48 protein-coding genes (1 of these 48 only partly in view) are annotated in these 56,679 nt (G+C 70.9%); 23 read left to right on the forward strand and 25 right to left on the reverse strand.

From position 1 onward, the window contains the following. The coding region (locus GXW76_RS00825) for a hypothetical protein (RefSeq protein WP_456307096.1) at window positions 1–783 on the reverse strand (783 nt) is incomplete at its 3' end. 1 nt (window position 784) lies between these two features. After that, window positions 785–2,662 carry an autotransporter assembly complex protein TamA gene (locus GXW76_RS00830; protein WP_211860074.1) on the reverse strand — a complete coding sequence of 626 codons (1,878 nt, stop codon included), beginning with the start codon at window positions 2,660–2,662 and terminating at the stop codon, window positions 785–787. On the opposite strand from GXW76_RS00830, the gene GXW76_RS00835 reads away from it, so the two are divergent. Next, window positions 2,661–3,812, forward strand: coding sequence for an amidohydrolase (locus tag GXW76_RS00835; RefSeq protein ID WP_211860076.1), 1,152 nt, complete (start codon window positions 2,661–2,663; stop codon window positions 3,810–3,812). The genes GXW76_RS00830 and GXW76_RS00835 overlap by 2 nt on opposite strands. Window positions 3,813–3,835: 23 nt before the next feature. Here GXW76_RS00835 and GXW76_RS00840 read toward each other — a convergent pair whose 3' ends face one another. From GXW76_RS00840 to GXW76_RS00850, 3 genes are all read right to left on the reverse strand, one after another. Continuing rightward, window positions 3,836–4,237 (reverse strand): hypothetical protein, encoded by a 402-nt coding sequence (locus GXW76_RS00840; protein WP_211860077.1) that lies wholly within the window; start codon window positions 4,235–4,237, stop codon window positions 3,836–3,838. 141 nt (window positions 4,238–4,378) lie between these two features. After that, the gene (locus GXW76_RS00845; protein ID WP_211860078.1) at window positions 4,379–5,065 is read right to left on the reverse strand and encodes a Crp/Fnr family transcriptional regulator; all 687 of its coding nucleotides are present in this window, start codon (window positions 5,063–5,065) and stop codon (window positions 4,379–4,381) included. Between the two features lie 128 nt (window positions 5,066–5,193). Further along, window positions 5,194–5,661 carry a nuclear transport factor 2 family protein gene (locus GXW76_RS00850; protein WP_211860079.1) on the reverse strand — a complete coding sequence of 156 codons (468 nt, stop codon included), beginning with the start codon at window positions 5,659–5,661 and terminating at the stop codon, window positions 5,194–5,196. An 82-nt stretch (window positions 5,662–5,743) separates the two neighbouring features. Here GXW76_RS00850 and GXW76_RS00855 point away from each other — a divergent pair, with 82 nt between their 5' ends. Beyond that, window positions 5,744–7,174 carry an NAD(P)-binding domain-containing protein gene (locus tag GXW76_RS00855; RefSeq protein WP_211860080.1) on the forward strand — a complete coding sequence of 477 codons (1,431 nt, stop codon included), beginning with the start codon at window positions 5,744–5,746 and terminating at the stop codon, window positions 7,172–7,174. A 55-nt stretch (window positions 7,175–7,229) separates the two neighbouring features. Here GXW76_RS00855 and GXW76_RS00860 read toward each other — a convergent pair whose 3' ends face one another. Beyond that, window positions 7,230–8,201 carry a Bug family tripartite tricarboxylate transporter substrate binding protein gene (locus GXW76_RS00860; RefSeq protein WP_211860081.1) on the reverse strand — a complete coding sequence of 324 codons (972 nt, stop codon included), beginning with the start codon at window positions 8,199–8,201 and terminating at the stop codon, window positions 7,230–7,232. A gap of 259 nt (window positions 8,202–8,460) precedes the next feature. On the opposite strand from GXW76_RS00860, the gene GXW76_RS00865 reads away from it, so the two are divergent. After that, the gene (locus GXW76_RS00865; protein ID WP_211860083.1) at window positions 8,461–10,155 is read left to right on the forward strand and encodes an arylsulfatase; all 1,695 of its coding nucleotides are present in this window, start codon (window positions 8,461–8,463) and stop codon (window positions 10,153–10,155) included. Window positions 10,156–10,329: 174 nt separating this feature from the next. On the opposite strand, the gene GXW76_RS00870 is transcribed toward GXW76_RS00865, so the two are convergent. Further along, window positions 10,330–11,283 (reverse strand): alpha/beta hydrolase, encoded by a 954-nt coding sequence (locus GXW76_RS00870; RefSeq protein ID WP_211860085.1) that lies wholly within the window; start codon window positions 11,281–11,283, stop codon window positions 10,330–10,332. A 121-nt stretch (window positions 11,284–11,404) separates the two neighbouring features. Here GXW76_RS00870 and GXW76_RS00875 point away from each other — a divergent pair, with 121 nt between their 5' ends. Next, on the forward strand, window positions 11,405–14,068 hold the full coding sequence (locus tag GXW76_RS00875) for a bifunctional acetate--CoA ligase family protein/GNAT family N-acetyltransferase (protein ID WP_246513817.1): 2,664 nt from the start codon (window positions 11,405–11,407) through the stop codon (window positions 14,066–14,068). A gap of 164 nt (window positions 14,069–14,232) precedes the next feature. Here GXW76_RS00875 and GXW76_RS00880 read toward each other — a convergent pair whose 3' ends face one another. Both GXW76_RS00880 and GXW76_RS00885 read right to left on the reverse strand, forming a co-directional pair. Beyond that, the gene (locus GXW76_RS00880) at window positions 14,233–15,111 is read right to left on the reverse strand and encodes a helix-turn-helix domain-containing protein (RefSeq protein ID WP_211860086.1); all 879 of its coding nucleotides are present in this window, start codon (window positions 15,109–15,111) and stop codon (window positions 14,233–14,235) included. 151 nt (window positions 15,112–15,262) lie between these two features. Further along, window positions 15,263–16,147 (reverse strand): 2-hydroxy-3-oxopropionate reductase, encoded by an 885-nt coding sequence (locus tag GXW76_RS00885; protein WP_211860087.1) that lies wholly within the window; start codon window positions 16,145–16,147, stop codon window positions 15,263–15,265. Window positions 16,148–16,392: 245 nt separating this feature from the next. On the opposite strand from GXW76_RS00885, the gene GXW76_RS00890 reads away from it, so the two are divergent. Beyond that, a complete protein-coding gene (locus tag GXW76_RS00890) occupies window positions 16,393–16,962 on the forward strand; it encodes a hypothetical protein (protein ID WP_211860088.1) in 570 nt (189 codons plus the stop codon). 258 nt (window positions 16,963–17,220) lie between these two features. Here the strand turns inward: GXW76_RS00890 and otnI are convergent, their stop codons facing one another. Beyond that, a complete protein-coding gene (gene otnI, locus GXW76_RS00895) occupies window positions 17,221–17,997 on the reverse strand; it encodes a 2-oxo-tetronate isomerase (RefSeq protein WP_211860089.1) in 777 nt (258 codons plus the stop codon). A 103-nt stretch (window positions 17,998–18,100) separates the two neighbouring features. Here otnI and GXW76_RS00900 point away from each other — a divergent pair, with 103 nt between their 5' ends. From GXW76_RS00900 to GXW76_RS00925, 6 genes are read left to right on the forward strand one after another with little or no spacing between them, the layout of a single operon-like run. Next, a complete protein-coding gene (locus tag GXW76_RS00900; protein WP_211860090.1) occupies window positions 18,101–19,189 on the forward strand; it encodes an AI-2E family transporter in 1,089 nt (362 codons plus the stop codon). A gap of 52 nt (window positions 19,190–19,241) precedes the next feature. Further along, window positions 19,242–20,831 carry an ABC transporter substrate-binding protein gene (locus GXW76_RS00905; RefSeq protein ID WP_211860091.1) on the forward strand — a complete coding sequence of 530 codons (1,590 nt, stop codon included), beginning with the start codon at window positions 19,242–19,244 and terminating at the stop codon, window positions 20,829–20,831. A 51-nt stretch (window positions 20,832–20,882) separates the two neighbouring features. Further along, window positions 20,883–21,866, forward strand: a complete 984-nt coding sequence (locus tag GXW76_RS00910) for an ABC transporter permease (protein WP_211860093.1) — start codon at window positions 20,883–20,885, stop codon at window positions 21,864–21,866. 3 nt (window positions 21,867–21,869) lie between these two features. Next, entirely contained in the window at window positions 21,870–22,784 is a 915-nt protein-coding gene (locus GXW76_RS00915; RefSeq protein WP_211860095.1) for an ABC transporter permease, read from the forward strand. Next, a complete protein-coding gene (locus GXW76_RS00920) occupies window positions 22,784–23,770 on the forward strand; it encodes an ABC transporter ATP-binding protein (protein ID WP_211860096.1) in 987 nt (328 codons plus the stop codon). Before GXW76_RS00915 ends, GXW76_RS00920 begins: the two co-directional genes overlap by 1 nt. Beyond that, a complete protein-coding gene (locus tag GXW76_RS00925; protein WP_338150860.1) occupies window positions 23,763–24,794 on the forward strand; it encodes an ABC transporter ATP-binding protein in 1,032 nt (343 codons plus the stop codon). The genes GXW76_RS00920 and GXW76_RS00925 overlap by 8 nt, the downstream gene beginning before the upstream one ends. A gap of 220 nt (window positions 24,795–25,014) precedes the next feature. Here GXW76_RS00925 and ggt read toward each other — a convergent pair whose 3' ends face one another. Further along, the gene (gene ggt, locus GXW76_RS00930; RefSeq protein WP_246513818.1) at window positions 25,015–26,712 is read right to left on the reverse strand and encodes a gamma-glutamyltransferase; all 1,698 of its coding nucleotides are present in this window, start codon (window positions 26,710–26,712) and stop codon (window positions 25,015–25,017) included. On the opposite strand from ggt, the gene GXW76_RS00935 reads away from it, so the two are divergent. Next, entirely contained in the window at window positions 26,711–27,103 is a 393-nt protein-coding gene (locus GXW76_RS00935) for a YraN family protein (protein ID WP_211860097.1), read from the forward strand. The genes ggt and GXW76_RS00935 overlap by 2 nt on opposite strands. 105 nt (window positions 27,104–27,208) lie before the next feature. Here the strand turns inward: GXW76_RS00935 and GXW76_RS00940 are convergent, their stop codons facing one another. From GXW76_RS00940 to GXW76_RS00970, 7 genes are all read right to left on the reverse strand, one after another. Continuing rightward, window positions 27,209–29,464 carry a xanthine dehydrogenase family protein molybdopterin-binding subunit gene (locus GXW76_RS00940; RefSeq protein WP_211860098.1) on the reverse strand — a complete coding sequence of 752 codons (2,256 nt, stop codon included), beginning with the start codon at window positions 29,462–29,464 and terminating at the stop codon, window positions 27,209–27,211. After that, window positions 29,461–29,943 (reverse strand): (2Fe-2S)-binding protein, encoded by a 483-nt coding sequence (locus tag GXW76_RS00945; protein WP_211860099.1) that lies wholly within the window; start codon window positions 29,941–29,943, stop codon window positions 29,461–29,463. Before GXW76_RS00945 ends, GXW76_RS00940 begins: the two co-directional genes overlap by 4 nt. Before the next feature lie 4 nt (window positions 29,944–29,947). After that, window positions 29,948–30,817, reverse strand: a complete 870-nt coding sequence (locus tag GXW76_RS00950) for an FAD binding domain-containing protein (protein ID WP_211860100.1) — start codon at window positions 30,815–30,817, stop codon at window positions 29,948–29,950. A gap of 134 nt (window positions 30,818–30,951) precedes the next feature. Continuing rightward, complete coding sequence (locus GXW76_RS00955) at window positions 30,952–31,857, reverse strand: dioxygenase family protein (protein WP_211860102.1); 906 nt, start codon at window positions 31,855–31,857, stop codon at window positions 30,952–30,954. A 94-nt stretch (window positions 31,858–31,951) separates the two neighbouring features. Continuing rightward, window positions 31,952–33,988 (reverse strand): hypothetical protein, encoded by a 2,037-nt coding sequence (locus GXW76_RS00960; protein WP_211860104.1) that lies wholly within the window; start codon window positions 33,986–33,988, stop codon window positions 31,952–31,954. A gap of 86 nt (window positions 33,989–34,074) precedes the next feature. Beyond that, complete coding sequence (locus GXW76_RS00965) at window positions 34,075–34,710, reverse strand: dioxygenase family protein (protein ID WP_211860106.1); 636 nt, start codon at window positions 34,708–34,710, stop codon at window positions 34,075–34,077. A 72-nt stretch (window positions 34,711–34,782) separates the two neighbouring features. Next, on the reverse strand, window positions 34,783–35,370 hold the full coding sequence (locus GXW76_RS00970) for a LysE family translocator (RefSeq protein ID WP_211860108.1): 588 nt from the start codon (window positions 35,368–35,370) through the stop codon (window positions 34,783–34,785). Between the two features lie 98 nt (window positions 35,371–35,468). Between GXW76_RS00970 and GXW76_RS00975 the strand changes: the two genes are divergently transcribed. Both GXW76_RS00975 and GXW76_RS00980 read left to right on the forward strand, forming a co-directional pair. Further along, entirely contained in the window at window positions 35,469–35,936 is a 468-nt protein-coding gene (locus GXW76_RS00975; protein ID WP_211860110.1) for a RidA family protein, read from the forward strand. 221 nt (window positions 35,937–36,157) lie between these two features. Then, window positions 36,158–38,092: an AsmA family protein gene (locus GXW76_RS00980; protein WP_211860112.1), complete on the forward strand. Its 1,935-nt coding sequence runs from the start codon at window positions 36,158–36,160 to the stop codon at window positions 38,090–38,092. 115 nt (window positions 38,093–38,207) lie between these two features. Here the strand turns inward: GXW76_RS00980 and GXW76_RS00985 are convergent, their stop codons facing one another. After that, entirely contained in the window at window positions 38,208–39,662 is a 1,455-nt protein-coding gene (locus GXW76_RS00985; protein WP_211860114.1) for an N-acyl-D-amino-acid deacylase family protein, read from the reverse strand. A 163-nt stretch (window positions 39,663–39,825) separates the two neighbouring features. Here GXW76_RS00985 and GXW76_RS00990 point away from each other — a divergent pair, with 163 nt between their 5' ends. Continuing rightward, the gene (locus tag GXW76_RS00990) at window positions 39,826–41,073 is read left to right on the forward strand and encodes an ABC transporter substrate-binding protein (protein ID WP_211860115.1); all 1,248 of its coding nucleotides are present in this window, start codon (window positions 39,826–39,828) and stop codon (window positions 41,071–41,073) included. Between the two features lie 180 nt (window positions 41,074–41,253). After that, a complete protein-coding gene (locus GXW76_RS00995; protein ID WP_246513819.1) occupies window positions 41,254–43,674 on the forward strand; it encodes a recombinase in 2,421 nt (806 codons plus the stop codon). A gap of 288 nt (window positions 43,675–43,962) precedes the next feature. Here GXW76_RS00995 and GXW76_RS01000 read toward each other — a convergent pair whose 3' ends face one another. From GXW76_RS01000 to GXW76_RS01015, 4 genes are all read right to left on the reverse strand, one after another. Further along, on the reverse strand, window positions 43,963–44,745 hold the full coding sequence (locus tag GXW76_RS01000; RefSeq protein ID WP_211860116.1) for an enoyl-CoA hydratase/isomerase family protein: 783 nt from the start codon (window positions 44,743–44,745) through the stop codon (window positions 43,963–43,965). Between the two features lie 232 nt (window positions 44,746–44,977). After that, window positions 44,978–45,916 (reverse strand): 2-hydroxyacid dehydrogenase, encoded by a 939-nt coding sequence (locus GXW76_RS01005; RefSeq protein ID WP_211860117.1) that lies wholly within the window; start codon window positions 45,914–45,916, stop codon window positions 44,978–44,980. Window positions 45,917–46,244: 328 nt separating this feature from the next. Continuing rightward, window positions 46,245–47,531 carry a phosphopyruvate hydratase gene (gene eno / locus GXW76_RS01010; RefSeq protein ID WP_211860118.1) on the reverse strand — a complete coding sequence of 429 codons (1,287 nt, stop codon included), beginning with the start codon at window positions 47,529–47,531 and terminating at the stop codon, window positions 46,245–46,247. After that, on the reverse strand, window positions 47,528–48,493 hold the full coding sequence (locus tag GXW76_RS01015) for a phosphotransferase family protein (protein WP_211860119.1): 966 nt from the start codon (window positions 48,491–48,493) through the stop codon (window positions 47,528–47,530). Before GXW76_RS01015 ends, eno begins: the two co-directional genes overlap by 4 nt. Window positions 48,494–48,689: 196 nt before the next feature. Here GXW76_RS01015 and GXW76_RS01020 point away from each other — a divergent pair, with 196 nt between their 5' ends. From GXW76_RS01020 to GXW76_RS01050, 7 genes are all read left to right on the forward strand, one after another. Then, window positions 48,690–49,658 carry a S1C family serine protease gene (locus GXW76_RS01020; RefSeq protein ID WP_211860120.1) on the forward strand — a complete coding sequence of 323 codons (969 nt, stop codon included), beginning with the start codon at window positions 48,690–48,692 and terminating at the stop codon, window positions 49,656–49,658. Then, window positions 49,659–50,213, forward strand: coding sequence for a cupin domain-containing protein (locus GXW76_RS01025; protein WP_211860121.1), 555 nt, complete (start codon window positions 49,659–49,661; stop codon window positions 50,211–50,213). It abuts the gene before it with no gap. Between the two features lie 82 nt (window positions 50,214–50,295). Continuing rightward, window positions 50,296–51,630, forward strand: coding sequence for an extracellular solute-binding protein (locus GXW76_RS01030; protein ID WP_211860122.1), 1,335 nt, complete (start codon window positions 50,296–50,298; stop codon window positions 51,628–51,630). 4 nt (window positions 51,631–51,634) lie between these two features. Then, window positions 51,635–52,555, forward strand: a complete 921-nt coding sequence (locus tag GXW76_RS01035; RefSeq protein WP_211860123.1) for a carbohydrate ABC transporter permease — start codon at window positions 51,635–51,637, stop codon at window positions 52,553–52,555. Beyond that, window positions 52,555–53,382: a carbohydrate ABC transporter permease gene (locus GXW76_RS01040; protein ID WP_211860124.1), complete on the forward strand. Its 828-nt coding sequence runs from the start codon at window positions 52,555–52,557 to the stop codon at window positions 53,380–53,382. Before GXW76_RS01035 ends, GXW76_RS01040 begins: the two co-directional genes overlap by 1 nt. Window positions 53,383–53,437: 55 nt before the next feature. Next, window positions 53,438–53,752 (forward strand): hypothetical protein, encoded by a 315-nt coding sequence (locus GXW76_RS01045; protein ID WP_246513820.1) that lies wholly within the window; start codon window positions 53,438–53,440, stop codon window positions 53,750–53,752. 168 nt (window positions 53,753–53,920) lie between these two features. Further along, window positions 53,921–55,342 (forward strand): M20 family metallopeptidase, encoded by a 1,422-nt coding sequence (locus GXW76_RS01050; RefSeq protein ID WP_211860125.1) that lies wholly within the window; start codon window positions 53,921–53,923, stop codon window positions 55,340–55,342. Window positions 55,343–55,420: 78 nt separating this feature from the next. On the opposite strand, the gene GXW76_RS01055 is transcribed toward GXW76_RS01050, so the two are convergent. Both GXW76_RS01055 and GXW76_RS01060 read right to left on the reverse strand, forming a co-directional pair. After that, window positions 55,421–56,233, reverse strand: coding sequence for a DUF169 domain-containing protein (locus GXW76_RS01055; RefSeq protein ID WP_211860126.1), 813 nt, complete (start codon window positions 56,231–56,233; stop codon window positions 55,421–55,423). 104 nt (window positions 56,234–56,337) lie between these two features. Continuing rightward, window positions 56,338–56,679, reverse strand: the end of a protein-coding gene (locus GXW76_RS01060; RefSeq protein WP_211860127.1) for a DUF6065 family protein. The gene runs 471 nt beyond the window's last position; 342 of the gene's 813 nt are visible here — the last part of the coding sequence; its start codon lies off the right edge, out of view — the gene reads right to left on this strand; it ends in the stop codon at window positions 56,338–56,340.

Raw genomic sequence — 56,679 nt, forward strand, 5'->3', positions numbered from 1 at the left:
CTCGCCCGAGGCAGTCAGCGTCACGTCGTCGCCCAGCGCCGCATCGAGCGAGAGCCGCGCCCCGCTCGCCGGCCCGTCGAGCGTCAGCCTTGCCCGCGCTGCCCGCCCCGGCAGGCCGAGCAGCGTGCCGAGCAGCCCATCCGCCGGCTCACTGGCATCGAGCCGCGCCGTCAGCCGGTCCGCGCCTGGGGCCAGGTCCAACGCGACCAGCGCCTCCGCCGGCGCATCCAGCCGCCGCGCCGCCAGCCGCGCCGAGAGACGCCCGGCTTCAAGCCCGGCCTCCCCCTCGATGGCCAGCACGGCGGCGACGCCCATCACCGGCGCGCCCAGTTCGATGCGCTCCACCGCCAGCCGGTCGAGCCGCAGCGCGACGGGCAATTCCGGCATCGCCGGGATCAGCGGCGCATCCGGCTCGGGCGGCGGGGGCGGCGTGCCGTCGCCCGGCGGCAGGCGATGCAGCACCACGCGGCGGGCGGTGATGGCGGTGATCCGCGCCTCCCGCCGCAGCAGCGCCATCAGGTCCAGGGCGACCTGCGCGTCTTCCAACTCGACCCAGGTGCCCTCGGCATCGGCCATGGCCAGGCGCGCCACACCGATGCGGCCGGGCAGGGGACCCGTCAGCCCCTCGACCGTCAGCCCCGGCACGAAATCCCCGGCCAGCCGGGCGAGGGTCCGCCGCCCGCCTTCCCCATTCGCCCAGACCAGCGCCCCGCCCAGCAGCACCAGCGCAAGGACCGGCAGCGCCAGCAGGGTCAACAGGAGAGCGCGGAGGATGCGGCGCATGTCAGAAAGCCTGCCCGATGCCGACATAGAGCGCATAGGCCGGATCGCCGCGCTCGGGATTGAGCGGCACGCCGACATCGACGCGGATCGGCCCGATCGCCGTCAGGTAGCGCATTCCGAGGCCCACGCCGACGCGGAAGTCGCCGCTGCCGGGGTAGGAATCTTCCCCGACGCTGCCCGCATCCACGAAGGCCACCGCCCCCCACGGGCCGGAGATGCGCTGCCGCCACTCGACCGCGAATTCCATCAGGCTCGCCCCGCCGAGCGGCCGGTTGCCGGCATCGCGCGGCCCGATCGACTGGAAGGTGTAGCCGCGCACCGACCCGCCGCCGCCCGAATAGAACCGCTTGTCGAGGGTGATCTGGTCCCGCGTCGCGCCCACCGTCGCGCCCAGCGCCCCGCGCAGCGCCAACACCCCGCGGGCATCCCCCGTCACGTCGAGATAGGTGCTGCCCACCGCGAGCAGTCGCGTGAAGGTGCTGCCGTCCTGGATCGACCAGTAGGGCGTCGCCGTCACCGCGGCGCGCACCCCGCTGGTCGGGTCGAGCAGGCTCGTCGTGTCGTCCCACCGCAACCCGGCGACGAAGCCGAGCAGCGAGAAATCCTCGAGCACGCCGTAGCGCCCGATGCGTCCGGTCTCGTAGAGCGGACCACCCTGCAATGCGAGGCGCTCCGACAGCCGCCGCTCGGCCAGCGCGGAGACGAGGATCGCCTCCCGGTCATAGGCTTCGAGCAATTCGCGCACCGCCCCGACGCGGGCGGTCAGCCGCGCGTCGTAGCGCCAGATCTCCGGCAGGGTCAGGGTGGCGAAGGCGCGGTAGGTGGCGTTGCCGAAGCTGCTTTCGCTCAGGCGGGCGGCCTCGGCCTCCAGCCGCAGCCGCTCGGCGCCGCCGAAGAGGTTGCGGTGCTCCCAGAAGGCGCTGATGCCGAGGCCGTAGTTGGTCTCGTAGGACACCGTGCCGCCGATCGCCCGCAGCGGCCGTTCGGAGACATGGAAGGTGACCGGCAGCCGGTTGTCGGGCGTGAGCGCGCTGGCGGGCTCGGCCCGCACGCTTTCGAAGACGCCGAGGGCGACCAGGGCGCGGCGGGCGCGTTCCAGCGCGGCGGGGGAATAGTCGCGCCCTTCGATCTGCCGGGCCGCGGTGCGCTGCAGCAGGCCGGCATGGGTGCGGACCTGGCCGGTGACCTCGGGCGCGGCGAAGGTCGCGCGCGGGCCGGGGGCGAAGCGCCAGGCGATGTCCATGGCGCGGCGGTCGTGGTCCACCCAGACCTCCCGCCCGGCCACGGCGGCGAGCGGATGCCCCGACCGGCGCAGCGCGTCGCGGATCGCCGTCTCGGCGGAGAGCACCGCCTCCGCGCGGGCCGGATCGCCCTCGGCGAGGCCCGAGGCGGCGGCGGCCTCCCGCACCGGCCCGGCGGCCGCTTCGGGTTCGGCGGCGATGGCGATCCGGCCGATGAGGTAGCGCGGCCCCGGGGTCAGGGTCAGCACCACCGGCACCGGCTCCGTCGCGCGCTGCAGCAGGGCGGGCAGGCCGGGGTCGTCGGGCTGCAGGCCGGCGATGGTGGCGGCGACGGAACCGCCCCAGAAGCCTTCGGCGCGCAGCGCCTCCATCAGCCGGGGCAGGTCGGCGCGGACGCGGCCTATCAGGCCGAAGGCGTCGGTGGGCGCGCGCTCGCGCAGGCGAATGGTCTGGGCCACGGCCTCGGCGGTCGCGCGCAGCCCGGAATCATCGAGTGGCGCGACCTCGGCCGTATAGGGCAGGTCGGGCGGTTCCTCCTGTGCCATGGCCGGGCAGGCGAGCAGCGACACGAGCACCGCCCAGGCCGCGCCGGAGCCGGTGGTGCGCCGTCGCACGGCGGGATAGGATTCGCGAATCATGCACACCGATCTTTCCGCGACCCTTACCTCCTGGCGACGGCATCTGCACGCCAACCCCGGCCTGACCCTTCACGAAGGCGAGACGGCGGCGTTCGTCGTCGCCCGGCTGAAGGAGATGGGCGTCACCGACATCGCCGAGAATGTCGGCGGCCACGGCGTGGTGGCGACGCTGCGGCGGGGCGGCGGCAACCGCTCGGTCGGCCTGCGCGCCGACATGGATGCGCTGCCGATCCAGGAGCAGAACGAGAACATCGCCTGGAAGTCCACGGTGCCCGGCGTGATGCACGCCTGCGGGCATGACGGGCACACCACGGCGCTGCTCGGCGCGGCGAAGGTGCTGCTGGACGACCCGAGCTGGACCGGCACGGTGCGCCTGGTCTTCCAGCCCGCCGAGGAAGGCGGGGGCGGCGCCAGGTCCATGATCGCCGACGGGCTGTTCGAACGTTTCCCGATGGACCGCATCTTCGGCTGGCACAACTGGCCGGGCCTGCCGGCCGGGACCATCGGCGTGCATGAGCGCGCCGTGATGGCCGCCGGGGCGCGCTTCCAGATCGTCTTCGAGGGCCATGCCGGCCATGCCGCGCTGCCGCACCTGACGCGGGACCCGATGATCGCGGCGGGCCACGCCATCGTCGCCGTGCAGTCGATCGTCGCGCGCAACCTCGACCCGCTGAACGGCGGCGTCGTCAGCATCACCGTGGTCGAGGGCGGGGAGGCGCAGAACCAGATCACCGCCCGCGTGACGCTCAAGGGCACCGCGCGCTGGCTGCGCGACGCGGATGGCGAGACGATCCGCGAGAGCCTCGACCGCATCGCCCAGGGCGTCGCGGCGACCTACGGCGTCCACGCGAACTTCACCTTCAATGCGGGCGTGATGGTCACGGCGAACCACGCGGCCGAGCGCGACCTTGCGGCCGAGGCCGCCGCCGCCGTCACCGAGGTGCGCAGGGACGTCCTCCCCGCCATGACCGGCGAGGATTTCTCCTGGTACCTGAAGCAGGTGCCCGGTGCCTTCGTCTGGATCGGCAACGGGCCGGCGGAGAACGGGTGCGAACTGCACAACCCGCTCTACGACTTCAACGACGAGATCCTGCCGACGGCCTCGAAATTCCTGGCCGAGGCGGCGAAGCGGGCGCTGGCGGGCGGCTGACCCCCGCCCGCATCCGCCCCCGTCTATTCGGCCGCGACCGGCTGGTCCGGCGCGCGCGGCGCACGGCTGGCGCGCGGGGGCGCGGGGGGCTCTGCGGCGGGTGGTTCGGCGGTCGTCTCCGGCAGCGTCGTCGAGGCGAGTTCCATGGCGTGCTCGAACAGCCGCGTCGCCGCGTCGGAATAGTCCTGCGTGGCCTCCGCGAACCAGCGTTGCTGTAGCGCCGCCAGGTCCATGATGTTGCCGCAGCAGCGCATCTCATCGATCGTCCGTGAATCCGCGCGCAGGCGGTCCGCGACGAAATCCATGCCTTCCTTGATCATGGTCGCGGCGAGGCGCGGGATCGCTTCCCCGTTCGCGAGGGCCGGAAATCCGATCGGCGCCGTGCTGGTCGGTCCACCCGGCGACATCGTCTGGCCTTGATCCATGAAGTGCCCTCCTTCTGGTTCGTGGGGGGCTCGGGGGCACCCCCGCGATGGCAATCGGGGATCGCGGGGCGCCGTGCACTAATCCAGATCAAGCACACGCCAAAGTGACGCCGGCCCCCGTCTCCGCACGCAAGGGTGGCGTCACGGTGCCGGATCGCTCCAGAGGCCGAGCAGCCCTTTCGGCGGATCGGCCAGCGCCACCAGGCGCGCCGCATCCTGCACGACGACCCGGCGGTGCAGCAGGGTGACGATCCCCTGCTCCCGCAGGGTCCGCAGCATCCGGCTGACGTGTTCGGGGGTGAGGCCGGTGGCGTCGCCGATCAGGCGATTGGTCAGCGGCACGGGCACGGCACGGCCGGGTTCCGGCGGGAAGCGCCGCTGCGCGCGGGCGACGAGTTCCAGCAGCAGGTGCGCGACCCGCGCCAGCGCGTCGCGCTGGCCCACGGTCGTCAGCCGTTCCGCGATCAGGGCGGCGTCGCGTTCGATGGTCCAGAGGATGCGGTCGTCGAAACCCGGCCAGGCATGGCGCAGCCGGTGCAGGGCTTCGAGTGGCAGGGGGCAGACCAGCGCGGGCGTCAGCGCCTCGGCACTGTGGGAATGGGTCGCCTGGCCGGTCGGCATCAGCCCGAACAGGGCGCCCGGCAGCAGGAAGCGCAGGATCTGCCGCCGCCCGTCCGGCAGCGTCTGCGCCAGCATGACCCAGCCGGAGATGAGGTTGAGCGCGTCCTGCACCGGCTCCCCCTGGCGGTACACGGCGGTCCCGGCCGGCAGGGCGATGGGCCGCCGGCGGGCCGTCTCCAGCGCGAGGAGCGCCTCCGGCGATCGCATGGGGGCGCAAAGCCCCCGAGGCCGCGCGGGGCAGCCTTCGCAGGTGAGCGTTGCGGCGTCCGGGACCGGTTCGCGGGGCATCGGCGGCGAGCATGCCACGCCCGGCGCGGCTTTGCGCGGCCGTGTCGCTACCGGCCCGCCGCCGCGGGATTGTGGAAGGGCCTGCCGGCCCAGCCCTCGTGCAGCGGCGCGAGGAAGTAGAAGGTGATCCGCCGCGCCGCGAAGCGCCACACGCCGTCCTGCTTCACCATCTCGTCGTCATAGTGCCCGGCCGAGACGTAGGACACGCCGTTCATCACCGAGAGGTATTCCATCGAGATCCGCCCCGTCGCGCGGTCCCCGTCCAGCACCACCGTGCCGTTGGAGCAGAAATGCCAGAACTCCTCGGTCATCGCCGGCACGCGCCGCGCGAAGAACTCGGTCAGTGCGGCGCGGCCGCGCACTGCGGTCAGCCCCTCGAACACCCCGTCCTCGGTGAAGAGGTCGATGAACTCCGCCCATTGCCGCCCGTCGAGCAGGTGGCAGTAGCGGGCGCGGAGGTCGGCGATGGCGAGTTGGTCCTCCACGGCGCGGAGCCGGTCCTCGAGGCTTCTCATCGGGCATTTCCCTTGTTCGGCATGCAGGATAGGCCCCGCCGCCGCTTTCCGCCCAGCACCTGGCCGGGCTACTCCTTCCGCGATGCAGCATGATCCCGCCCCCGGCCTCCTCGCGCTCGAGGCCCGCCTCGCCGAAAGCCTGGAGCGCCTCCAGGAGCCTTCGACCGACTGGGTGCCGCCGACGACGGCGCCGGACGGCACGGTGGCGCTCGACGTCGCGGTGCTCGGCGCGGGCATGGCGGGGCTCTCGGCCGGCTTCGCGCTGAGGCGGGAAGGGGTGCCGCGGGTCGCGCTCTTCGACCCCGCGCCCGAGGGCGATGAAGGCCCCTGGGCCACCTACGCCCGGATGCGGACGCTGCGCAGCCCGAAGCAACTGGCCGGGCCGGCGCTCGGCCTGCCGGACCTGACCTTCCGCGCCTGGCACGAGGCGCAGCACGGCGCCGCCGGCTGGGAAAGCCTCGGCAAGATCCCGACGCCGGCATGGATGGACTACCTGCGCTGGTATCGCCGCGTCTCCGGGCTGGATGTGCGCAACGGCATCGCGGTCGCGCGCATCGAACCGAATGGCGCGGTGTTCCGGCTGGCGCTGAGCGACGGCACCACCGCCCATGCGCGCCATGTCGTGCTCGCGACGGGGCGCGATGGCCTCGGCGGGCCGCGCCTGCTGCCCGGCTTCGCGCCGGAATGGCGCGGGGCGCTTTGGGCGCATTCGGCCGATGCGATCGACTTCGCGGCGATCGCCGGCAAGCATGTCGTCGTCATCGGTGCCGGCGCCTCGGCCTTCGACAACGCGGCGGCGGCACTGGAAGCCGGCTGCGGCCGCATGACCATGCTGCTGCGCCGGCAGCGCCTGCCGCGGGTCAATTCCGGTAAGTCGCTGGAAGGCCGCGGCACCTGGCACGGCTGGCACGCCCTGCCCGCCGAATGGCGCTGGCGCCTCGCGCTGTCCGTCGAGCGCCGCCAGACGCCGCCGCCCCACGAAAGCGTCCGCCGCGTCTCCGCCCACGCCAATGCCGCGATCCGGATGGGCGCCGGCATCGAATGCGTGACGCGCGACGGCGAGGCGCTGCTGCTGAAGACGCCGAAGGGCGAGATCCGCGCGGATTTCACCATCCTCGGCACCGGCTTCCTGCAGGATGCCTCGCTGCGCTCAGAACTCGGCGCCATCGCGGATCAGATCCGCCTCTGGCGCGACGCCTACACGCCGCCGGAGCACGAACGCGACGAGGCGCTCGGCCTCAATCCCTGGCTCGACGAAGGCTTCGCCTTCACCCCGCGCATCCCGGGCACGGCGCCGCACCTCGCGCGCCTGCATTGCTTCAACTTCGCGGCGACGCTCAGCCACGGGAAACTCACCGGCGACATCCCGGCGATCAGCGGCGGGGCGCAGCGGCTCACTCGCGCCATCTGCGCCCGGCTGCTGGCGGCGGATATCGAATACCACGCGGCGAAGCACGCGGCCTTCAATGAGCCCGAAATCAACGGCGACGAGTGGCCGGGGGTCGAGCTCTAGAAAGCAGGTCGGGGGAGGGGAACCTCCCCCGAATCCCCCTCCCTTTTCTGGATACTCAGTCGGCGGTGATGCGGGCCTCGCGCGCGATCGTCTGCCAGCGGGCGGCGCTGGCGGCGATCCAGGCGTCGCTTTCGGCGGCCGGCACGTTCATCGGCTCGACGAAGGCGGTGCGCAGGCGGTCCGCCGTCTGCTGCGTGCGGGTGGCGGCCAGCGCCTCGCGCAGCCGCGCCACCACCGGCGCGGGCGTCCGCTTCGGCACCGCCAGGTTGAACCAGATGCCGAGGTCATAGCCCGCGAGCCCGCCCTCCTGCATCGTCGGCACGTCGGGCAGCGCGCTTGCGCGCGTCGTCGTCGTCACCGCCAGCGCGCGGAAGGCGCCGGAACGGATATGCGCGGTGGAGGTCGCGGTGGTGTCGAAGCCGAAATCCACTTCCTTCGCCAGCAGCGCCGCCACCAGCGGGGACGACCCGCGATAGGGCACGTGCGTCGCCTCGATCCCTGCCATCTTCATGAACACTGCGCACGAAAGGTGCGAGGACGACCCGTTCCCCACCGAGCCGAAGATCAGCGGCCGGCGCTTCGCTTCCTCGATGAAGCCCTGCAGGTTCGTCGCCTGCACGCGGCCGGGGATGACGGAGAGCACGTTCGCCACTTCCCCGATCAGCCCGAGGCTGGTGAAGTCGCGCACCGCATCCACGCCGGAACTCGCGTAGACGATCGGATTCACCCCGAACAATGCGGTGGTGCCGAACAGGATCGTGTAGCCGTCGGCATCCGCCTGCGCCGCCGCCTGCGTGCCGATGTTGCCGCCGGCACCGGCGCGGTTCTCGATCACCACCGGCTGGTGCAGCTCGCGCGACAGCGGCTCGGCGATGATGCGCGCGACGATGTCGTTCACCCCGCCGGGCGGATAGGTGACGATGATCCTGATGGGCCGGGTCGGCTGCCATCCCTGCGCGCGCAGCGCGGGCGCGGCAAGGAGCGTGCCGAGACCGGCCAGCGCGGCTCTGCGTGCGATGAGGGTCATGGACGTTTTCGCTTCGTTTGAGGACGAGGGCGTCCTATCCCCGATCCCTCCCGAACGCCAGGGCGGCGGCCGCGTGTCCGGCTTCCGCCGGCCGTGCCGGTCTTGATGTGCCGCATCAGGGGGTAACAGGCGCGTCATCGGCGGTCTTTGGTGTCGTTACTCCGTCATAATGAGGCTAGAACTCCCCGCTCGGCAGCGCATTGCCGTTGTCGTGCCGGCGCCGGATCGGCTCATTCCAACACCTCGGAGGGTTGTCACGATGGCGACAGTCTTTCGCCGCGCCCTGATAGGCAGCGCGCTTGGTGCTCTGGCAGTGTGTGGCAGCCTCAACCTTGCGGCTGCTCAGGCACCACCCGCGCAGCCGCCCGCACCGGCCGCAGCCGCGCAAGCAACGCAGCAGCAACGGCCGCCGAACATCGTGTTCATCATGGGTGACGATGTCGGCATGTGGAACATCGGCGCCTATCACCGCGGGCTGATGGCGGCACGCACGCCCAGTCTCGATCGGCTGGCGGCGGAAGGGATGATATTCACCGACTACTACGCGGAGCCGTCCTGCACCGCGGGGCGCGCCAACTTCATCACCGGCCAGTTGCCGATCCGCACGGGGCTGACCACGGTCGGCCAGGCGGGTGCGACGGTCGGCATGCCGGCGGCTGCACCCACCATCGCGACCGCGCTGCGCGCCCAGGGCTACGCCACCGCGCAGTTCGGCAAGAACCACCTCGGCGATCTCAACCCGTTCCTGCCGACCATGCACGGCTTCGATGAGTTCTTCGGCTACCTCTATCACCTCGATGCCATGCAGGACCCGTTCTACCCGACCTTTCCGCCGGCGCTGCGGGATACGGTGGGCCCGCGCAATCTCGTGCGGTCCTTCGCCACGGACGTGGACGACGCGACCGTACACCCCCGCTGGGGCCGCGTCGGCCGCCAGCGCATCGTGGACGAAGGCCCGTTGCCGCCGCGTCCCATGCCCAACATCCAGTACAACATGACGACCTTCGACGAGGTCATCCGCGACAACGTGATCCGCTTCATCGACCAGTCGGTGGCGGCCAACCGGCCGTTCTTCGTCTGGATGAACCCGACGCGCATGCACGTCGAAACACACCTTTCTCCGGAATACGAAGGCCGGCGCAATGCGGAGAATGGCTGGTCGATCTCGGAGGCCGGCATGGCGCAGATGGACGACAACATCGGCGCGGTGATGAACCACCTGCAACAGCGTGGGCTGGCCGAGAATACCATCGTCGTCTTCACCACCGACAACGGCGCCGAGAACTTCACCTGGCCCGATGGCGGCAATACGCCCTTCGCTGGCGGCAAGGGCACGGCGCTCGAAGGCGGCGTGCGGGTACCGATGATCGTTCGCTGGCCCGAGCGCATACCGGCTGGCGTCGTGGAGAATGGCATCATGTCGGGGCTCGACTGGTTCCCGACGCTGCTCGCCGCGGCCGGCAACGCGGAAATCCGCGATCAGTTGCGGGCGGGCCGGGACCTGGGCGGACGCACCTATCGCGTCTACCTCGATGGCTACAACCAGCTTCCCATGCTGACAGGCCGGGGGCCGTCCAACCGCAACGAGGTCTTCTACTTCACGGAAGGCACGCTGAGCGCGGTGCGGATCGGCGACTACAAGTATCGCTTTACGGACCAGCCGCAGGGCTGGCTAGGCGGTACGGTACGACTGGACTGGCCGATCATCGTCAACCTGCGGCTCGATCCGTTCGAGAGGATGGGCCTGCCGAACGGCGCCAACGGCTCCCTGAATTTCTACACCTTCTTCCTGAACAACTTCTGGCGCTTCGTCTTCGTCCAGCAGGAAGTGGCGCGCTACGCGCAGAGCTTTGTCGAGTTCCCGCCGATGCAGCGCGGTGCCTCCTTCAACATGGAGGCGGTGAAGGCGCAGATCGAGGCGGCGATCGAGCGGGCAAGGGGCGGCCACAACTAGCGTAGGTCTCGTTCGTACGTGGATTTTCCGGACGATCGGACACGCGGGTCCGGACCTGGGCTGGGGCGGTTCCACGCAAGTGGAATGCGCTCCAGCTTCGGCCAGCCTGTCATTGATTGAACTGGTGGACTCTCTCGCCGTGGAAGTGCCGAGGAGGGACTCCCTCTGGGGGCCTTACTTCAACACGCGTCTCAACCACTCCCCCGCCTCGGCGATGGCGCGGTCGGCCTGCTTCACATGCCCCATCGAGCGCAGGAACCCGTGCAGCACGCCGGGGAAGGTGGTCGCCTCGACCTCCACGCCCGCCTCGCGCAGCCGCTTCTCCATGGCGAAGTTCTCGCTCGCCAGCACGTCGAGTTCCGCGACATGCAGCAGGCAGGGCGGCAGGCCCGCGAGGTCCGCGCGCAGCGGCGCGGCCAGCGGATGCAGCCGGTCCGCATCCCGCAGCGCGTAGCAGCGCCAGTAGAAATCCATCTTCTCGCGCGTCAGCGTGTGGCCGGTGGCGAATTCCTCATAGGACGCGGTGTCGAGGCGTGAATCGAACACCCCGTAGTTCAGCAGCAGCCCGCGCAGCTTCAGGTCCGGATCGGTCTCCCGCAGCAGCAATGCCGTCGCGACGGCGAGGTTCCCGCCCGCCGAATCCCCGCCCACCACGATGCGCGTCGGGTCGAGCCCCCATTCCGCTCCATTCCTCGCCACCCAGCGCACCACCGCGGCACATTCCTCGAGTGCCTGGGGGAAGGGCGCCTCCGGGCTCAGCGCATAGTCCGGCCCCACCACGGCGCAGCCCGAGGCCGCCGCATAGCCGCGCATGATGTGGTCATGAGTGTCGATGCTGCCCCAGACCCAGCCGCCGCCATGGATGTAGACCATCACGGGCAGGGGCTTGCCGGTCGTTGGCCGGTTCACCCGGCAGGCCAGCCGCCGCCCGCGGACCGCCAGCCAACGGTCGCCGGTTTCCGCCATGCGCGGCCCACCCGCGGCCGCCAGTGCCAGGCCAGGCCCGTCATTCGACGCGCGCGCCGCATCCAGCGGCGGTTCCATGACGATCGGCGGGAAGGCGCGGCCGCGCTCCTCCATCATCGCCGTGAAGGCGCGCATCTCGGGGTCCCAGCGGTCCTGGCTCATGCTTGTCTCCTCTCCTGGCCGGACGCCAGTGGAGGGGCGGGCGCGCCCGCCGGCAAGGGGGTGGCGCTCCCGCCTCCGCGCTGCCACGGTTCCGCCGTTGCGGCGACAGGAGGCTGCGGGCATGCTGCACCGCACAATGCCTGACGTTTTCACCATGCCGTCCCGCTCGGGGGGCTTCCGCGAAAAGTCGCTGCTGCGCCCGCAGAACCTGGTCCTGCTGGCCGCCGAAGGCAGCGCCGAGGCGCCGATCCTCGCGCGCAACCTGGCGGCCGGCGGCTTTCACGGCCGGCTTTTCGCCATCGGCGCCGCCCCGGAAGGATTCGAGCCGGCCGCTTCGGTCGAAACGCTGCCCGTCTCGCCGGATCTTGCCGTGCTCTGCCTGCCGCCGGCCGAACTCGAAGGCGCCATGGCCGCGCTCGCCGCGCGCGGCTGCTTCGCCGCGGTGGTGCCGGGGCCGGCGCCAGACCTGGCGGAGGCCTCGGCCCGGACCGGAGTGAGGGCGCTCGGCCAGGGCTCCTTCGGCGTCGCGGTGCCCTCGATCGGGCTCAATGCGACGCTGAGCCACATCCCGCCGGCCAAGGGCCGGCTTGCGCTGGTCACGCAATCCTCGGCCATCGCCCGCGCCGTGCTGGACTGGGCCGCCGCGGAATCGGTCGGCTTCAGCCACGTCATCGGCATCGGCGGCAACCAGGAACTGGGCTTCGCGCGGGTGCTCGACTGGCTCGCGCGGGATTCGGGGACCGGCGCGATCCTGCTCGACCTGCGCCGGATCAAGAACCGGCGCATGTTCATCTCCGCGACGCGAGCCGCGGCGCGCACCCGCCCCGTGGTCGCGATCCGCGCCGGCGGCCGCCTCGCGGACGGCAGCGGCCTCGCCGACGAGGTGATGGAGGCGGCGCTGCGCCGCGCCGGCGTCCTGCGCGTCCGCGGGCTCGAGGACTTCCTCACCGCCGCCGAGACCCTGGCGCGCGTCCGTGTCTCCCCCCGTGCCACCGGGGCCGGCGACCGCATCGCCATCGTGACCAACGGCATCGGCCTCGGCGCCCTGGCGGCCGATGCGGTGCTCGCCGGCGGTGCCCGGCTCGCGGCACCGGAGGAGGCGGCCATGGCCGCGCTCGCCATCGGGCTGCCGGAGGGCTGGCGCGGGCCCAATCCGCTCGCCCTCGGCCCCGCGGCCGCCGGGCGACTGGGGGAGGCCGCGGCGATGCTCGCCGCCCTGCCCGAGGTGGATGCCGTGGTCGCCCTGCACGCTCCCGCGCCGGCGGAAGACGCGGCGGTGGTGCGGGAGACCCTCGCCGCCGCGGTGAAGGCCAATCGCGGCGCGCCGATCCTGGTCGGCTGGGTGGGCCAGGCGACGGCCGGCGCCCAGCGCGCCCTGCTGGCCGCCGCGGGCGTCGCCGTCTTCGCCTCGCCCGAGGGCGCGGTGCGTGGCGCCCTCCACCTGGCGCAGGACCGCCGCAACCGCGCCGCCGCCGCCGAACTTCCGGCCCGCGAGGTGCTGGACCTGGCGCCGGACCGTGCCCATGCGGCGCGCGTCTTCGCCCGTGTGCGCGCCGCCGGCCGGCTCGAACTGACGGAGGAGGAGGCGCTCTCGGTCCTCGCCGCCTACGGCCTGCCGACCGTGCCCGGCCGCGGTGTCGCGGGACCTGAGGAGGCGGCCGCTGCCGCCGCCATGCTCGGCTTCCCGGTGGTGCTGAAGATCCTGAGCCCCGACCTGCCGCGCAAGACGGAGGTCGGCGGCGTGGCGCTCGGCCTGATGTCGGCCGACGCGGTCCGCGAGGCGGCGACGCGGATGGCGGCGCACGTCGCCGCGGCGCGCCCCGAGGCGCGGCTGACCGGCTTCCTGGTGCAACGGCAGGCGGGCAAGGGGCAGGAACTGCGCCTGCGCCTCGGCGACGATGCCATGTTCGGCCCCTGGATCGGCTTCGGCCGCGGCGGCACCGCCGCCGACATCGACCCGGACGAGGGCTTCGACCTGCCGCCCTTGAATCTCGCGCTCGCCAGGGCGCTGATCGGGCGCACCCGCACCGCGCGGCTGCTCGATGGCTGGCGCGACCACGCGCCGGCAAATGTCCCGGCCATCGCCGATGCGCTGGTGCGCCTGTCGCAGGTGGCGGTGGACTTCCCCGAGATCGAATCCTGCGGGATCAACCCGCTGCTGGCCGACACCGAGGGCGTGCTGGCGCTCGACTCCTCGATCACGCTGCGCCCGGAGGGCGAGCGGGCGCTGCTCGCCATCCCGCCCTATCCGGCGGAACTGGCGCGGGTCTGGCGCGGGCATGGCGGGCGTGAGTTGACGGTCCGCCCCATCCGCCCCGAGGACGCCGCCGCCCATGCCGAGGCCTTCGCCCGCCTCTCGCGCGACGACATCCGCTACCGCTTCTTCTCCGCGCTCGGCGAACTCAGCGCGGCGCAGATCGCCCGCATGACGCAGATCGACTACGACCGCGAGATGGCCTTCGTCGCGGTGGAACGGTTGCCGGACGGGCCCGACCGCACCGTCGGCGTCTCCCGCCTGATCCGCGAGCCCGGCAGCACCGAGGCGGAATTCGCCATCATCGTCGACCCGACCTGGAAAGGGCAGGGCTTGGCGCGGCACCTGATGGAACGGCTCTTCGAATGGGGCCGGTCGGTCGGCGTGCGGGAGGTGGCCGGCCAGGTGCTGGCCGAGAACAGGCCGATGCTCGCCTTCGTTCGCGCCCTCGGCTTCCGCGTGCGCAACAACGCCGAGGATGCGGAGGTCATGGATGCGCGGCTGACGCTCGGGCCCGCGCCGCCCGGCTGATTGCCGTGCGCGCTGTCGATCGCACCGGCCTCCGCGCCGGCTCGCGGCAGCCGCCATGCGCTCCCGCCTTTGCCGGCATCCTCACCCGACCGGGCGACGCCACCCGGCCGGGATGCGCCCTGTCGTGCTGATCCCGAACGCCTGCGGAGGTCGTTCCCAGGGCTCTATTCGACGGCGCATTCCTGGACCAGCGCGCGCACGCGCCCCGCGGCCTCGGAACCCTTGAGCGCGTCCCGCCAGGCCGCTTCGGCCACGCGCTGGTGGGTGCCGATCGCCTCGTCCGCGGAGGTGATGAAGGCGACGCCCGTGGCCGAGGTCGGATAGGCATCGGGCGGGAATACGCTGCCGACGACATGGGCGCGTTCGCGCCCGCGCAGCACCATGAAGGCTCCGGCCGGCTCGGGGCCGGCGATCAGGCCGATCTGCAGGCCGATCGGCACGCTTTCCATCTGCTCGGCGATCGCTTCCGCCTCGGCGCGCGCGGCGAGGCGGCAGCGCGTGCGCGCGCGCTCCGAGAGGGCGAGGCCGGGGGCGGCGCCGTCGGTCAGCATGCGCCGTATCGAGCCTTCGCCCAGGATGGCGATGATGTTGGGCTTGCGCGCCTGGTGCAGCTTCTTGCGCGCCGTGAGCAGGCCCAGCATCTGCTCGACCTGGGTGCGCGCAATCAGCCGGTCGGAGGAGGCGTCGGCGGCTTCTGTCCAGGCTTCGGTCAGGGCGCCGTCGAAGGCGTCGGTCGAGACCGGGTAGCAGATCGCGCCACCCACCTGGAGCACCTGGTCGGATTGTTCCTCGACCTGGCGGAGGCGTTCCTGGAACGCGGCGGGTCGGCCGAAATACTCCACGCCGATGCCGAGCAGCGAAAGGGGCGAGATCTTCAGCAGTTCGGCGAGGCGGCGGATGGTGTCGAGCTTAATCACCTCCCCCTTCTCGTACCGGTAGAGGGCAGCGCGCGACACGCCGAGGCGCGCGGCAATCTCTTCCGCGCGCAGCCCGGATTCCAGCCGATAGGCCCTCAGCTGCTGACCAATTTCCGCGAAGCGCATGCGGCCCTCCCGACCGATGGGTCGGATCGGTATACGCGACGTTGCCCCGGATTTCGAGACACTTTCCCAGGAGCGTTGCGGCAGGCGCGTAATTCCGCACCTGTTTCATACGATGGCGCGGACGCCCCGGCGTGGGGCGCCCGCGCCGTCGTCACGCCTCCTCGGCCACCTTGTGCGCGGCGAGGGTCTCGAGCGCCTTCACCAGCCCGGAATGGTCGAGATCCGCCCCGCCCGCCGCTGCGACCGCTGCGAAGAGCTGCTGGGTGGAGGCGGTGTTGGGCAGCGCCACGCCGAGGTCCCGCCCCGCCTGCAGCGCCAGGTTCAGGTCCTTCTGGTGCAGGCGGATGCGGAAGCCCGGCGCGAAGGTGCGCTTGATCATCCGCTCCCCGTGCAGTTCGAGGATGCGGGAGGTGGCGAGCCCGCCCATCAGCGCCTGCCGCACCTTGGCCGGGTCCGCTCCGGCCTTGGAGGCGAAGGTCAGCGCCTCGGCCACCGCCTCGATGGTGAGCGCCACGATGATCTGGTTGGCGACCTTGCAGGTCTGCCCGGCGCCGACCGGGCCGACGAGGGTGATGTTCTTGCCCATCGTCTCGAACAGAGGCTTCGCGCGGGCGAAGGCGGCCTCGGTTCCGCCGACCATGATGGTCAGCGTCGCCTGCTTGGCGCCGACCTCGCCGCCGGATACCGGCGCGTCGAGGTAGTCGGCCCCCTTGGCCGCGATCTTCTCGGCGAAGGACTTGGTCGCGGTGGGGCTGATCGAGGACATGTCGATCACGAGGCTGCCCGGCTTCACGCCTTCGGCCACGCCGCCGGCGCCGAACAGCACCGCTTCCACGTCCGGGGTGTCGGGGACCATCAGGATCACCGCCTCGGCACCGGCGGCCGCGGTCTTCGCATCGGGCGCGACGGCGAAGGCCGCGCGGTCCTCGGCCGTCAGGCTCCTGCGCTCGACGACGGTGATCTCGTGGCCGGCGGCCTTGAGGTGGCCGGCCATGGGGCGACCCATGATCCCGAGGCCGATGAAGGCGATCTTCATGCGTTTCTCTCCGAAGCGGCGGAAGGATGGCCGGGCCGGGGGAGCAGTTCCCGGCTCCGTCGAACCCGAGACATAGCCGAGCAGCGGCGGCCCGAACATGCCGCGCGCGGACCGTGAGGCGACAGTGGCCGGACCGGGCGTCCGGTGCCGTCCCGGCATCGACGCTATGCAGGCATCGGCATGTTTTTTCCTGCTGCGGCGGATCACGCGCGAAAGTAGATTTTCACGGCAAGGTGATCCAAAAAATGCGCCGATCCGCGAATCTTGGTATGCTCGCCCGCCTGCTGCCGGCCCTGGCGCTTGCCGCTCCGGCGCTGCCCTTCGCCGCCGTTGCGCAGGACAGTTTCGTCCGGGTGGCGGACCAGGCGACGGGGCGGCCTCTGCTCTCCGTGCTCGGTACCGGCCTTGGCCGACCCTTCACCAGCCTGACGCTGGATCTCGCCTGCCCGACGCCGGTGGCCTGGACGATCGAGGTCTCGGGCGATCGCTTCCCGTCCGGCCTGCCGGTGGGCTTCGTGTTCGGTGGCCCGCGCGGCGGCTGGGTCGAGGTGCAGGTCGTCGCCGTGGAGCAGGGATCGGCTGGCCGGTTGCGGGTCGGGCTCGACCGCGGCTCCTTCCGCGCGGCCTTGGCCCAGGTGCGCGGCGAGATGCCGAACGCGCCGGGGGCCGACGCGATGCTGCTGGTGGGGCAGGAATTCGGCCTCTCGGTCGGCCTCGATGCCCTGGTGCGGGAGATGACCGCCTTCGCCCAGGCCTGCGAGCCAACGCCCCCGCGCCGCCCGACGGCGCGGCCCGTCGTCGTGCAGGGGCAGTAGGAGACCGCTTGCGAATGCCGGCGCTGGCCCACGCCCCTACCCGGCCACCCCACCGACAATATCCTGGATGGCTGGCCAGGCGGGGGTGCGGGCCGGGACCGGGCTTGAGAATGTGCCATCCGGCGCATTCCCGAACGGTCTCTTGAGCGGTCTCCGTTCGCCTCGGCTCACGGACACCGCTCCAGGCCTTTGTTTCTGCGAGCATCTTCACCCGATCAGGCGATTCCACCTGATCGGGATCTGCTCTCAGGCCTCGCGTCAGCGGTAGGGCTGGAACCAGCCGAGCCCGGCCACCGTCTCGCCCGCCGGCCGGTATTCGCAGCCGATCCAGCCGCGGAAGCCGAGTTCGTCGATCCTGCGGAACACGAAGGGCCAATTGACCTCCCCCGTGCCGGGCTCGTTGCGGCCGGGATTGTCGGCCACCTGCATGTGGGCGATCAGCGGGAGGTGCTTCTCCACGCGCTTCACGATGTCGCCCTCGGTGATCTGGCAGTGATAGAGGTCGAACTGCATCCCGACCTTCTCCGGCCCCACCGCGTCGATGATCGCCGCCGCCTGGTCGGTGGTGTTGAGGAAAAAGCCCGGGATGTCGCGATGGTTGATCGGCTCGATCACCGGCTTCACGCCCGCCTTCCCGCATTCCTCCGCCGCCCAGGCGAGGTTCGCCCCATAGACCGCGGTCAGCGTGTCGTGCGGCACGCCCTGCGGCATCAGCCCTGCCATGACGTGCAGCCGCGGGCAGGCGAGCGCCGCGCAATAGTCCAGCGCCCTGAGGATCGCGTCGCGGAATTCCTCCTGCCGGCCGGGCAGGGCGGCCATGCCGCGCTCGCCCTTCGACCAGTCGCCGGGGGGCGCGTTGAACAGCACCTGCTGGAGCCCGTTGTCCTTCAGCCGTGCCGCGATCCCGGCCGCCGGGAACTCGTAGGGGAAGAGGAACTCCACCGCCCGGAACCCCGCCTTCGCGGCCAGCGCGAAGCGGTCGAGGAACGGGGCCTCGTTGAACATCATGGAGAGGTTCGCGGCGAAGCGCGGCATGGCTGTTCCCCCAGGGTCGGACGGACGCGGAGGCTAGCGGCCGCGGCACCGGGCGGCCAGTCCCCGCCTCGCGCCCCGCCGCCGCTTCGGGCAGGATGGCGCCATGGCGATCAATACCCCGCGCGCGACGCGCCTGATCGGGATGGCGGTGCTGGCGGGGCTGGCGGTCGCCTGCCTCCTGGTATTGCGCCCCTTCATCTCGGCGCTGCTCTGGGCGGTGATCCTGGCCTTCTCGACCTGGCCGGTCTTCGCCTTCCTGCGCGAGAGGGCGCGGCTTTCGCCGAGCCTCGCCGCGGGGGTGATGGTGGCGGCGATGTTCCTCCTGGTCGGCCTGCCCATCGTGCTCGCCGCGCCGACGCGGCGGGGGGAGATCGAGGCACTGAGCACCTCCATCGAGGGCCTGCTGACCGACGGCCTGCCCGGCCTCGGCGTCTGGCTCGAGGCGTTGCCGGTGGTGGGCGGCTGGATCCGCGGCTGGATCGGGGAGATGGAGTTCGACCTGCTCGGCCTCGCGGGGCTTCTGCGGCCCTATGCCGGGACCATCACGCAGCAGGTGGTGGCGGTGCTCCTCGCGGTGCTCTCGGGCCTGGCGGAACTGCTGCTCGCGATCTTCCTCGCCTTCTTCTTCTATCGCGACGGGCCGGCCATGGCCGTGCGGCTCAAGGCGGTGATGGGGCGGCTCGGCGGGGAGACCGGCATCCGCATGATGCACCTTGCCGCCGACGTCACGCGGGGCGTGGTCTGGGGGCTGGTGGGCACGGCGGTGGCGCAGGGGCTGCTCTCGGCCTTCGGCTTCTGGATGGCGGGCGTGCCCCAGCCGCTGCTGCTGGCGGTGGTGACCGGCGTCATCTCGATCTTCCCGGTCGGCGCGCCCCTCATCTGGATCCCGGCGAGCCTCTGGCTGCTGACCCAGGGGCAGACGGGCTGGGGGATCTTCATGGGCCTCTACGGGGTGCTCGTGATCTCCTCGGTCGACAATGTCATACGGCCCTGGGCGATCGCCCGCGGGGCGGACCTGCCGCTGCTGCTGACGCTGCTCGGCGCGTTGGGCGGCGTGCTGGCTTTCGGCTTCCTCGGGCTGTTCCTCGGCCCCGTGGTGCTGGCGGTCGGGTTCACCCTCATGCTGGAATTCGCCGGCGGGGCGCGGGAGGATGCGCAAGAGCCTTCCACACCACCGCCGCCGGCCCTATAGCCGCGCGCCTTGGGGGAGAAGCGCCGGGAAGCGGCGGATGGAGAGAACAGGAATGCGTAAGCTGCTGATGGCGGCGGCGCTGGCCGCGGGGCTCGGCGCCGGCTGGGTGGGGGCGGAGGCGCGCACGGTGCGCTGGGCCGCCTCGGGCGATCCCAACACCATGGATCCGCACAGCCAGAATGTCGGCACCGTGACCATGGTGCTGCAACAGATCTACGACCCGCTGATCTCGCGCGACCAGAACCTCGGCCTCGCGCCCGGCCTCGCGACGCGCTGGGAGCAGGTGGAGCCGAACCGCTGGCGCTTCTGGCTGCGCGACGGCGTGAAGTTCCATGAGGGCCAGGCCTTCACCGCGGATGACGTGGTCTTCACCGTCGTCCGCGCGCAGCAGCAGACTTCCAACTACGCGATCTACGTCGACACCATCGACCGCGCCGTGCAGGTCGAACCGCTGGTGGTGGACATCATCACCCGCGTGCCGGACCCGATCCTGCCGAACAAGATCGCCTCGATCCTGATCATGTCCCGCGCCTGGGCGGAGCAGCACAACGCCACGCGGCCGCAGAACACCCGCGCGCGGGAGGAGATGTTCACCACCCGCAACACCAACGGCACCGGCGCCTTCCGCCTGCAATCGCGCGAGCCCGACGTGCGCACCGTGATGGCGCGCAACAACGACTGGTGGGGCTGGAGCCAGCCGGCGAGCCGCGAGGCCAACGTCACCGAGATCGTCTATCGACCGATCTCCTCCGACGCCACGCGCATCGCCGCACTGCTCTCGGGCGAGGTGGACTTCGTCCTCGACCCGCCGCTGCAGGACCTCAACCGGCTGCGCCAGGCGCAGGGCATCCGCGTGGTCGAGGGGCCGGAGGTGCGCACCATCTTCATCGCGATGGACGTGTTCCGCGATGAACTGCTGTATTCCGACGTGCGCGGCCGCAACCCGCTGAAGGACCTGCGCGTGCGGCAGGCGCTCTACCATGCGATCGACATCAACGCGATCCACCGCACCACGATGCGCGGCCAGTCGGTCGTGACCGGCACCTTCTTCCCACCGCAGGTCAACGGCTACACGCAGTCCGAGGATGTCCGCCTGCCCTACGACCAGGCCCGCGCCCGCGCCCTGCTGGCCGAGGCCGGTTACCCCAACGGCTTCGAGATCACCCTCGACTGCCCGAACAACCGCTACATCAACGACGAGCAGATCTGCCAGGCGATCGTCGCGATGTGGGCGCGCGTCGGCGTGCGGGCGCGGTTGAACTCGATGCCGCTCGCGCCCTTCTTCGCCAAGATCCAGCGCGACGACACCTCGATCTACCTGCTCGGCTGGGGCGTGCCGACGCTCGATGCGCTCTATTCCTTCCAGTCGCTGCTGCGCTCCCGCGACGGCGGGCAGGGCAACGGCATCTGGAACTACGGGCGCTATTCCAACCCGCGCATGGATGCGCTCATCGACATCATGGTGAACCAGTCCGGCGAGGCGCGGAACGCCGCGATCCGGGAGGCGCTGCGCATCTACCGGGAAGACGTGCCGCACATCCCGCTGCACCACCAGATGATCCCCTGGGCCATGCGCGCGAACCTGCAGATCCCGCACATGGCCAACAACCAGCCCTACTTCCGCTGGGCGCGCGTGAACTGACCTGACCGCGGGCGCGGTCCTTCCGGCCGCGCCCGCCCCGGAGTGCCACCGATGTTCGCCTTCATCATCAACCGCATACTTCAGGCGCTGCCGGTCATGCTGGCCGTGGCGCTGATCTCCTTCGCGATGTTCGCCTATGTCGGCGATCCGGTGGCGATCATGCTGGGGCAGGACTTCACCGAGGCGCAGCGCGAGGCGCTGGTGCGCGACCTCGGCCTGGACCAGCCCTTCTGGGTGCAGTTCGCGACCTTCGTCGGCAATGCCGCGCAGGGCGAATTCGGCCTGTCCTACCGCCTGTCGCGCCCGGTCGCGGAACTGATCGCGGAACGCGCGCCGGCGACGCTGGAACTGGCCTTCTGTGCAGCCGGCCTCGCGCTGCTGATCGGCGTGCCGATGGGGGTCTATACGGGCCTGTATCGCCATTCCTGGCTGTCGCGCTTCTTCCTCACCTTCAGCCTGATCGGCGTCTCGCTGCCGACCTTCCTGATCGGCATCCTGCTGATCCTGGTCTTCGCCGTCTGGCTCGGCTGGCTGCCGTCCTTCGGGCGGGGGGACACGGTACAGCTCGGCTGGTGGAGCACGGGATTCCTGACCTGGTCGGGCCTCAAGGCGCTGATCCTGCCGGCCATCACGCTCGGCCTGTTCCAGCTCACGCTGATCATGCGGCTGGTGCGCTCGGAGATGATGGAGGTGCTGCGCACCGATTACATCAAGTTCGCCCGTGCCCGGGGCCTGCCGAACCGGGCGGTGCATTTCGGCCATGCGCTGAAGAACACGCTAGTGCCGGTCATCACCATCGTCGGCCTGCAACTCGGCGCCATCATCGCCTTCGCCATCGTCACCGAGACGGTGTTCCAGTGGCCGGGCATGGGGCTGCTGTTCATCCAGTCCGTGGGGGCGGCCGACATCCCGGTGATGAGCGCCTACCTGCTGCTGATCGCCCTGGTGTTCGTCACCATCAACCTGATCGTCGATCTTCTCTACTACGCCGTGGATCCCCGCCTGCGGATCGGTCGCGGCAAGGGAGGCCACTGAGCCATGGCCGCGGCCGTGAAGCGTTTCTTCGATTCCGACCTCTGGTGGTCCTTCACCCGTTCGCCGGTGACGGTGCTTTCCGCCATCGTCGCGCTGGTCTGCATCCTCGGTGCGCTCTTCGCGCCCTGGATCGCGCCGCACAATCCCTTCGACCTCGCCTCCCTGAACCTGATCGACGCCTTCAAGCCGCCGGCCTGGGAAGAGGAAGGCGTGGCCGAATACGTCCTCGGCACGGACGACCAGGGGCGCGACGTGCTCTCGGCCATCATGTACGGGGCGCGGGTGTCGCTGATCGTGGGCATATCTGCCACGCTCTTCGCGACCTTCGTCGGCGTCTCGCTGGGGCTGCTCGCGGGCTATGCCGGCGGGCATGTGGATAGCGTGCTCATGCGGATATGCGACGTCCAGCTGACCTTTCCCTCGATCCTGGTGGCCCTGCTGGTGGACGGCATCACCCGCGCCGCATTGCCGCGGGAGGTGCATGACCAGATCGCGCTGTTCGTCGTGATCTTCGCCATCGGCATCAGCGAATGGCCGAAATTCGCACGCACGGTGCGCGGGTCGACGCTGGTCGAGCGCAACAAGGAATACGTCCAGGCCGCGCGCGTCATCGGCGTGCCCTCCGCGCGCATCATGGTCAGCCATGTCCTGCCCAACGTGGTCGGGCCTGTGCTGGTGGTGGCGACGCTGAACCTCGGCCTCGCGATCCTGTCGGAGGCCACGCTCTCCTTCCTCGGCGTCGGCGTGCCGCCGACGCAACCTTCGCTCGGCACGCTCATCAGGATCGGCAACGACTTCCTGTTCAGCGGCGAGTGGTGGATCACGATCTTCCCGGGCATCGCGCTCATCGCGATGGTGCTCTCGGTCAACCTCCTGGGCGACTGGCTGCGTGACGCCCTCAACCCGAAGCTGCGCTGATGTCGAACCTTGCTCCACTCCTGCGGGTGAAGAACCTGCGCGTCGAGTTCCCGACCAGGCGCGGCACGCTGGTGGCGCTCGACGACGTGTCCTTCGACATCGCGCCGGGCGAGGTGCTCGGTGTCGTCGGTGAATCCGGCGCCGGCAAGTCGATGACGGGTGCCGCGATCATCGGCCTGCTGGAACCGCCCGGCCGCATCGCCAGGGGCGAGATCCTGCTCGACGGCAAGCGCATCGACAACCTGCGCTACGAGCAGATGCGCCGCATCCGCGGCAAGGAGATCGGCGCGATCTTCCAGGACCCGCTGACCACGCTGAACCCGCTCTACACGGTCGGCCGGCAGTTGGTGGAGACGATGACCACCCACCTGCCGGTCGGCCCCGGCGAAGCGCGCAGGCGCGCCATCGAATGGCTGGAGCTGGTGGGCATCCCCGCCGCGGCGCAGCGCATCGACAGCTACCCGCACGAATTCTCGGGCGGCATGCGCCAGCGCGTGGTGATCGCGCTCGCGCTGTGTGCGGAGCCTCGCCTGATCGTGGCCGACGAGCCGACGACGGCGCTCGATGTCTCGATCCAGGCGCAGGTCATCGCCCTGCTGAAGCGCCTCGCGCGGGAGAAGGGCACGGCGATGATGCTGGTGACGCACGACATGGGCGTCATCGCCGAGACCGCCGACCGCGTCGCCGTCATGTATGCCGGCCGCATCGCCGAGATCGGCCCCGTCCGCGAAGTGGTGAAGCACGCCAACCACCCCTATTCGGCAGGGCTGATGGCCTCCATCCCGCCGCTCGACCGGCGCGTGGAACGCCTCGCGCAGATCGATGGCGCCATGCCGCGGCTTTCGGCCATTCCGAAGGGCTGCGCCTACAACCCGCGTTGCCCGCAGGTCTTCGGCAAATGCCGCGAACTGCGCCCGGACCTGATCAACGCCGGCACGACGCAGGCCGCCTGCTGGCTCTACGACACGGAGGCCACCCGTGGCTGAGGCGCCCCCGATGTTCGAGGCGCGCGACCTGGCGCGCCATTTCGACGTTTCCCGCCCCTTCCTCCAGCGCATGCTCGCGCGCGAGGCGAAGCGCACGCTGCGCGCGGTGGACGGCATCTCCTTCTCGATCCCGAAGGGCACGACGCTGTCGCTGGTGGGTGAATCCGGCTGCGGCAAATCGACCGTCGCGCGCCTTTCGGTGGGTCTCTACGGCCCGACCGCGGGCTCGGTGCATTTCGACGGGCGGGACCTCGCGGAAGCGCGCGCCCTGGCGGACCAGCGCCGGCGCATGCAGATGATCTTCCAGGATCCCTATGCCTCGCTGAACCCGCGCTGGCGCGTGGCCGACATCATCGCCGAGCCGATCCGCGCCTTCAGCCTGGTGAGGACGCGCGGCGAGCAGGAGAACCGCGTCGCGGAACTGCTGACGCAGGTGGGGCTCTCGCCGCTCGACGGGCAGAAGTTCCCGCACGAGTTCTCGGGTGGTCAGCGGCAGCGCATATCGATCGCGCGCGCGCTGTCGTCGAACCCGGAATTCCTGGTCTGCGACGAGCCGACCTCGGCACTCGACGTCTCGGTGCAGGCGCAGATCCTGAACCTGATGAAGGAACTCCAGCAGCGGCTGGGGCTGACCTACCTTTTCATCAGCCACAACCTCGCCGTGGTGCGCCAGGTCAGCGACCGCATCGGGGTGATGTACCTGGGGCGGCTGGCGGAACTCTCGCCGGCGGAAAGTCTCTTCAGGCGACCGCGTCATCCCTACACGCGCGCGCTGATGGAAGCGATCCCGGACCTCGACATGACGGGTCGCGAACGCATCCCTGTCGGCGGCGAGGTGCCGTCGCCCATCTCGCCGCCTTCCGGCTGCGCCTTCCATCCGCGCTGCCCGCTGGCGAATGAGCGCTGCAAGCGGGAACGGCCGGAACTCATGCCAGCAGGGGACGCCATGGTGGCTTGCCACGCGGTCGAGGAAGGCCGCGACGATGCCATGCCGATGCCGGCGATTGCGCGCGACGCGGCTTGAGGTGCGTTCCCGGAGAGGGGTGCTCCCCCTCTCCGGACTTCACCCAGCCGGGTTCCGATCGCCGATGAACGCCCTTGGGGCCGCGAGGTCTCTGGACACCAGGCCCGACCGGGATTGCGTGCGACCGAAGCAACGCTATCCCGTTTCGTGAATTGTCCGGTTCCCAAATGCCCTTGGCGAGTGAGGTCCGGGGGAGGGCAAAGCCTTTCCCCGGCGCGCCCTACTCCCCAACCGCCACACCCTCGCGCCTTGGATCCGCGCCGCCCACCAGCCCGTCCGGCGTCACGCGGATGATCTGCAGCCCGGAGTTCATCTCGCTAACCTGCACCTGATGCCCCCGCCCGCGCAGCGCCGGCTCCAGCGCCGCCGCGGGCGTTCCGGCCTCCAGCTCGACCGCGCCGCCCACCGTCCCGACATGCGGCAGCGAAGCGGCTTCCTGCGGCGTCATGCCCCAATCCAGCAGCGCCACCAGCGACTGCGCCACGTACCCGATGATGCGCGCCCCGCCAGGCGACCCCGTGACGGCATAGAGTTTCCCCTCGCCATCCAGCACCATGGTCGGCGCCATCGAGGACCGCGGCCGCTTGCCGCCCTCCACCCGGTTCGCGATGGGCCTCCCGTTCCGCTCCGGCGCGAAGGAGAAATCCGTCAGCTCGTTGTTCAGCATGAAGCCGCGAACCATGATGCGCGCGCCGAACAGTGCCTCGATGGTGGTGGTCATCGCGACGGCATTGCTCTCGGCATCGACGATCGAGACATGGCTCGTGCCGGCCTCGAATTCCTGCATCTGTGGCGCGTGTCGCGTCTCCCGCCAGGGCGGATTGCCCGCGCGCGGGGAGGCCACCGCGCGGTCGCGGTCCATCAATTGCGCGCGCGCCGTCAGGTAGCCCGCGTCCACCAGCCCGCGCACCGGCACGGAGACGAAGTCGGGATCAGCCAGATAGGCCGCGCGATCGGCGAAGGCGAGCCGCCCCGCATCCGCGATCAGATGCGCCGCATCGACACCGAGCGGTTCCATCCGCGGCAGGTCGAAATGCGCCAGCAGCCCGAGGATCTGCGCCACCGCGACGCCGCCCGAGGACACCGGCGGGAAGCCGCACACCCGGAAGCGCCGATATCCCGTGCATACCGCCTCCCGCCGCCGCGGCGCATAGGTGGACAGGTCGGTGGCCGCCATCACGCCGGGATTGGTCGCGTGCCCGGTCACGGCGCCGACGATGTCCTCCGCGATCGGGCCGCGCGCCATGGCCTGCGCGCCCTGCGCGGCGATGGCGCGCAACGTTTCCGCCAGCGCCGGGTTGCGCAGCCTGTGCCCCGCGGGCAGCGGCAGCCCCCGCGCGTCGAAGTAATACGCCGCCGCAGCCGGATCGCGCCGCAGCAACGCCATGTCGGAGGCAATGTCCTGTGCCAGCCGCTCGCTGATCGGGAAGCCGTCCTCCGCGAGACGGATGCCTGGCTCGATCAGCCGGGCCCAGGGCAGGCGCCCGTGCTCGCGATGCGCGGCCTCCAGCATCGCGACCGTTCCCGGCACGCCGACCGAGCGGCCCCCCACCACCGCCTGCATATGCGGCATCGGCCGCCCGTCGCGCAGGAACAGGTCCGGCCCCGCCGCGGCGGGCGCCGTCTCCCGCCCGTCCCAGGCTGCCAGGCGCCCGCTGCCGCCGGCGAAGTGCAGCAGGAAGGCGCCGCCGCCAATGCCGGAGGATTGCGGCTCCACCAGCGTCAGCACCATCTGCACGGCGACCGCCGCATCCACGGCATTGCCGCCGTCCCGCAGCACGGCGAGCCCGGCCTCCGCCGCCAGCGGATGCGCCGCCGCGACCATGTGGCGGCGCGCCGGCTGTGCCTCCGCGATGCCGGTGAGGAGAAGCAGGACCAGGATGGCGCGGCGCAGGATCATCGCCGCAGGATAGCGCATGTTCGATTCCTATGACCGCACCCATCGCCTGCTGCGCGGCCGCCGCGCCGAGGCCTCAGGCCGCGACGCCGAGGCCATCGCCGCCGCCGCGCTGGCGCGCGGCGGTTGGTCCGTCCTCGCCCGCCGCGCCCGCACGCCCGCCGGCGAGATCGACCTGGTCGCCGAACGCGACGGGTTGCTTGCCTTCATCGAGGTGAAGGCGCGCCCCTCGCTGTCCGAGGCGGCCCACGCCCTCGGCCCGCGCCAGCGCGCACGGCTGGTCGCGGCGGCGGAATGTTGGCTCGCCGCCAATCCGGGTCACGGCGAAGCCGGCATGCGCTTCGACGTGGTGATCGTGGCGGCGGACGGCACCGCGCGCCGCATCGCCGACGCCTTCCGCCTGGGCGATTGACGCCGCTTCCGTGCGGCGCCGCGCCGCCAAACGACGACCGGGCGCACAAGGGTCCGGCCCTCATGCGCCCGGTGCGAAGGGGAGGGGGGCTCGCGCCCCCTGTCCTTACGGCTGTTCCAGCCGTTCCGTCACCCGCGGCGGCGACATCGGCAGCGCGGAGAAGCGCTTGCCGAGCGCGTCGTAGACGGCGTTGGCGATCGCCGCGAGCGGCGGCACGATCGGCGCCTCGCCCACGCCGCGCACGCCCTGCGGGTGCTTGGGGTTTGGGATCTCGAGCATCACGGCATCGATCATCGGCACGTCGGAGCAGACCGGCATGCGGTAGTCGAGGAAGGTCGCGTTATCGACCTTCCCGTTCTTGTCGTAGAGGTATTCCTCCGACAGCGCCCAGCCGATGCCCTGCACCACGCCGCCCTGGATCTGGCCCTCGACATAGCCCGGGTGCAGCGCGCGGCCGACATCCTGCGCCGCCGTGTAGCGCAGCACGCGGATGATGCCGAGATCGACGTCCACCTCGACATCCACGACATGCGTGGCGAAGCCGGGGTCGGCGCCGGTGGTGTTGAGCTGCACCTGGGTGCCGATCGGCCCGCCCATCTCGTTCGCCTTGGCGGCGAGCTCCTTGAGCGAGAGCGGGGGGAACTTGCCGGCATTGTCGCCGGCCGGGAGGGCCATCCCGTCCTCCCACTTCACCGCCTCGGCGTCGATGTTCCAGATCTTCGCCGCGCGTTCCTTCAACTGCCCGATCACCTTCTCGGTGGACGCGGTCGCGACCATCGCCGAGGCGAAGGTCACGCGGCTGCCGCCGGTGAGGTTCGAGAAGCCGATCGTCATCGTGTCGCCGATGATGACGTTGACGCGGGAATGCTCGACGCCCAGCAGTTCCGCCACCACGTTGGAGATCGAGGCGCGGCTGCCGCCGATGTCCGGGTGGCCGGTCGTCACCACGACGTTGCCGTCCTCGGTGATGTTGACCTGGACCGAGGATTCGCCGCCGGCGTTGTACCAGAAGCCGGAGGCGACGCCGCGGCCGCGCTTCACGCCCGGTCGCGGGTTCCTGTCGAGCGGCGCCTTGTAGTGCGGGTGGGCCTTGATCGCCTCGATCGTCTCCTTGAAGGTCACCTGGCCGAAGGTCGGGCCATAGAGGGCCTTGTCGCCCGGCTTGGCGCTGTTCCTGATCCGCAGGTCCAGCGGATCAAGGCCGAGCTTCTCCGCGATCTCGTCCAGCACGCTCTCGGCCGCGAAGGCGCCATGCGGCCCGCCCGGCGCGCGATAGGCCGCGACCTTGGAGCGGTTCGACACCACCTCGTAGCCGACCGACAGCACGTTCGGGATGGCATAGGCGGAAAGGGAGCAGCCCACCGGCCCGCGCAGCGGCGCACCGGGAAGCCCGCCCGCCTGCACGTAGAAGGTCGCCTGCGCGGCGACGATGGTGCCGTCCTTCTTCGCGCCGATCTTCACGGTGGACATGGAGCCCGGCGCCGGGCCGGTCGCGCGCTGCACCTCGTCGCGCGTCATCACCATCTTCACCGGGCGGCCGGACTTCTTCGACAGCATCACCGCGACGGGTTCGAGGTAGATGATCGTCTTGCCGCCGAAGCCGCCGCCGATCTCGGCCGGGATGGCGCGGATGTTGCTCTGCGGGATGCCCGTGAGCAGCGAGGTCATCGCCCGGACCATGAACTGGCCTTGCGACGACGACCAGATCGTGACCCGCCCGTCCGCGGCGTAGGACACGGTGCAGGAATGCGGCTCGATGTAGCCCTGGTGGACCGGGCGGGTGGTGAAGCTGCGCTCGACGATGACGTCGGCGTCCTTGAAGCCCGCCTCCACGTCACCGGTCTTGAGCACCATGGTGCCGGTGATGTTGGAGGACTTGCCCTCGTGCTTGTTCCATTCATGCAGGATCGGGGCGTCGGGCTTGATCGCGTCCTCGATCTCGATGACGTGGGGCAGGACCTCGTAGTCCACCTCGATCAGCGCGCAGGCGGCCGCGGCAACTTCCTCGCTGATCGCGGCGACGGCGGCGACCGGATGGCCGTGGAACAGCGCCTTTTCCCGCGCCATCACGTTGCGGCACATCCAGCGCATGTCCTGGATGCCGAGCATCACGGACTTGTCGACCGGGAACTCGACGATGTCCTTCGCCGTGACGATGGCCTTCACGCCCGGCAGCGCCTCGGCCTTCGAGGTGTCGATGCCGCGGATGCGGGCGTGCGCGTGAGGGCTGCGCAGCACCTTGCCCCACATCATGCCGGGCATGTTGACGTCGGCGCTGTACTGCGCCCGGCCGGTGACCTTGTCGGCGCCGTCGGGGCGGATCGTGCGCTGGCCGATCCACTTGTTGGTCATGTCGTTCATCGCGCGGCCTCCCTCATCTCAGCGGCCGTTTCCAGCACGGCGCGCACGATCTTGTCGTAGCCCGTGCAGCGGCAGAGGTTGCCGGCCAGGCCGAAACGCACCTCCTCCTCCGTCGGGTCGGGGTTCTTCTCGAGCAGCGAGCGCGCCGAGATCAGCACGCCGGGCGTGCAGATGCCGCACTGCAGCGCGGCCATCTCCAGGAACTTCTGCTGCAGCGGGTGCAGCTTGTCGCCCTGGGCCATGCCCTCGATGGTGGCGATCTCGTGGCCCTCGGCCTCGACCGCCAGCATCAGGCAGGAACACATCAGCCGCCCATCGACGGTGATCGAGCAGGCGCCGCAGTCGCCGGTGCCGCAGCCTTCCTTCGTGCCGGTCAGGCCGAGCGGCCCGCGCAGCGCATCAAGCATCGAGGAGGAGGCGTCGCAGAGGAACTCGACCGGTTCCCCGTTGACCGTGGTGGAGACGTGAATCTTGGCCATGGTGTCAGTTCCCCCCGGCGCGGCGCGCCGCGATCGCGGCGGTGCGCTTGAGCAGCACGCCAGCCACCTTGATGCGGTAGGCGATGGTGCCGCGCTTGTCGTTGATCGGCTTGCAGGCGGCGCGGCAGGCGGCGGCGGCGGCTTCCAGCGCGGCGTCATCGAGCCGCGAGCCGATCAGCGCGCGCGCCGCGTCCTCGACGAGCAGCACGGTCGGCGCGACGGCGCCGAGTCCGACGCGCGCGGCCTTCACCACGCCGCCTTCCAGCACCAGGTTCACGCCCATGCCGACCACCGCGATGTCCATCTCCGTGCGCGGGATCATGCGGAGGTAGGCATCGCCGGACCCCTTCGGCCGCGCCGGCAGGGTGAAGGAGACGACGATCTCGCCCGGCGTCAGGTTCGTGCGGCCCGGCCCGGCCGGCACCTTCTCGACCGGCAGTTCCCGCCGCCCGTTCGGCCCCTGGATGGTCACGACCGCGCCGGCCGCAACCATGGCCGGCACGCTGTCCCCGGCCGGCGAGGCATTGCACAGGTTGCCGCCCGGCGAGGCGCGCCCCTGCACCTGCTTCGACCCGATCAGGTTGACCGCTTCCAGCACCCCCGGCCACGCCTTGCGGAACCCCGCATGTTCGGCCAGCACGGCGCCGGAGACCGCGGCGCCGATGCGGAAGGCCCCGCCGCCGAGGTCCTCGATCGCCGTCATCTCCGGGATCTTCTTGATGTCGATGATGGTGCCGGGCTTCGCGACGCCAGCACGCATCTGCACCAGCAGGTCGGTGCCGCCGGCCAGGATCCGCGCGCCGCCCGCGGCGGCGGCGAAGGCGCCCACCGCTTCATCGAGCGTTCGCGGCGCCAGGTATCGGATATCTGTCATGCTCGCTTTCCATCCCTTGGCACCCCGTCGGCACGGGGCGCCGCCCAGAATCAGGTTCGTTGCATCGGGTGCCCGAGGCTAAGCCGGTCCAGGCGCGGCCGAAAGCCCCCCCTCCGACCGGCGCCTCCGTCCGTTCAGCCGGCGGGCATCAGCTTCGCCGGGTCGGCGCCAACCCGCCCGCCGCCGTCGCTGGCCTCGCGGGAGAGCGTGAAGTCGTAGCGGATGCCGGGCATCCCCGGCACCGGCGCGTCCGGCTGCCCGGTCGCCGCCGTCACCACCAGGGATTTCGAGACGCCGAACACCGTGTCGCTGTCCACATGTTCGTCCTCGGCGAGGTAGAGCGCCGTCACCAGTTCCCGGTAGCCGGGCGCGGAGATCAGGAAATGGATATGCGCCGGGCGGAAGCCGTGGCGCGCCTGCCGCCGCACGAACTCGCCCACCGGCCCTTCCATCGGGATGGAGTAGCCGCGCGGCTTCAGCGTGCGGACGCGGTAGTTGCCCTGGCCGTCGCAGCGCACCCGGCCGCGCATGTCCATCACGGAAGGATCATGCGCCTGCAGGTCATAGAGCCCGTCCGCATCGGCCTGCCACAGATCGACCCAGGCCCCCGCCACGCCCTTGCCCTCGGCGTCCAGCACCCGGCCGTAGAGCATGATCTCCGGCCCCTTGGAGACCCGGGCGATGCTCTCCCCGAGGGCGACCTCGGGCGCCTGCTCGCGGAAGAAGGGGCCGAGCAGGCTGGTCTCGGTCCCCGCCGCCTCACGCCCCTCGGCATCGTGCATCACGTTCACCACGCGCGAGAGGCCGAGCACGTCCGACAGCAGGATGAATTCCTGCCGGACCGGGGAGCAGGCCTGCCCCACCGCGGTCAGGAAGGCGATGCCCTTCAGCCATTCATCGGGCGTCAGCCGCACCTCCCGCGCGAAGGCGTGCAGGTGGCGCACCGCGGCCTCCATGATCTCGCGCATCCGTGGATCGGGGGTGCCGGCCATCTGGGCGATGACGGCATCGGTGACCTGGTCGGCGTCGAGGTCCTGCATGGTTTCCTCCTGGCGGCGCACCCGGCGCCACCCCGCTTCGGCGGTCAGCCTGCGCGGTGGTGGCCTGGCCGGTCAATGGACGACCGGGGGGCGGTCACGACCCCCGTTGCAGCAGGGCCACCACCGCCCGCTGCCAGGCCTCCCAAGCCTGGTCGGCGGCGGCGCCGGCCTGGTCGGCCTCGCGGCTCGCGGCATTGAGGCGACGACGGGCTTCCTGCTGTTCAGGGCCGGTGCGGTCCTCCGCCGCCTGGCGGGCGCGGGCCAGCGCCTGGTCCGCGCTGCGATAGGCACGCGCCTTGATCCGCGCATCGTCGAGCAGGCGGCGCAGGTCCTGCATCGCCTCGACCACCGCGGCGAGGTCGGCGCGGCCCGGCACGTCCGGCCCGACGCGGGCGAGGATCTCCTGCAACCGCTCCAGCGTCCCCGGCCCGCCGGGCAGGCGGCGCAGGTTCTGCTCGATGTCGAATTGCTGCCAGCGCAGCAGGATGGGCTCGCCCAGGCCGCTGTCCCACAGCGGCGTGTCCTGGCGCACGGCGCGCTCAAAGGGCAGGCGGATGGTCTGGGTGGAGCCTTCCAGCGTGACCTCGTGCCGCAGGCCGAAATCGCCCTCCGAGACGATGGGGAAGCGCGGCGTCGCGCCGGGGCGGCGGGGCACGTCGATCACCAGCATGCCGCGCGCGCCGCGCGGGTCGATGGCGACCGCCGTCTCCTCCGTGCGGGCCATGTCCACGCTGACGAAGCCGCGGCGCAGCGCGATCCGCGTCACCCTGTCGGCGCTGCTGCCGGACTGGGTGTACTGCACGTCCCGGTCGCGGGCGAAGGCGAGGATGCGGCCGTCGCCCGCGGGCATGGCGCGGATCTCCGCATCGCCGAGGAAGACGCCGGCCTCCGGCCCCTCCGCGCCATAGACCGTCGCGAGGCCGTCCGGCAGCGTGTGCGGGGAGGCGTTGCGGATGCGCACTGCCTGGAGCGGGTGCCGCGCCGCGAGGTCCTGGATCCACCAGACCCGCTCGGCCGGCAGGCGAATATCGAGGAAGGGGACGTTCGCCGTCTCCCCGCTGCGGATGGTCACGGGTTCGGCAAGGACGAAGGCGACGCGGCCGGCGGAGGCCTCGGCTGTGGCGGCGGTCGCGGGCTGTGCGGGTGCGGCGCCGCCGGCGGGTGCTTCGGGCGAACGGGCCCGAGCAGCCATCTGCGGCGCGGCGGCGCTCATCTCCGCCATGCGGCCCAACGCCATGGGCGCCGGCGCCGGCGGCGGGAGCGGGCGTCCGCCGGTATCGGCGGTGACATGCACCGCCCCGGCGACGCGCACCGGCATCTCCGGCCGCGCCACCGTGATCGGCTGGTAGATGTTCTGGCGGAACGCCGCCGCTTCGCCGGAGACGAGCGCGAGCCGCACCGCATCCCAGTCGCTGCCCGAGGCATTCTCCACCACGGCCCAGCCCTGCAGCCGCGCCTGGGGCGGCGTCGCGGCGGGTGCGGCGCCCATCGGCGGCACCAGCAGCCGGTAGGACGGCTTCCACAACGGCGCGCCCGCGACGTAGAGCACCGCCACCTGCCGGGCACGGTCGGCGCGCAGGCGGATCTCGATGCGCCTCTCATCGGCCGAGCGCGCCGCGGCAAGCGCCTCCGCCGCGCGGGCGACGCGGGCGGCGAGGGCGGTGTCGGCCAGTTTCACCTCGTCGCCCTCGCGCAGCAGCACGGTCGCGATGCCGGTGGGCGTGACGAGGGACAGGCGCAGGCCGCGATCGGTCTCCGCGGCGTCGGCGATGCGGCCGCGCGCGCCGCCGGCCTCGGCCTCCTGCCCGCGCAGGGCGGCGAGGAGGCGGGTGCGGCTCTCGAAATCCTCGGGGCGGAGAGGCAGGCCGCGGAAGGCCTCGCCGGCCAGGTCGCGGGCGGGCAGGCGCAGGCCCTCCACCGTGCCGGCCGTGTCCACCACGATCAGGCTGCGCAGCAGGTCGTCCACGTCGTCGATCGGCGCGCGGAAGGTGACGGAGGCATCGGCCGCGACCTCGCCCGCGCGCTCGACCTGCGCGAGCCCGGCGGAGGACAGCGTCACGCTGCGCACCGGCAATTCCGTCGCCAGCGCCGTCGAGGCCGTCAGCAGGAAGGCGAGGGTCAGGCGGCGCATGGGCAGGTTCCTCTCCGCAGGGGCGGCGGAGGGTAGGGAGCGATACGCAGCCGGTCCAGCGCCCCGGACGGGACGCATGAAGCGGTTCAGGGGCGGAGCACGATGTCGGCCTCGGCCAGCAGCGCGCGCGGCTCGATGCGGTCGGCCGGGACGAAGGAGATGATCACGCTTTCGCGCGCCCGCGGATCGCGGATGCCGTTGAGCACGCCGTCCCGCGCATTGAGCGGTTCCCCCGCGACGTAGAACTGCGTGACCAGCACCGCGCCGCCCGGGCGCGTCACCTGGACATGGATGTGCGGCGTGCGGCCTGGATAGGGCGCGGGGCGCAGGGTGCGGAAGGCATAGGCGCCGCGCGCATCGGCGACGACGCGGCCATAGCCCTGGAAGTTGCCGTCGAAGAGCCGCGTCTCCGGCGCGCGGGGGTGGTTGTAGCGGCCGTTCGCGTCGCATTGCCAGATCTCGACCAGCGCGCCGGGGATGGGCTCGCCCGCCGTGTCGGTGATCCGGCCGCGCAGATGCGCGACGATGCCCATCGCCTCGGCCGCGGCGCCGCGCACGCGCACCAGGTCGGCATCGGTGTCGGGCGGGAAGGCCACGGGATAGAAGGGGCCGCGCGTCTGCGCGGGGGTGGCCGCTCGCATCTGCGCGAGGGCGGGCAGCGGCAGCACCAGCCCGCCGGCGGCGAGCGCCAGGCGGCGGCGGGCGAGGGTCGCGATCGGCATGGCGCGCCTCCGGCGTTGATGCGCGATGCTATGCCACGGAACGGCGCGCGGCGGTGTTGCGAAGCGCAACCTTCAGATAAGGGCGGGGACCAGCGAGGCGACCATCAGCGCCGCCATCCCGACATTGAAGGCGCGCAGCGCGGCGGGCGTGCCCAGCACCCGTCCCGCCCCGGCCCCGAGTCCCGCCCAGACCGCGGTGCAGGGGAAGCAGACCAGGGCGAAGGCACCGGCGATGCGCAGCGTCTCCGCCAGCGTGTCGCCGGCCGGCGTCGTGAAGGCCGGGATTGCGGCGAGGGCGATCATCCACGCCTTGGGGTTCACCCACTGGAACAGCGCCGCGCCGACGAAGCCGAGCGGCGGCCGGGACGGACCCTCGCCCGGCGCGCCCGCGCGGGCGATCTTCCAGGCCAGCACCAGCAGCCAGGCGGCGCCGCCCCATTTCAGCACGGTGTGCAGCAGTGGCCAGGCAGCGAAGGGGCCCGCGAGGCCGAGGCCCACGATCGCCAGCATCGCCGCGAAGCCCAGTGTGATGCCGAGCATGTGCGGCACCGTCGCGCGTACCCCGTGATTCGCCGCCGCCGCCGCGACCATCAGCACGTTCGGGCCGGGTGTCACGGATGTCGCCACGGCGAAGCCGAGCAGCGGGAGGAGCGTTTCCATGGTTTGAATCTATGTCAGTATCGCTGGCCTTATTCTGGCGCTCTTGCCGGGACGCCCATGCGCGTGTCGCATGGTGCCGTTGGATGAAGGAGGATGCCATGCCCGACGAAACCCCGGAACAGCGCCTGGCGGCGCTCGGCCTGACATTGCCGCCGGTGCCGAAGCCGATCGGGACCTATGTGCCGTACCGGGTGGAGGGCGGGTTTCTCTACACCTCGGGCCAGGGGCCGCGGCGGCCGGATGGCGTACCGGTGCGCGGCAAGGTGCCTTCCGAGATGAGCATCGAGGAAGCCTATGGCTATGCACGCATGATCGGCCTCGGCCTGCTCGCGGCGGCCGCCGAGGGCGCGGGCGGGCTGGCGAGGCTCAAGGCGGTGAAGCTCCTCGGGATGGTCAATTCGGACCTGGACTTCGAGGAGCACCCGAAGGTGATCAACGGCTGCTCGGACCTGTTCGTCGCCGTGCTCGGCGAGAATGGCCGCCACTCGCGCTCGGCGGTCGGGATGGCCTCGCTGCCGAACCGCATCCCGGTGGAGATCGAGGCGATCTTCCGGATCATCGACTAGTGTCCTGATTCCGCAATCCCGCGGACTTCGTTCTCAGGCCACCAGCCTTTGTTTTCAGTGGCCTGCTTGTTCGCTTCGTTCGCTGGAATTCCAGCGAACTTCGCGGGCAGGACACCAGCCCGACACGGCATTCCTCACGGCTTTGTGCGCCATCGATCTGGTTGCGTTGCGCGTTAGCCCATCGGCGAACCCTGACCGGGCAGGGCGCCGATGAGGCTGGCATGCGACGCAGCATTGCAAGATGGACGATCGGGATCGTCATTGCCGTGTTCGTGCTTTTCGCGGGGGCTGCCGCGGTGGCGTGGCTGGCCGCGCGCCCGATGGCCGAGGCGCGCCTGTCCGCGGCAATCGGCCGGTCGGTCACGATCGGGAGCATGTCGATCGAGCCCTCGCTGGGGCTGACCACGATCACCTTCGACGAGGTGCGGATTGCCAACCCGGAAGGATGGCCCGCCGACCCGCCCTTCGCGCGCATCCTGCGGGTCACGGTCGATTTCGACCTTGCTCGGAGTGTCCGGACCCGCGCCCTCGTCCTTCCGTCGCTCGCCATCGAATCGCCGGTGGTGACGGCGCTTTCGCGCGGGGAGGGCGACAACAACTACTCGTTCGCGCTGCCGGCGCCGCCGGGTGAGCCGCTGGTGCAGGACCCCACGCCACCGTCCCGCCTGCGCATCGGCGCCTTGCGCGTGCAGGGTGGCCAGGCGCATGTCGCCATCGACCACCTGCGCGCAGACTTCGAGGTGGGCTTCGAGACGCGCGACGACGCTTCCGGCGTGCCGATGATCGTGGCCGAGGCGCGCGGCACCTATGCCGCCCAGCCCCTGACCGCCTCGCTGACAGGCGGCGCCCTCCTGGCGCTGGGTGATGCGAAGGTGCCGTGGCCGGTCGATCTCACGCTGGCGAACGGCCCGACCCGTGGGCGGCTGGTTGGCACCTTGCAGGACGCCATTGCCCTCGCGGGCGCTGACCTGACGCTGGAACTTGCGGGGCCGGACATGGCGCTGCTCACGCCGTTGACGGGCGTGCCGATCCCCCGGACGCCGCGATACCAGGTCAGGGGCAAGCTCAGCTATGCCGATACGCGCGTGCGCTTCACCGAGATCGCAGGGCGTGTCGGCAACAGCGACCTCGGCGGCACGATCACGATCGACCCGCGCGGGACGCGGCCGGATGTCACGGCGGAACTGCAGTCGCGCCGCGTCGATCTCGCCGACCTCGCCGGATTCATCGGCGGGCGGCCGGGACGCGGCACGCCGACGCGGGAGACGCAACAGGCCACGCGCGTCCTGCCCGACGCGCCGGTGAACATACCCAAGCTGGAAATGGCGAATGTGCATCTCGCCTACCGTGCTCAGCGGGTGGTGGGCGGCTCGGCCCCGGTGGACGATCTCAGGGCACAACTCGAATTGATCGACGGGACGATCACGCTGCGCCCGGTCGCATTCGGCGTGGGGCGCGGCGAAGTCGTCGCCAACCTGGTGCTGACCCCCACCGAGGGCGAAGCCCTGCGGATGCAGGGGCAGGTCGATTTCCGCCGCGTGGACATCTCCCGCATCATGCGCTTCGTCGGGTCCGAGGGCGGCGGCAGCCTCACCGGCCGGGCGAGGATCAATGCGACGGGCCGATCGACCGCCGAGCTGCTCGCCCGCGGCGATGGATCCCTGATCCTCGTCACCTCCGGCGGCAGCCTTTCGGCCGTGCTCGTGGACCTGTCGGGACTGCGGCTCGGCAATGCGATCTTTTCGGCCTTCGGCCTGCCGTCGCGCACGCGGATCGAATGCTTCGTCAGCGACTTCGTGCTGCAGAACGGTGTCCTGCGGCCACGCGTGCTGTTGCTCGAAACCGCTGATGCGCTGTTGAGCGGCGAGGGGTCGATCCGCCTCGACCAGGAACGGCTGGACATGCGGGTGCGCAGCCGCCCGAAGCGCCTGACCATCGCGGCGCTGCCCACGGATCTCCTGGTCACCGGCACCCTGAAGGATCCGATGATCACGCCCGAGATCGTGGAACTCGGTATCCGCGGGGGGATCGCGGCGGCGCTCGGCTTCGCCTCCGTGCCCCTGGCGATCCTCCCGACGATCGAACTGGGCATCGGCGACGACACCCGCTGCAACGACACGCTGCGCCGCGCGCAGGGCGGGCGGCGGGGGAACTAGAACAGATCCCGATCAGGTGGCCTTACCTGATCGGGTGAAGATGCTCGCAAGAACAAGGGCCTGGAGCGGTGTTCGTGAGCCCGGGCGAACGGAAGCCGCTCCAGGTTCCGGGCCTTCAGACGCGGTTGCGCGTGACCAGCCGCCCCGGCTTCTCCCCCGTCGCGCCCTTGCCGGCCACATAGGTCGGCACCCCGTTCGCCCAGACTTCCTCGATGCCCAGCGATTCCTGCTTCGGCTTCTCGAAGGTCGCCTTGTCGATGATGGTGTCGGCGTCGAACAGCACCAGGTCGGCATAGGCGCCTTCGCGGATCACGCCGCGATCCACCATCCCGAACAGCGACGCGGTGCGCCCCGTCATCTTGTGGATGGCCGTTTCCATCGAGAACAGCCGCAATTCGCGCGAATAGAGCCCCAGCACGCGCGGGAAGGTGCCCCACAGGCGCGGGTGCGGGTGCGCGTCATGCGGGATGCCGTCCGAGCCGATGACGGAGGACGGGTGCGCCATGATCCGCCGCACATCCTCCTCGTCCATCTGGAAGGTGATCTGCCCGGCGGGCAGCAGGCGCTCGGCCGCCAGGCGGATGTCGGTGTTCCAGCCGCGCGCGATGTCGGACAGGTACTTGCCCGCCATCTCCGGATGCGGGACGGACCAGGTGATCATCACCTTCACGTCGTCGCGCAGGCGATCCGGCATCAGCACGGTCGAGCCGGCCGGGTAGGGGTACATGTCGAAATAGACGTCCTGCGACTGGTTGTAGGCATCGATCAGCGAGAGCGTCTGGTTCGACCGCCCGTAGTTCTCGGGCATCGAGCACTTGTGGTGGCTGATCCAGACCGGCACGCCGACGCGATTGCCGATCTTCGCCGTTTCCTCGATCGAGGCGCAGACGCGGTCGGCCTCGTCGCGCATGTGGGTGACGTAGATGCCGCCGAAGGCGCGCAGCGGCTCGGCCACCGCGATCACTTCCTCGGTCGTCGCGTGCATGTTCAGCGGGTAGTAGAGGCCAGTGGAGAAGCCCGACGCACCCTCGGCGAGCGAATTCTTCACCTTGAGGCGCATCTTCTCGATCTCGCCGTCGTTCGCCGGGCGCATGACGTCGCCGTTCATCGTATCGACGCGCATCGTCTGGTGGCCGACCAGCGCGTAGGTGTTCACTTCCGACCCGCGCTTCTTCAGTTCATGCGCGTAGTCGCCGAAGGAATCGAACCGCCACCAGCCATCCTCGCCGATCAGGTCGAGCGGCGCCGGCGGGCGGGAGGTGAAGCGGGCAGGGGCGAGCGACACGCCGCAATTCCCGACCACGACGGTGGTGACGCCCTGGCTGATCTTGCAGGTCATGCATTCCGGCCCGCACATCACCGCGCGGTCGTCATGCGTGTGGGCGTCGATGAAGCCGGGGGCCAGCGCCTTGCCGCCCGCGATCACCTCCCGGTCCGCGCTGGCGCCGCCGAGGTCGCCCACCGCCACGATGCGGTCCCCCGTGATGCCGACATCGCCGCGGCGGCGCGGGCCGCCGGTTCCGTCGAAGATCGTCGCGTCGCGGATGATGAGGTCGCAGCGGAGGGCCATGGCAATGACGTCCCGTCGTGGATGAGGTGATGCGGCGATGATGGCCCGCCTGCGCCGGACGCGAAACCCCGCCCCCTTGCGACGCGGGCGCCCGCCCGTCCAGCATGCCGCCGCAACGAAGCGGGGCCGTGGGCCCTGCGCAAGCGAAGGGAACGTTCCTGGCATGACCGGATTCAACCGCCGCCAGATCCTGGCCGGAGGCGCCGCTGCCGGTGCCGCCATCATCGCCCCATCCGGCCGCGCCCGGGCGCAGGCGCGGGACCAGGTGATCCGCATCGGCGTGCTCGCCGACTTCTCCGGCCCCTATCGGTCCACGTCCGGCCCCACCAGCCTCGCTGCCGCGCAACAGGCGGTGGAGGACCTGGGACTCGCCCAGCGCGGCATCCGCGTGGAGGTGATGCAGGGGGACCACCAGAACCGCCCCGACGCCGCCCTCGCGCTCGCCCGCCGCTGGATCGACCAGGACGGCGTGGACATGATCTGCGAGGTCAACAACTCGGCCATCGCGCTCGCCGTGGCGAACCTGGTGAAGGAGAAGGACAGGATCCAGTTGGCGTCGGGCGCGGCGACCTCGGCGCTGACCGGGGCGCAGTGCAGCACGCACACGATGCAGTGGACCTACGATACCTGGATGTTCTCGAACGTCGTCGGCGGCGCCTCGGTGCGTGCGGGCGGCGACACCTGGTTCATGATCACCGCCGACTACGCCTTCGGCCATCAGCTCGAACGCGACGTCGGGCAGTTCGTGCAGCGCGCGGGCGGGCGCGTGCTGGGTTCGGCGCGCTATCCCTTCCCGGGGACGGCCGACTTCTCCTCCTTCCTGCTGCAGGCGCAGGCGAGCCGCGCGAAGGTGGTGGGCCTCGCGATGGCGGCCGCCGACATGGTGAACTGCGTCAAGCAGGCGCATGAATTCGGCCTGACGCGGCGCGGCGCGCAGCTCGCCGGCATGATCATGTTCGTGCAGGACATCAAGGCGATCGGGCTCGAGGCCGCGCAGGGCATGCTGCTCAGCGAGGTCTACTACCACGACCTCAATGACCGCACGCGCGGGCTCGGCCAGCGTATCCTGCGCCGCACGCCGGACAACATGCCGGGGCAGGAGCATGCTGGCACCTATTCCTGCTGCATCCACTACCTGAAGGCGGTGGCGGAGATCGGCGCCGCCCGCGCCAAGGCCTCGGGCATCGAGGTCATCAACGTGATGAAGCGCATGCCGACCGACGACGACGCCTTCGGCCCGGGGCGCGTGCGGGAGGACGGGCGCAAGATCCACCCCGCCTATCTCTTCGAGGTGAAGAAGCCCTCCGAGAGCAGCGGCGCGTGGGATTTCTACAAGCTGCGCGCGACCGTGCCGGCCGAGGAAGCCTTCCGCCCGCTGAACGAAGGTGGCTGCCCGCTGGTGCGGGGCTGACGACTCGCGGGGCGGCGGGGGGCGACTCCGCCGCCAGCGTCTCTGGCGGTAGAAAGCCAGATGTAGCGGGTCAAGAGCCATCGACCCACAATATGTAGTGGCATCCAACTGGCATTCCTGATACCAATTGTTTCGCCGAATCGCCGCGGGGGGCGGCGGGACGGGAAGGGGAAGAGCCAGATGGATGGAATGCATGCCGGTGCCCTGCGGGCATCGAATGGTGTCGTGCGGCCGCTGCCAGGTGGTGCTTTCGGCGAGGCGAAGTTGCAGCCGCGCCCGCTCGATGCCGGCATGGGCGTGGCCGTCGCCCGCCGCACCGTCTTCCGCCCCGAGGATGCCGAATGCTTCGGCCGCGTCGCCGACCGCGTCGCGGAAGGGAACATGTCCCTGCTCGGCCGCCCGCTCGGCGCCCGGGAGGTCGCGGAACGCGCCCGCCTGCGCAACGCCATCGCGACCGGCGCGCTGATCACCTCCGGCCGTCACCTGCAGCATGGCGACGCGCAGCAGGCCACGCGCAACATGGAGGTCTTCACCAACTGCGCGACGGCGATCGCCTCCTTCGCCAAGTTCTACCTGCTGCTCAACGGCTCCGGTGTCGGCCGCGCCTATGACGACGCGCTGGTCGCGGTGGACTGGGCGCAGGCGCCCGAGGTGCTGCTGCACCTCTCGCCCGACCATGCCGACTTCCCGCGCGACCGCGCCGCACTGCACCGCTTCGGCAGCGAATTCGGCCTGGTTCCCTGGGGCGCGGCCGAGGCCGACCTCGACGAAGCCGCCATCCGCGGCTTCATCGCGCGCGAATGGCTGGCGAGCCCCGCCGCCGCGCCGGCTGACGCCATGGTCCATCGCGTCGATGACAGCCGCGAAGGCTGGGCCAAGGCTATCGAGTTGCTTGAAAGCCTGGCCTTCCAGGGCGCGCGCGACCGCACCCTGGTGCTGGACTTCTCCGCCATCCGCCCGCGCGGCGCGCCGATCGGCGGCATGCAAGGGCGCCCAGCCTCGGGCCCGCTGTCCCTGATGCGCGCCTTCATGGCGATGCGCCGCGAGGTGATCGCCCCCGCCCGCGACGGCCGCCTGCCCGAGCCCTGGGAACAGGCGATGCTGGTGGACCACTACCTCTCGGTCGAGGTCCAGGTCGGCGGCGCCCGCCGAGCCGCGCGCATGGCGACCAAGAACTGGCGCGACCCCGGCATCCTGCGCTTCATCCGCTCCAAGTCCGAGGGCGGGCTCTGGACCGCGAACAACTCCGTCATGGTGGACCGCGCCTTCTGGCGCGGGGTCGAGGCCGCCCGCGCCGGTTCCGCCCGCGCCGAGGACCTGCACGCACAGAAGGTCTTCGAGGAAGCCACCCGCTGCGCCTTCGTGAACGGCGAGCCCGGCTTCATCAACGGCGACATGCTGGAGGACCACCGCACCGGCCGCGCGCGGGAAAAGCCCGTGCACCATGATGGCCGCGACGTGCGTTCCGCCCGCTACCAGGTGGACCATGCGGCGGGGCTGCTCGCGAACCTCTCCGCCCGCGCGGCCGAGGCGCATTTCCCCTGCACGACCAACCCCTGCGGCGAGATCGTGCTGCACGTGACCGGCGGCTACTGCGTGATCGCGGATTTCGCGCCGCTGCTGGCCTGCCCGGTGGACCCGGCCACCATCATTCCCGGCGTAATGCCGGATGCGCTCGCCGCCGAATGGGATGCGCGGGTGGAGGATGCGGTGCGCCTCGGCGTGCGCTTCCTCACGCGCGCCAACGGCATGGACGCGCTTTATGCCGAGGAAGTGCGCCGCACCAACCGCATGGGCATCGGCCCCACCGGCCTGCATGAATGGGCCTGGGCGCGCTTCGGCCTCGGCTTCGACGACCTGCTCGACGAGGAGAAGTCAGCCCCGTTCTGGGAGGCATTGGCGCGCTTCTCGGACGCGGCGAAGGAGGAAGGCGACGCTTATGCCGAGGAACTCGGCCGCACGCGCCCCTTCACCGTGACGACCGTGAAGCCTGCCGGCACGACGTCCAAGCTGTTCGGCCTGACCGAAGGCGCGCACCTTCCCGCGCGCCGGCAATATCTGCGCTGGGTGCAGTTCAAGGGCACCAAGGGCGAGTCCGGCGCCTGGCTGGCGGATTCCGACCCGCTGCTCGCGGACTACGAGGCGCGCGGCTACCCGGTGCGGCAGTTGCGCTCCTTCCCCGGCATGAGCGTGGTCGGCTTCCCGACCCTGCCGCTGATCCAGCGCCTCGGCCTGGGCGACCGGCTGAAGACCGCGCCGGAGGCGAGCCCGCAGGAACAGTACCGTTGGCTCGCGCTGATGGAGCGCCACTGGATCGGCGCCGAGCGCGGCAACCAGATCTCCTACACGCTCAAGGTCTATACCGACCGGCACGACCTGGACGCCTTCCGCGACATCCTGCTGACCCACCAGCCGCAGGTGCGCTGCTGCGCCGTGCTGCCTTCCGCGCCCGACAGCGCGCTCGGCTACGAATACCTGCCGGAGGAGGAGGTCACGGAAGAGGCCTTCCAGGCCATCGTCGCCGCCATCCGCGACCCCGCGCTGCATGAGGCGCTGGACATGGCGCACCTCGCCTGCGCCAGCGGCGTCTGCCCGATCTAGAGCAGATCCCGATCAGGTGGACTCACCTGATCGGGTGAAGATGCTCGCAAGAACAAAGGCCTGGAGCGGTGTTCGTGAGCCGAGGCGAACGGAAACCGCTCTAGGCGGTGAACGGGCGGGGCTCTGCCCCGCGCCCTGCCGGGGTGCGTGGCGGACCCCGGACCCCGCCAGTGGAGTCATCCACTGTGGGTCGGGGTGAACTGGTGCGGCGTCCATGTCCGGCGTATGCCGGGCCGATGGGGCGGCCGCGTGCAAGACCAGGGGCGATCAGGCGGGGGCGCCCCCGGATCAGCGCCCTTCAAACACCGGCTTGCGCTTGTCCAGGAAGGCGCGGGCCGCGTTGCGGAAGTCCTCGGTGTAGGCGAAGGAGCCCTCGCGCACCCGGTCCTCCGCCGTGATCGGCAGTTCGCCGCGCAACTGCTGCATCGCCCGCTTGTGGAACCGCGCCGAGAGCGGAGAACCCTGCGCGATCCGCTCCGCCAGCGCCTGCGCCTCCGCATGCACCGCGCCATCTTCGACCAGGCGGGAGAGCAGCCCCTTCGCCTGCGCTTCCTCCCCGGTGAAGACGCGGCCTTCGATCAGGATCTCCGCCGTCACCGCGTAGCCGACCATCTGCATGATGGGGTCGATTTCCTCATAGGCGTAGAAGATGCCGAGGTTGCGCGCGGGAATGCCCATCCGCGTCGCCGGCGATCCCACGCGGAAGTCGCACATCGTCGCGATCCCGCAGCCCCCGCCCATGGTCCAGCCGGAACACGCCGCGATGGTGGGATGGATGCAGGTGCGGATGGCGTGGAAGGCGCCGTGCAGTTCGCGGGCATAGACCTCCTCGCGTTCCGGAGTGCCGCGTTCGGCGGCGAAGGCGGCGATGTCCGCGCCGGCGCAGAAGGCTGCCTCCCCGGCGCCGCGCACGACAACGGCGCGCAGCGATTCATCGGCGGAGAGTGCGGCGAAGGCCTCCCCCAGCGCGACCCACATCGGCAGGTCGAGACAGTTGCGCTTGCCCTCTCGGTCGATGAGGACGGTGGCGATCACGCCCTCGCGGGACGTGCGGATCAGGTCGTGCGGCATGGGTGGGTTATAGCGGCGCGCCCTCGGCGCCACACTACCCTCAGCCGCGCCGAAACCGTCGCTCGCGCGTCCGGCGCCACATCCCCGGTGCGCCGAAACCGCCGTTCGCGCTTCCGGCGCGCACCCCTGCTCGCGCCGAAACCGCCCGCGCGCCCGGCGCGAAACCGCCGCCCGCGGCGCGGGACCCCGGAGCGCGGCGGCAACCCCGCCGGGCTACGCCGGCCAGGCGTGTTCACGCAACCCGGTGCAGCAACGCCTCTCCCGCGCCGAGCCGCCGCACATTCTCCGCAGCGATGGCGAAGGACCGGTCGAAGGTGCCCGTGGTCAGCCAGCCGACATGCGGCGTGACCACCACGTTCGGCAGGCTAAACAGCGGATCGCGCGGATCGGCCGGCTCGGCGGCGAAGACATCCAGCCCCGCCGCGGCGAGGTGCCCCGATCGCAGGGCCGCCACCAGCGCCGCCTGGTCCACCAGCCCGCCGCGGGCGGTGTTCACCAGCACCGCACCCGGCTTCATGCGGGCCATGGCGCGCGCGTCGATCAGCCCGCGCGTTTCCGGCGTCTCTGGGATGTGCAGGGAGACGACGTCGCTCTCGGCCAGCAGCGCATCGAGGTCGCGGAATTCCCCCACCGCCCCGGCCTTCGCCGCGCGCGCCGTGTAGAGCACCCGGCAGCCCATCGCCGCCAGCACGGGCGCGAGCAGGGCAGGGATGGCGCCATACCCGACCAGCCCCACCGTCCGCCCGCCGAGTTCGAACAGCCCGTCCTGCAACGCCGGCGGCTGCGCCCAGCCGCGCCCCGCGCGCGTCTCGGCGTCGAAATGCGACACCCGCCGCAGCGCGCCCAGCATCAGCAGCAGCGTCAGTTCCGCCACCGCGCGGGAATTGGTGCCGGGCAGGTTGCACACCGCGATGCCGCGCGCCCGCGCCGCATCGAGGTCGATGGTGTTCACACCGACGCCGATCTTCTGGATCAGGCGCAGCCCAGGCGCCGCAGCGATGTGCGCCGCGGTCAGCGGCCGGAGCACGTGCCAGATGACCTCGGCCCAGGGCAGCGCCCTTGCGAGGCCGGCCTCATCCGCCTCGGAACAGACGCGAAGGTCGAGGCCGGGAAGGGCACGCAGCCGCGCCTCGAGTCCCGGTCCGGCGGCGTAGTGCAGCAGGACCTTCATGGGACGACCGCGGGGGGCGCCACGCGCGTCGCAGGCCAGGTCGATGCAAGCCCACCGGCCGAAAGGCCCTGGCCCTGTTCGGCCGGGATCTGGCTTTGATGGAGGAAGGCAGGTCCTCCGCCGCTTTCGTCCGGAAGAAAACCGCGGCCATCCGGCCGAAAACCACGCCACCCACCGCCATGGCGCACCGCCCGAAGGCCTGTAGAAACCGAGAGTTGATGGGGCGCCTGGGGATGGGCTATAGGAATATTATCAAGTCCCGGGCTCCCGGCCGAAGGCACCGGCAAGCGCGATAAAGCGATAAAATCTGTAAAATGATAAAGTGCCGTCATCGCGACCGCCCCAGCACCGCCCCGCCGGCGAAGCGCGCCCGGGCGCCAAGCGCCTCCTCGATCCGCAGCGCCTCGTTCCACTTCGCCATGCGCTCGGACCGCGCGAAGGAGCCGACCTTCAGTTGCCCCACGCCCCAGCCGAGGGCGAGATGCACGATGGTCACATCCTCCGTCTCGCCGGACCGCGCCGAGACGATCCCGGCATAGCCGACCTCCTTCGCCGCCTCCCAGGCCGCGCGCGTCTCGGTCAGCGTGCCGCGCTGGTTCGGCTTGATCAGCACGGTATTGGCGGCACCCGCCTTCGCCGCTTCCCGCACGCGGGCGGCGTCGGTCACCAGGAAGTCGTCGCCCACCACCTGCACGCGATGGCCGACCTCCTTCGTGAAGGCGGCGAAGCCCGCGGCATCGTCCTCGGCGAGCGGGTCCTCGATGGAGGCGATCGGATAGGCGGAAAGCCAGCCGAGCAGCATGCGGATCATGCCGTCGGTATCCAGTTCGCGCCCCTCCAGCCCGAGCCGGTAGCGCCCACCCTTGCCGAAATCCGTCGCTGCGATATCGAGCGCGATCGCCACCTGCTCGCCGGGCCGGAAGCCCGCGCGCTCGATGGCCTTCACCAGCGTTTCCAGCGCCTGCTCGTTGGCGGTGAAGGCCGGCCACCAGCCGCCTTCGTCGGCGACGCCCTGCAGCAGTCCGCGCTCCTTCATGATGGCGCCGGCGGCGCGGTAGACCTCGGCGGTCCAGTCGAGCGCCTCGGCGAAACTCGTCGCGGCCGGGCAGATCACCAGGAAATCCTGGATGTCCACCCGCCGCCCGGCATGCGCGCCGCCGCCGAGGATCTGGATCTGCGGCAGTGGCAGAAGCGTCGCGTCCTCGCCGCCCAGGTACTTCCACAGCAGCGTCCCGTTCGCATGCGCGGCGGCATGCGCAGCGGCCATGGACACCGCGAGCGTCGCATTGGCGCCGAGCCGCGACTTGTTCGGCGTGCCATCCAGCGCGATCAGCCGCGCATCCAGCGCCGCCTGGTCCGCCGCGTCGATGCCGGTGACGGCCGGCGCGATCTCCTCGTTCACCGAGGCGACGGCGCCCTTCACGTCATAGCCGCCGAAGGCCGCGCCGCCGTCGCGGCGGTCCAGCGCCTCGCCGCTGCCGGTGCTCGCGCCCGCGGGCGCGATGGCGAGGCCGCGTGCGCCGCCGGCGAGCCGCACCTCGGCCTCCACCGTCGGGCGTCCGCGGCTGTCCCACACACGGCGGCCGCGGATGGAGGCGATGGTGGTGTTGCTCATAGGCCGAGTTCTTCCTCCCAGGCGAACCGCACCGTCCTCAGCCGGTCGGGCGGACATTGCAGCAGCGCGCGCGCCACGCGGCGCACGCGGTCCTTGTCCTGCTCCTCGGTCAGGTATTCGACCGGGCTCTTGCCGTCCACGCGGGCGAGGAAAAGCCCCGGCAGCAGGCTCGCCGCGCGGGCTTCCAGCGTGGCCGGCGCCTCCCACCCCACGCCGGCAAGATAGGCGGTGGCCAGCGCGTCGAAGCAACCGAGGAAGTCGCGCGCGGCGCGCGGCGTCCACAGGCATTTCAGCAGCAGGTGATTGAGGCAGAAGGCGAGGTCGAAGGCCGGATCGCCCCACCATGCGCATTCCGCATCGAGGAAGACCGGCCCCTTCGGTCCGACCAGGATGTTCTTCGGGCTGACGTCGCCGTGCACGAGCGTGCGCTTCGTCGCCGCCGTCCGCGCAACGAGCGCCTCCAGCGCAGGCGCGAGGTCGGGATGCGCGCGCGCGGTCGCGACCAGGTAGGGCTCGAGCCGGATGGCGTGGAACAGGTTGTCGGTCGGGAAGTCGGAGGAGATATCCGGCCGTTGCGCCATCCTTGCCTGGATGCGCGCGAGGCGACGGCCGACCTCCGCGGCGAAGGCGGCGTCGGCCCTGCCTTCGCGCAGGCGCTCCTTCCACACCGGATAGGCCTCGGGCGCGAGCCATTCCATCGCGAGCGTGCCCGTCGCCTCGTCCTGGCCGAGCAGGAGCGGGACGGAACAGGGCGCGGCCTCGCGTGCGTGCGTGAGCCAGCGGGCCTCGTAGCGATTGCGCACCACCGGCGCCTGCCAGTCGGCGGCCACCTTCAGCTTCGGCAGGGCGCGCTTGACGCAGACTTCCCGCCCGTCGGGCAGCACCACGCGCCAGATGTCGGAGGACACGCCGCCCGCAAGCGGCTGCCCGCGCGCCGTCGCCCCGGGGTCGAGCAGACCCATGGCGCGTAGCCCCTGCAGCATTTCTCCCGGTACGTTCGGCATTGCGGCGCGCAGCCTAACGCACCGGCGCCGGATGGCCAGATGGTCGCTCCATGGCGCCTTTGCGTGCCGGCCCGGCCGGCGCGCCATGCGCGCGGCGGCGGACCGTGCTAGTAACCGCGCTTTCCCCGCGACACGGAGCGCCGACGGACAGAGCATGGCCAAGGACGACTGGGATATCCCCGAACATCTTCAGCCCGACCCGACTGATATGTCCTTCGACCTCGACGCGGCGCTCGGCTGCGTCGTCGGCCTGCGGACCCAGGTTCCGGCGGATGCCTATACGTCGCGCGTCCTCGGCACTGAGCGGGAGGGCAGCGGCGTCGTCATCCGCGACGGCCTGGTCCTGACCATCGGCTACCTGGTCACCGAGGCGGAGGGCATCTGGATCACCGCGGCGGACGGCCGTGCCGTGCCGGGCCACACCCTGGCCGTCGACCAGGAGACCGGCTTCGGGCTCGTGCAGGCGCTGGGCAGGCTCGGCGTCACGCCGATGGACCTCGGCGACAGCGAAGCCTTGCGCATCGGCGCGCCGGTGGTGCTCGCCGCGGCCGGCGGACGCGGGAACGCGGTGGCCGCCAAGCTGGTCGCGCGCCAGCCCTTCGCCGGCTACTGGGAATACCTGCTCGAGGACGCGCTGTTCACCGCGCCGGCGCATCCCTCCTGGGGCGGGGCTGGGTTGATCGGGCCGGACGGCAAGCTGATGGGCATCGGCTCGCTGATCCTCCAGCAGGGCGAGGAGGGGCGGCGGCTCGACCTCAACATGGTCGTGCCGGTGCATCGGCTCTCGCCGATCCTGAACGACCTGATGACCTATGGCCGGGTGAACCGCCCGGCGCGGCCCTGGCTCGGCCTCTACGCCACCGAGGACGATGAGGGGGTGGCGATCGCCTCCCTCGCCCCCGGCGGGCCGGCGGAGAATTCCGGCGTGCGAAGCGGGGACCGCGTCCTCACCGTGGAGGGCGTGGCCGTGACCGACCTCGCGGAGCTGTGGCGGGCCGTCTGGGCCTGCGGGGATGCCGGGGCGACGGTGAAGCTGAAGCTCGGTCGCGCGCGGGGCTCGCGCGACGTCGCGGTGGTCTCGGCGGATCGCGCTTCCTTCCTCAAACACCCGCGGATGCATTGAATGAGCCGCGTGGTCGTCGTCCCGCCCGGCCAGGGCGAGCAGCACTGGCAGCCCCAGCCCGCCAATGGCTGGATCGAGGTGCTGACCGCCCCGCGGCTGGCGGGCGCGCCGCCGGGCCTTTCGGCCGGGCTCCAGGAACTGCCGCCGCTCGGCAAGATCCGCGAGCACGCGCACCCCGCGCAGACCGAGATCTTCTGGATCATCCAGGGCCAGGCGCTGGCGCGGCTGGACGGGGTGGTGCGGCGCATCACCGCCGGCACCTTCATGGTCGCGCCGCCGCATGCGCGCCACGGCTTCATCAACGACGGCGACACGCCCTTCCGCATGCTGTGGATGCTGGTCCCGGCGGGGCTCGAGGAGTTCTTCGTCGCGATCGGCCGTCCCAAGGGGCCGGGCCTGCCCGACCCCACGCCCTATCCGCGGCCTACCGAGACGGGCGCGATCGAACTCGCCACCGTGTTCGAGACGCTCGACCCGCCGCCCGAGGCGCCATGGGACACCGCGCCGATCACCGACCCTGCCGTGCTGGAGCCGCTGCGCCGCATCGCGGTGTGACTTGCCGGGCCGCCCGTTTCGGGCCGAACATCCCCCGCAGGGCAGGCGGGCACGAACCCGCCACCACCAGTGGAGGGAACGAATGACCCGTGCAATCACGCGCCGCACGGCGCTCGCGGCCGGTGCCGGACTGATCGCGGCCCCGCCCATCGTGCGGCAGGCGAACGCGCAATCGCAGTTCGACTGGAAGCGCTTCGCCGGCGAGCGCATCGAGGTCAGCCTGACCGCCAATCCACGCAGCACGATCCTGATCCAGAACCAGCGCGAGTTCGAGGACATGACCGGCATCCGCGTCGGCGCGGAGCAGATCCCCGAGCAGCAGCACCGGCAGAAATTCGCGATCGAGTTCGCCTCCGGGCGGGCCTCCTTCGACGTGGTGGGCATCAGCCTGCACGTGAACAAGCGCCAGGTCGGCCGTGCGCGCTGGTGCACGGACATCAAGGCGCTGATGGCCGATGCGTCCATCACCTCGCCCGATTTCGACTTCGCGGATTTCGGAGCGGGCGCGGTGGCCTATTCCACGCAGTCCGACGGGCGCATGGATACGCTGCCCGAGTTCACCGACTACTTCATCCTCTACTACAACAAGGAACTGCTCGCGGCGAAGAACATCGCCCCGCCGGCCACCTTCGACGAGATGTACGAGAGCGCGCGGCGGCTGAACGATTCCTCGCGCCAGATCTACGGCAATGTCGGGCGCGGGCTGCGCAACGCCAATGTCGTGCTCTATTCGTCCTTCCTGCTCGGCACCCAGCAGCGCGACTTCCTGGACGAGCAGCGCCGTCTGATCAGCGACACGCCTGACGCCATCTGGGCGGGCGAGTTCTACAAGAAACTGCTGCGCGACTGCTCTCCGCCCGGCGTGTCCGGCTTCAACTGGAACGAGTGCCAGACGACCTTCATGCAGGGCCGCGCCGCCTTCTGGCTGGACGGCGTGGGCTTCGCCGCGCCGCTCGAGGACCGCACGCGCTCCCGCATCGCGGGCAAGGTCGGCTATGCGGTGGTGCCGCGCGGACCGGCGAACCACCACTGCGCCATGTTCGGCACCGGCTTCGGCATCGCCGAGACCAGCCGCAAGAAGGGCGCGGCCTGGTACTACCTGCAATGGGCCTCGGGGAAGGCGAACCAGTTGCGCTACCTGACCTCGGGCGCGGGCTCGCCGGCGCGGACCTCGCCCTACCGGAACGAGGAGGCCATCTCGCAGTCCCGCTTCTCGCGCGAGTTCTTCTCGACGCTGGTGGAGAGCGCGCGCATCAGCCGCCCCGGCCTGCCGGAGATCGTGCCCGTCACCGAATTCCGCGACACCATCGGCGCGGCGCTGACGAGCACGATCGGCGGCGCCGACGTGGCGACGGAGCTGAAGAAGGCGACGGAAGCCTTCCGCCCCGTGCTCGAGGCTTCCGAGCGCGCGGCCTGACGCCATGGAGGGCACGGCGAGCCTGGCAGGCACGGCGGCGGCGGGCGCAGCCCCCCGCCGGCGACGCAACTATGCCCGGCACTACTGGTGGTTCGTCGTGCCCTGCGGCGCGGTGGTCCTCGGCACCATCGTCTTCCCGTGGGTCTTCACGCTGTACATGTCGGTGCACGAGTGGAGGCTCGGCGGCGGCAGGTCCTGGGTCGGCTTCGCCAACTACGCGAAGCTGGTGGAGGACGAACGCTTCCTGCTCTCGATCCTGCGCACGCTCTACTTCACGGCGCTCTCGGTGCTGTTGCCGATGGTGCTGGGGCTGCTCGCCGCACTTGCCTTCCATCGCAAGTTCCCGCTGCGCGGGCTGGCGCGCACCATCTTCATCCTGCCGATGATGGCAACGCCCGTCGCCGTCGCGCTGGTCTGGACCATGATGTTCCACCCGCAGCTCGGCGTGCTGAACTGGCTGCTGCAACAGGTTGGGCTGCCGCCGTCCATGTGGGTCTATGCGCCCGAGACCGTCATCCCGACGCTGGTGCTGATCGAGGTCTGGCACTGGACGCCGCTGGTGATGCTGATCCTGCTCGGCGGCCTGGCCTCGCTGCCGATCGATCCCTACGAGGCGGCGAAGATCGACGGCGCCACGCCATGGCAGGCGTTCCGGCACATCACGCTGCCGCTGTTGGCACCCTTCCTGGTGGTGGCGCTGATCATCCGCACCATCGACGCGCTGAAGGCCTTCGACACCATCTACGTCATCACCCAGGGCGGGCCGGGGACGGCGAGCGAGACCATCAACATCTTTCTCTATCTGCAGGCCTTCGCCTACTACAACCTCGGCTATGCGAGCGCCGTGGTGGTGGTGTTCTTCACCATCATCATCGCGCTCGCCATGGTGCTGCTCTGGACCCGCGCGCGGGTGAAGGACGCGTGATGCGGAAGGTGAAGCGCATCGCCGGGAACATCGGCTTCGGCTTCGGGGTGCTGATGCTGGTCTCCCCGGCCATCCTCGTCTTCCTGTGGATGTTGTCGCTGTCGCTGAAGACGGAACTCGACAACACCGATTATCCGCCGGTCTTCATCCCGAACCCGCCGGTGATGGACAATTTCGCCGCAGTGTTCGAGCGCAACGACTTCGTGAAGTATGCGCTGAATTCGGTGATCGTCTCCTTCAGCGCGACGGGCCTCGCGATCCTGTTCGGCGTGCCGGCGGGCTATGGCATCGCCAAGATGAAGGCGACCAAGGCGGCGGTCGTCATCCTGATCGCGCGCATCACGCCGGGGCTGTCCTACCTGATCCCGCTGTTCCTGCTGTTCCAGTGGATCGGGCTGACGGGGACGGTGGCGCCGATCATCATCACCCACCTGGTCATCACCGTGCCCATCGTGGTCTGGATCATGATGGGCTTCTTCGAAGGGCTGCCGCCGGAACTCGAGGAAGCGGCGCTGGTGGACGGCGCGACGATCTGGCAGGCCTTCCGCCACGTCGCGATGCCACTGGCGCGGCCGGGGATCACGGTGGCGACCATCCTGTCCTTCATCTTTTCCTGGAACAACTTCATCTTCGCCATGGTGCTGGCGGGGCGGGAATCCCGCACGCTGCCCGTCGCGGTGAACAACATGCTGACCTTCGAGCAGATCTCCTGGGGCCCGCTCTCGGCCGCCGCCCTGCTGGTGACGGCGCCGGTGCTGCTGCTGACGCTGCTCGCGCAGAAGCAGATCGTGGCCGGGCTGACGGCCGGGGGCGTGAAGGGGGGCTGAGCGGTCTGGCAAAACCCGCGCGAAGGCTTATATTTCGGCCATCGGGAGACGTGTCATGACCCTCCGCCGCATTCCCGCCGCCGTCCGTTTCATGGTGATGCATGGGGTGGTCGGGCTCGGCCTATCGACCGTCTTCGTGGGCGCGGTGCTCTGGGCTGATCCGGGCGGGGTGGGCTCGCTGATCCTGCGGGTTGGCGGCTGGCCGGTCGTCGCGATGCTCTGGTATTTCTCGGGCCTGACCTTCGGCGCGGTGCAGATCGCCACGGCCGTGATGCTGCAGGATGGCCAGGACCGTCCGGCCGGCGGCCGGCGCTTCCGTCTGCCGGTCCCGCCCGTGCCGGTGCGCGCGGCGGCCCGCCGGCGCGGCTGAGGGCGGGGGGCTCCCGCGGTTCCATCGGGATCGGCATCGGGTCGCGCAGGGCGACCGCAGCGGAGGGGTTCTGCGCGGCCGCTACAATGTTCCGCTGCCGGGGCGGCGCTGGACGCGGGCGCCACCCCGCGCGACATTGCTGGCCGCTTTCCAAAGGGACCGGCCCGTATGCAGAACACCGAAGAGATCTGGCGCTTCGTCGAGGCCAAGGCGCAGGACGCGATCGGGCTGTCCGACCGCGTCTGGGGCATGCCGGAACTTTGCTATGCCGAAGTCCGTTCCTGCGCCGAGCACACCGCGATGCTCGAGGCGCACGGGTTCCGCGTCACGAAGAACGTCGCCGGCATCCCCACCGCCGTGATGGGCGAGGCGGGGGAGGGCGGTCCGGTCATCGCCATCCTCGGTGAATACGATGCGCTGCCGGGTCTCTCCCAGGAAGCGGGCGTGGCCGAGCACCGGCCGATGCCGGGCGACGGTTCGGGCCATGGCTGCGGGCACAATCTGCTCGGCGCCGCGTCGCTGCTCGCCGCTTCCGCGGTGAAGGACTGGCTGGCGGCGAATGGCGTGAAGGCGCGGGTGCGCTACTACGGCTGCCCGGCCGAGGAAGGCGGCGCCGCCAAGGGCTTCATGGTCCGCGCCGGCGCCTTCGACGACGTGGACATGGCGATCTGCTGGCACCCGGCCGCCTTCTCGGGCGTGAACGAGGCGGTGTCGCTGGCGAATACGCGCATCGACTTCTCCTTCACCGGCCGTTCGTCCCACGCCGCAGCCGCGCCGCACCTCGGGCGCTCGGCGCTCGACGCGGTCGAGCTCATGAATGTCGGCGTGAACTACATGCGCGAGCACATGCCGTCCGACGCGCGGATCCACTACGCGTATCTCGATGCCGGCGGCATCGCGCCGAACGTCGTGCAGGGCACGGCGAAGGTGCGCTACCTGATCCGCGCGCGCGATCTCGTCGAATTGAACGGGCTGGTGGCGCGCGTGAGGAAGATCGCCGACGGCGCGGCGCTGATGACCGAGACGGCGGTGACGACGAAGGTGGTCAGCGCGGTGTCGAACCTGCTCGCCAACACCCCGCTCGAGGAGGCGATGCACGACAACCTGCTGCGCCTCGGCCCGCCGCAGTTCGACGACGAGGACCGCGCCTTCGCGCGTGAGATCCAGAAGACGCTGACCGACGACGACATCGCCGCCGCCTTCCGCCGCCACGGGCTGAAGGTGGAGCGCGACAAGGCGCTTTGCGACATCGTCGTGCCGCTCGATGCGCAGGGCAGCGGCGGGGTCGGCTCGACCGACGTGGGCGACGTGTCCTGGGCGGTGCCGACGGTGCAGGCGCGCGGGACGACCTATGCCATCGGCACGCCGGGCCATTCCTGGCAGCTTACCGCGCAGGGCAAGTCCGGCATCGCGCACAAGGGCCTGGTGCATGTGGCAAAGGTGATGGCCGGGACGGCGGTGGATGCCATCGTGAAGCCGGATCTGCTCGCCGCGGCCAAGGCCGACCACGAGGCGCGCACCGCGGCGACCCCCTATGTCTGCCCGCTTCCGCCGGATGTGAACCCGCCGATCAGGATGTCGGCGGACTGACCTGGTTCCCGGTGTCCAGAGGCCTTTCGGCCTCTGGCGGATGGGGTCCGGGGAAGGCAGGGCCTTCCCCGGGATCGCTCACACCTTCCCGGCGTAGGACTTCGCCATGCCTTCACCGGGATCCGCCTGCGGCCCATAGGGCATGATCGGGTAGCGCAGCCCGGCCTTGGACAGGCCGAGCAGGCCCTCGACGGCGATGGCGAGATCGGCCGGCGGCAATGCCATCAGCATCTCGTCATCCGCGACGCCGCCGTAGCGCCGTTCCGCATAGCAGGGGATGGAGAGCGACGGCGCGCGGTCGCGCAGCGCGCGGCCCCAGGAATCGGCGCAGGCGCTCTCCCCCGTCACGGAGAATTCGAAGCGCTTGTAGGTCTTCCACTGCAGCCCGTTGATGAACAGGATCATCTGCGCGGGGTTCGCGTAGAAGAGGCAGATGTCCGGCGGGTCGAGCCGGGCGCTGCGCAGCGGGGAAACCGCCAGGCCCGCATAGCGCGGCGGCACGCGCGGCATTTCCGCCTGGTGCTTGCGCGCGGCCTCGCGGTTCTCGAACCACACGCCTTCGAACTTGCGGCCGGAGAGGTAAAGCTCGGAGGGCTCGTTGAGCCCGATCACGCCGCCGCAATTGGAGAAGCCCGGCACGTTCGCGGTGGTGATGCCCATGGTGAAGCCGGCGATGCGGGCCTGGGTCACCAGCTGGCAGGTGGAGAAGGTCTTGCCTTCCGTGGGGCGGCGCAGGCCGGGGACCTTGGCCATCTCGGCCTCGTCGGCGAACAGCTTCATGCCGATCGGCAGGGTGCGCAGGCGAAGCAGTTCGGTGAGCTGGCGCGCGAGCTCGGCGATCTGCTTCGCATCGAGCGGCGGCGTCTCCGCCATCGGCGGGGCATCGGTCATGGGCGGTTCCTCCTCGTCCCGCGGATGATGCGACGCGGAGGAGGAAACGGCAAAAACCGCCCGGCCGTCGCGGGCGGGCGGCGTTCATCGGGCTGAGGAAGGCGTCAGCCCGACGTCGCGGCCTCGCGTGCCGCGGCCATGGCGGCGAAGGGGCAGCCGGCGGCGCGGCGCTGGCGGCGGACCTCGGCGGCGTAGCGTCCGGGCTGGTGTTCCTCGGCGCTGGCGGGGATGACGACGCTCTCGCGATAGGCATCCCACTCGGCGTCGCCCCACTGGGTGAAGGCGTCCGTCACCGTCGAGGCATTCATCACCGCATCGGCATAGGCGAATTGCGGGATCGGCTGCACCTGCAGGAGGGGGCGGAGCTGGTTGATCTCGACCGGGGTGTCGGTGCGCGTCAGCCGGATATTGGTGAAGAGCGGGCCGAACCACTTGTCGAATTCGAC

Origin of the sequence: Neoroseomonas soli, assembly GCF_018129065.1 — a bacterium.
GTDB classification, from domain to species: Bacteria; Pseudomonadota; Alphaproteobacteria; order Acetobacterales; family Acetobacteraceae; genus Neoroseomonas; species Neoroseomonas soli.

Excerpts from the sequence above, each read along its gene's own strand:
- GXW76_RS00860 (WP_211860081.1), bottom strand. The coding sequence starts at position 8,201 with ATGACCCTCATCGCACGCAGAGCCGCGCTGGCCGGTCTCGGCACGCTC.
- GXW76_RS00940 (WP_211860098.1), bottom strand. The coding sequence starts at position 29,464 with ATGAACGACATGACCAACAAGTGGATCGGCCAGCGCACGATCCGCCCC.
- GXW76_RS00915 (WP_211860095.1), top strand. The coding sequence starts at position 21,870 with ATGGCCGCGGCCGTGAAGCGTTTCTTCGATTCCGACCTCTGGTGGTCC.
- GXW76_RS00950 (WP_211860100.1), bottom strand. The coding sequence starts at position 30,817 with ATGACAGATATCCGATACCTGGCGCCGCGAACGCTCGATGAAGCGGTG.
- GXW76_RS00845 (WP_211860078.1), bottom strand. The coding sequence starts at position 5,065 with ATGCGATCGCCGGAGGCGCTCCTCGCGCTGGAGACGGCCCGCCGGCGG.
- GXW76_RS01040 (WP_211860124.1), top strand. The coding sequence starts at position 52,555 with ATGCGGAAGGTGAAGCGCATCGCCGGGAACATCGGCTTCGGCTTCGGG.
- GXW76_RS01000 (WP_211860116.1), bottom strand. The coding sequence starts at position 44,745 with ATGCCGCACGACCTGATCCGCACGTCCCGCGAGGGCGTGATCGCCACC.
- GXW76_RS00830 (WP_211860074.1), bottom strand. The coding sequence starts at position 2,662 with ATGATTCGCGAATCCTATCCCGCCGTGCGACGGCGCACCACCGGCTCC.
- GXW76_RS00960 (WP_211860104.1), bottom strand. The coding sequence starts at position 33,988 with ATGCGCCGCCTGACCCTCGCCTTCCTGCTGACGGCCTCGACGGCGCTG.
- GXW76_RS00905 (WP_211860091.1), top strand. The coding sequence starts at position 19,242 with ATGCGTAAGCTGCTGATGGCGGCGGCGCTGGCCGCGGGGCTCGGCGCC.
- GXW76_RS00945 (WP_211860099.1), bottom strand. The coding sequence starts at position 29,943 with ATGGCCAAGATTCACGTCTCCACCACGGTCAACGGGGAACCGGTCGAG.
- GXW76_RS00890 (WP_211860088.1), top strand. The coding sequence starts at position 16,393 with ATGCGCCGATCCGCGAATCTTGGTATGCTCGCCCGCCTGCTGCCGGCC.
- ggt (WP_246513818.1), bottom strand. The coding sequence starts at position 26,712 with ATGCGCTATCCTGCGGCGATGATCCTGCGCCGCGCCATCCTGGTCCTG.
- GXW76_RS00875 (WP_246513817.1), top strand. The coding sequence starts at position 11,405 with ATGCTGCACCGCACAATGCCTGACGTTTTCACCATGCCGTCCCGCTCG.
- GXW76_RS01050 (WP_211860125.1), top strand. The coding sequence starts at position 53,921 with ATGCAGAACACCGAAGAGATCTGGCGCTTCGTCGAGGCCAAGGCGCAG.
- GXW76_RS00870 (WP_211860085.1), bottom strand. The coding sequence starts at position 11,283 with ATGAGCCAGGACCGCTGGGACCCCGAGATGCGCGCCTTCACGGCGATG.
- GXW76_RS00955 (WP_211860102.1), bottom strand. The coding sequence starts at position 31,857 with ATGCAGGACCTCGACGCCGACCAGGTCACCGATGCCGTCATCGCCCAG.
- GXW76_RS01035 (WP_211860123.1), top strand. The coding sequence starts at position 51,635 with ATGGAGGGCACGGCGAGCCTGGCAGGCACGGCGGCGGCGGGCGCAGCC.
- GXW76_RS00995 (WP_246513819.1), top strand. The coding sequence starts at position 41,254 with ATGGATGGAATGCATGCCGGTGCCCTGCGGGCATCGAATGGTGTCGTG.
- GXW76_RS00965 (WP_211860106.1), bottom strand. The coding sequence starts at position 34,710 with ATGCCGATCGCGACCCTCGCCCGCCGCCGCCTGGCGCTCGCCGCCGGC.
- GXW76_RS01020 (WP_211860120.1), top strand. The coding sequence starts at position 48,690 with ATGGCCAAGGACGACTGGGATATCCCCGAACATCTTCAGCCCGACCCG.
- GXW76_RS00920 (WP_211860096.1), top strand. The coding sequence starts at position 22,784 with ATGTCGAACCTTGCTCCACTCCTGCGGGTGAAGAACCTGCGCGTCGAG.
- GXW76_RS01030 (WP_211860122.1), top strand. The coding sequence starts at position 50,296 with ATGACCCGTGCAATCACGCGCCGCACGGCGCTCGCGGCCGGTGCCGGA.
- GXW76_RS00880 (WP_211860086.1), bottom strand. The coding sequence starts at position 15,111 with ATGCGCTTCGCGGAAATTGGTCAGCAGCTGAGGGCCTATCGGCTGGAA.
- GXW76_RS00985 (WP_211860114.1), bottom strand. The coding sequence starts at position 39,662 with ATGGCCCTCCGCTGCGACCTCATCATCCGCGACGCGACGATCTTCGAC.
- GXW76_RS00865 (WP_211860083.1), top strand. The coding sequence starts at position 8,461 with ATGGCGACAGTCTTTCGCCGCGCCCTGATAGGCAGCGCGCTTGGTGCT.
- GXW76_RS00840 (WP_211860077.1), bottom strand. The coding sequence starts at position 4,237 with ATGGATCAAGGCCAGACGATGTCGCCGGGTGGACCGACCAGCACGGCG.
- GXW76_RS01005 (WP_211860117.1), bottom strand. The coding sequence starts at position 45,916 with ATGAAGGTCCTGCTGCACTACGCCGCCGGACCGGGACTCGAGGCGCGG.
- GXW76_RS00885 (WP_211860087.1), bottom strand. The coding sequence starts at position 16,147 with ATGAAGATCGCCTTCATCGGCCTCGGGATCATGGGTCGCCCCATGGCC.
- GXW76_RS00910 (WP_211860093.1), top strand. The coding sequence starts at position 20,883 with ATGTTCGCCTTCATCATCAACCGCATACTTCAGGCGCTGCCGGTCATG.
- GXW76_RS01045 (WP_246513820.1), top strand. The coding sequence starts at position 53,438 with ATGACCCTCCGCCGCATTCCCGCCGCCGTCCGTTTCATGGTGATGCAT.
- GXW76_RS00975 (WP_211860110.1), top strand. The coding sequence starts at position 35,469 with ATGCCCGACGAAACCCCGGAACAGCGCCTGGCGGCGCTCGGCCTGACA.
- GXW76_RS00970 (WP_211860108.1), bottom strand. The coding sequence starts at position 35,370 with ATGGAAACGCTCCTCCCGCTGCTCGGCTTCGCCGTGGCGACATCCGTG.
- GXW76_RS00980 (WP_211860112.1), top strand. The coding sequence starts at position 36,158 with ATGCGACGCAGCATTGCAAGATGGACGATCGGGATCGTCATTGCCGTG.
- eno (WP_211860118.1), bottom strand. The coding sequence starts at position 47,531 with ATGAGCAACACCACCATCGCCTCCATCCGCGGCCGCCGTGTGTGGGAC.
- GXW76_RS00935 (WP_211860097.1), top strand. The coding sequence starts at position 26,711 with ATGTTCGATTCCTATGACCGCACCCATCGCCTGCTGCGCGGCCGCCGC.
- GXW76_RS00835 (WP_211860076.1), top strand. The coding sequence starts at position 2,661 with ATGCACACCGATCTTTCCGCGACCCTTACCTCCTGGCGACGGCATCTG.
- otnI (WP_211860089.1), bottom strand. The coding sequence starts at position 17,997 with ATGCCGCGCTTCGCCGCGAACCTCTCCATGATGTTCAACGAGGCCCCG.
- GXW76_RS00990 (WP_211860115.1), top strand. The coding sequence starts at position 39,826 with ATGACCGGATTCAACCGCCGCCAGATCCTGGCCGGAGGCGCCGCTGCC.
- GXW76_RS01025 (WP_211860121.1), top strand. The coding sequence starts at position 49,659 with ATGAGCCGCGTGGTCGTCGTCCCGCCCGGCCAGGGCGAGCAGCACTGG.
- GXW76_RS01015 (WP_211860119.1), bottom strand. The coding sequence starts at position 48,493 with ATGGGTCTGCTCGACCCCGGGGCGACGGCGCGCGGGCAGCCGCTTGCG.
- GXW76_RS01055 (WP_211860126.1), bottom strand. The coding sequence starts at position 56,233 with ATGACCGATGCCCCGCCGATGGCGGAGACGCCGCCGCTCGATGCGAAG.
- GXW76_RS00855 (WP_211860080.1), top strand. The coding sequence starts at position 5,744 with ATGCAGCATGATCCCGCCCCCGGCCTCCTCGCGCTCGAGGCCCGCCTC.
- GXW76_RS00850 (WP_211860079.1), bottom strand. The coding sequence starts at position 5,661 with ATGAGAAGCCTCGAGGACCGGCTCCGCGCCGTGGAGGACCAACTCGCC.
- GXW76_RS00900 (WP_211860090.1), top strand. The coding sequence starts at position 18,101 with ATGGCGATCAATACCCCGCGCGCGACGCGCCTGATCGGGATGGCGGTG.